Below are 56,252 nucleotides of genomic sequence, written 5' to 3'. Positions count from 1 at the left end.
CGGCACCATCACCCACCATCATTCGGTCGGCGCCGACCACCGGCCCTGGATGCGCGACGAAGTCGGCGAGCTCGGCGTGCAGGTCCTGCGCGCGGTCAAGGCGACGCTCGACCCGGCCGGAATCCTCAACCCGGGCAAGCTGATTCCGTGAACGCTCAGCGCGAGATCGGCAAGGTGACCGCGCTGACCAATCCCGTCTCGGGTCACGGCGCCGCGATCCGCGCCGCGCAGGTCGCGATCGCCCGGCTGCACGAGCGGGGCGTGCAGGTCATCGAGATCATCGGCGACGACGCCGAGGACGCGCGCCACCTGGTTGCCGCCGAGCTCGCCGACTTCGTCGCGCATCCAGGGCCGGTGGTCGGCGCCGACCGAATGATGGTGGGTGATGGTGCCGCCGGCGGCGACGATCGCGTCCGAGGCGGCCTTCTTGGCGGCCCACCACTGCTCGATCGGGTTGCCGCGCTGCCCGGCGACGATCGTGAAGTAGAGCGACGCGCCGGTGGGGTAGACGTGCGAGATGTGGCACATCACCAGCGCGGGTGTGCCGGATTCGGCCAGCGCGCTCGTAAGCGCTTCGGTGACAGCGGTTTTCAGCCTTGGCACGTTCGACCAGTCGGTGGCGGTCTCGAGGGTCTCGCAGAGCGCTCCCGCGGACAGCAGCGAGTCGCGCAGGTACGGCGCGGCGAACCGGCCCCGCTCCCAGGCCTGCGCCGGCTCCTCGCCCAGCGACGTGCCGCCGCGGGCCGCCAGCAGCGCGCTGGTCTCGGCGTGCCGGCTCTCGACGTGCTCCTTGGTGCCCTCGAACACGGTGATGCCCAGGCAGCCGCCGGTGATCTGGCTTTCGCCGATCGCCTCGGTGGTGGCGAGGTTGACCCCCGTCTCGACCTCGTCGGAGAGCCGAATGACGGTGGGGCCGGTGGCATTCTGGGTGACGGCGCGCAGGGCCGCGGTTCCGGTCTCGAAATCGGGAAACGACCACCCCTCGTAGCGCACGGCCTCGGGCACGCGGTGCACGCGCAGGCTCACCTGGGTGATGACGCCGAACGTTCCCTCCGAGCCGAGCAGCAGCTGGCGCAGGTCGGGGCCGGCGGCCGATTCCGGTGCGCGGCCCAGCTCCATCGTGCCGACGGGGGTGACCATCCGCAGGCCGCGAACCATGTCGTTGAACCGGCCGTAGCCGGCCGAGTCCTGACCGGAGGACCGGGTCGCGGCGAAGCCGCCGATCGTGGCGTACTCGAAGCTCTGCGGGAAGTGTCCGAGGGAAAACCCGCGTTCGCCGAGCAGGCGTTCGGCGTCCGGTCCGGTGACCCCGGCCCCGAAGACGGCCTGGCCGGACACCTCGTCGAGCTCGATGAGCCGGTCGAAGCGGCGCAGGTCGAGCGACACCACGGCGCCGAATTCGCCGCGGGTGGGGTCGAGACCGCCGACCACGCTGGTGCCGCCGCCGAACGGGATCACGGCGATGCGGTGCTCGGAGCAGTACCGCAGGATGGCGCCGACGGTGTCGTCATCCCCGGGCAGCAACACGGCGTCGGGCGCGTCCTGCACGCCGGTGTCCTTGCGGCGCAGCAGGTCGAGTGTGGATTTGCCGCCGGCGCGCAGCAGCCGGTCGCGGTCGCCGGTGCGGCAGTGCGCGGCGCCGACGATGCCGGCCAGCGCGTCTTTGTCGGCTTGTGACAACGCTGACGGGCGCAGCTTCACCTCGTCGGCGTCGAGGTCGGGTCGGTCCGAATCCTGCAGTCCCACCGCCTGTTTCAGCAGTGAGCGGATGCCCTCGGAGAGCGGCTTCGCGGCGGCGGGATCCCCCCACGCGTTCCATTTCATCGGGGGGAGGAGTTGCTCGGCGTGCGTCATGCGTTACAGTATTACACATGCTGTCAATCAGTAACGCACAGCCGGACACCCGCGACCGGATTCTGACGGCCGCGGCCAGCTGCGTGGTGGACTTCGGGGTGGACCGGGTGACCCTGGCCGAGATCGCCCGGCGGGCCGGTGTCAGCCGGCCCACGGTGTACCGGCGCTGGCCGGACACCAAGTCGATCGTCGCGGCGCTGCTGACCCAGCGCATCGTCGGCGTGATGCGCGACGCGCCGCTGCAGGGCGACGACCGGGAATCCCTTGTGCGACAGATCGTTACGGTTGCCGACCTGCTCCGCCACGACGAGCTGGTGATGTCGGTGATGCACTCGGAGCTGGCGCCGATCTACATCACCGAGCGCCTCGGGGCCAGCCAGCAGATGCTGATCGACGCCCTGGCCGAGCGGCTGCGCGCGGCCCAGCGGCACGGCAGCGTCCGCGCCGGGGACCCGCTGCAGATGGCCACGATGGTGTTGCTCATCGCCCAGTCGACCATCCAATCCGAACGGATCGTCCGCCCGATCCTCGACGCCGACGCGCTGGCCGCCGAACTCGCCTACTCGCTGAACGGATACCTGTCGTGACCGCGTTGAACGCGGCGCGCCGCACGGCCGACCTGACGGCACTGGCCGACGGCGAGCCGCTGGACGTCGTCGTGATCGGCGGCGGCATCACCGGGGTGGGGATCGCGCTGGACGCCGCGTCGCGGGGCCTGCGGGTGGCGCTGGTGGAAAAGCACGACCTGGCGTTCGGCACCAGCCGCTGGAGCTCCAAGCTGGTGCACGGCGGCCTGCGCTACCTGGCGACCGGCAACGTCGGCATTGCCCGGCGCAGCGCCATCGAGCGCGGAATCCTGATGACGCGCAACGCCCCCCATCTCGTCCACGCGATGCCGCAGCTGGTGCCGTTGCTGCCGTCGCTCAGTCACGCCAAGCGGGTTCTGGTGCGCGCCGGGTTCCTGGCCGGCGACACGCTGCGGGCGCTGGCGGGGACGCCGTCGTCGGTGCTGCCGCGGTCGCGGCGCATCTCGGCGCAGCGCGCCGTAGAGATGGCGCCCACGGTTCGGCGCGACGGCCTGGACGGCGGCTTGCTGGCCTACGACGGGCAGCTGATCGACGACGCACGGCTGGTCACCGCGGTCGCGCGGACGGCGGCGCAGCGCGGCGCGCGGATCCTGACCTACGTCGCGGCCTCGGAGGCGTCGGGCACCTCGGTGCGGCTGACCGATCAGCGCACGGGGCAGTCGTTCGACGTGTCGGCCCGCGCGGTCATCAACGCGGCCGGGGTGTGGGCGGGCGAGATCGACGGCTCGTTGCGGCTACGGCCCAGCCGCGGGACGCACCTCGTCTTCGACGCGGGTGCCTTCGGGAATCCGACTGCGGCGCTTACCATTCCGATTCCCGGCGAGCTCAATCGCTTCGTGTTCGCCATGCCCGAGCAACTGGGCCGGGTGTATCTGGGCCTGACCGATGAAGCCGCGCCCGGCCCGATTCCCGACGTGCCGGAGCCGTCCGACGCGGAGATCGCGTTCCTGCTGGACACCGTGAACACCGCGCTGGGCAGCGAGCTCGGCACCGCCGACGTGATCGGCGCCTACGCGGGCCTGCGGCCGCTGATCGACACCGGCGAGGGCCGCACCGCCGACGTGTCGCGCGAGCACGCCGTCGTCGAGGCCCCGTCGGGCGCGATCAGCGTGATTGGCGGCAAGCTGACCGAATACCGCTACATGGCGGAGGACGTCCTGGACTTCGCCATCGGCCGGCGGGGGTTGCGGGCGGGCGACTGCCGGACCCGCAACCTGCCGCTGATCGGGGCGCCGGGCAATCCCGGGCCGTCCGCCGGTTCGGGCGTCCTGCCGGCGTCGCTGGTGGCGCGCTACGGCGCCGAGGCGTCCCACGTCATCGCTCAGGCGACCTGCGACCGGCCGACCGAGCCCGTCGCCGAGGGCATCGACGTGACCCGCGCGGAGTTCGAGTACGCCGTCACCCACGAGTGCGCCCTGGACGTCGACGACATTCTCGACCGGCGGACCCGGATCGGCCTGGTTGCGCGCGATCGCGAGCGGGTGGTCGGAGTGGCCAAGGAATTCGTGGCGAGCTTCGGCTGAAGATATCATTGAACGGAACTAGTCCGTATCGTGAGGAGCATATGAAGCGCGATAGCGGCCAGGCGAGCGTGTCGAGCCGGACCCGCAGTCCGGGACGCCTCGATCGCTCGCTGGACGCGGCCATCCTCGACGCGACCCTGGCGGGCGTCGCCGAAGTCGGCTATGACCGGTTGAGCATGGACGACATCGCATCGCGCGCGGGCGTCGGGAAGGCGGCGATCTACCGTCGCTGGCCGTCGAAGGAGGTGGTCGTCGCCGACGCGATCGCGCATTGGAGGCGGCGCCTGGGACCCGTCGAACCGCCCAATACCGGCAGCCTTCGCGGTGACATCGACGCGCTGGTTGCCGCCACTCCCGACTTGAATGACGCTGACACCCACATGATTCGGGTGGTTGTCGGGGTGGCGACGGCGGCCATGCACAACCCCGTCCTGGCGGCCGCCCTGGACGACCTGGTGCTGTCCACCCCGCGGCAGGTGGTCCGCGCGGTGCTCGACCATGCGGTGGCTCGCGGGGAAATCCCGGCCGGCCGCGACCTCAGCCTGATCCCCGACGTCGCGCTGGGCCTCAACGTGCTGCGGGTGATCACCGGACGTCCGATCGACCGGGTCTATGTCCGGCGCATGCTCGAAGACGTGATCTTGCCGATGGCCGGGGGACCGGCGCCGTAGTTGTTGCGCATTTCGCCGTGCCGTGCCACATTGGAACCTAAGCGGAACTAAGCCGTTCCGCGTAGACGGGAGGCGGCGATGAACGTGAAGCATGTCCCGGTTCTGATCGTTGGCGCCGGAGCCGCCGGGCTGGCCACCTCCGCGTTGCTCGCCAAACACGGTGTCCGCTCGCTGGTGGTCGAAAAGCGCGGCGAGGTGTTCATCTACCCGAAGGCGCGCAACCTGAGCTTCCGCAGCCTGGAGATCCTGCGCGGCCTTGGATTGGCCGACGAGGTCCACGCGATCGCCCACGGCGTTTCCGACATGCTGAGCAAGCCGACGCTCAACAGCGCCGAACAGCATCAGGCGCTCGACGTCAACGCGATCTTCGCGCCGTTTGAGGATCTCAGCCCGGAGCCCGGCGGCCAGTACTGCCCGCAGAGCGCCTTCGAACCGATCCTGCTCACCCACATCCGCCGGCACGGCAGCGAGGCGCGCTACAACACCGAGTTGGGCTCGTTTGAACAAGACGCCACCGGCGTCACCGCGGTCATCCGCGATCGCGAGTCGGGCGCGACCGAGGCGGTACGCGCCGACTATCTCGTCGCCGCCGACGGCGTGCACAGTCCGATCCGTGACGCGCTGGGCGTGACGACCTCCGGCTACGGGGCGCTGCCGATCTATGTCGTGTTCGTCTACTTCCGGGCGCCGTGGCGAAAATTCGTCGGCGACCTCGGTCCGGGGGACGGGATCCAAGTCAAAAACCCGGACGTGGAGGGCATCTTTCTGCCGGTGCGCGACGACTTCGGAATGTTCATCAACACCTACTTTCCCGCCCGCGGCGAATCCGCCGAACAGTTCACCGCGCAGCGGTGCCGCGAGATGCTGACGAAAGCGATCGGCGAGCCGATCGACGTGGAGATCATCGACGTCGCGCCGTGGCAGCCGTACGAGCGGGTCGCCGACCAATTCCGCTGTGGCCGAGTGTTTCTCGTCGGTGACTCGGCGCACACCATGCCGCCGTTCAAGGCCGGCGGAGCCAACACGGCCATCCAGAGCGCGCACAACCTGGCCTGGAAGCTGGCCAGCGTCTTGAACGGGACCGCCGACCCGGCGTTGTTGGGCACCTACCATGCCGAGCGGCACCCGGTCGGGCGCTTCAACGCGCGCCAGTCGCTCACCGGGCCGTCGCTGGCCTTCCTGCGGTTGGACGACGACCGGCCGCTATTGCCGCCGGACGAAGAGGCGCCGATGTTCGCGCTGCTGATCGGATACCGATACCGTTCTGCCGCAGTGGTTTCCGACGATCCCGTTCCGCCGGATGCCGACGCCGTGTCGCTGGTGGACGAATTGCGTGGGCAGCCGGGCACCCGCGTCCCGCATGCCTGGGTCGTCGACGGCGGGAAGCGGGTCTCCACCCTCGATCTGCTCGGGCCCGGCTTCACGCTGCTCACCGGAGACGACGACGCCGCATGGTCGGACGCCGCGGCCTGCGCGTCGAAGGCCGCCGGCGTCCCAATCACCGTGCGGCGCATCGGCGCCGCGCTCGACACCGACGGCTCGTGGGCCGCCGCCGCAGGGCTCGCGCCCGACGCGGCGTTGTTGGTGCGACCCGACGACTTCGTCGCTTGGCGCGCCGACGAGGTCCCGCGCTCACCCGATGACGAGCTCGCTCGGGTGCTGTGCCGCATCCTCGGCCGCGCGCCATGACCGACCCGCCGCGTTCCGAAACGGTGGCGTGCCTGGGGTCGAGCACGACCGCGTCGAGGGGAACCTACAAGTGGATCGGCGAGCTGGAAAAGCGGCCCCGCAACAACCGGTTTCGGTTCGTCAACCTCGGCGTCGGCGGGGATCTGTCGGTCAACGCCGTCCGGCGCCTGGACCGGGTGATCGCGCGCCGGCCGGACCGGGTCATCGTGCTGATCGGCACCAACGACATCATGGCGAGCGTCTTTGTTAACTTCCGGCGATTCGCTCGCATGTGGAAGGGGCTTCGGGAAGAACCGACACCGGAGCGGTTCGGCGACAACCTGGCCGTCATCGTGCGCCGGCTGCGAAAGGAGACCAACGCCAGGGTCGCGCTGAGTTCCCTTGCCCCGGTGGGGGAAGCGCCCGGCTCACACCATCCAGTGCAGGCGCGGCTCAACGACCTGTTCGCCACGTACAACGGCATCATCCGCGAAGCGGCCGCCCGGGAGTCCACGGACTACATCCCGTTCTACGAAGCATTCCAGGAGCGCCTCACCGCGGCGGCGACGACAAAACCGTTCACCCGGTTTTCCTTCGCGTCGCTGTACCGCGACTACCTGTGGCGGGAAATGGTGCTACGCCAAAGCTTCGACGAGATCGCCCGGCGTAACGGCTGGCAGTTCCACATCGACGGCATTCATCTCAACACCAACGGCGGCCGCATACTCACCGAGGCAGTTCAGCGGTTCCTGGACTCCTGAGGTACCCACCGCGAGCAGACGCAAAAGCCCCCGCACGCTCGGCGTGTCGGGGGCTTTTGCGTCTGCTCGCGCGAGAAATTACAGCGGGATGTTCTTGTGGCGTCCGCGGCGAGCCGGCGCCTGGGCCAGAGCCTCGGTGAGCTTGCTGCGGGTGTGCGCCGGGTCGATTTTCTCGTCGACCACCCCGATCTCGATGGCGCTGTCGACGCCGCCGGCGATCCGCTCGTGCTCGGCGGCCAATTCGTCGTGCAGCGCCTCGCGTTCGTGGTCGGCCGCGGCGGCCAGCTTCTTCTTGTGCAGGATGCCGACGGCCGCCTTGGCGCCCATCACGGCGACCTCGGCGTCCGGCCAGGCGAACACCTTGGTCGCGTTCAACGAGCGGGAGTTCATCGCGATGTAGGCCCCGCCGTAGGTCTTTCGGGTGACCAGGGTGACCCGGGGCACGGTGGCCTCGCCGAACGCGTGCAGCAGCTTGGCGCCGCGGCGCACCACGCCACCCCACTCCTGGTCGACACCCGGCAGGTAACCGGGCACGTCGACGACCACGATCAGCGGGATCCCGAACGCGTCGCACAGCCGCACGAAACGTGCTGCCTTCTCGGCGCTTTCGGAGTTCAGGCAGCCGCCGAGCCGCAGCGGGTTGTTGGCCAGCACGCCGACGGTGCGGCCGGACAACCGGCCGAGCCCGACCACCATGGACGGCGCCCAGTTGGCCTGGAACTCGTCGAACGGTGTGTCGGAGTCCAGGATCGCGGTCACGATCGGATGCACGTCGTAGGCCCGCCGCGCCGACTCGGGCAGCAGCGCGTGGATGTCGGTGTCGCCGGCCTCGGCCTTGCTGCGGTCGAAATGTCCCTGCTGGCAGAACAATCCGACCAGCCGGCGGCCACGCTCGTAGGCGTCGAGCTCGTCGTCGGCGACGATGTGGCACACCCCGGACTTCTTGTGGTGCGTTTCCGGGCCGCCGAGCGACGCCATGTCGACGTCTTCACCGGTGACGCTGCGCACCACGTCGGGTCCGGTGACGAACACCCGGCTTTCGGGCGCCATCACCACGACGTCCGTCAGCGCCGGTCCGTAGGCGGCGCCGCCGGCGGCGAAGCCGACGACGACCGAAACCTGCGGAATGTAGCCCGACGCGCGGATCATGGCCTCGAACACCAGCCCGACCGCGTGCAGCGCCCGGACCCCCTCGGCCAACCGGGCGCCGCCGGAGTGCCAGATGCCCACGATCGGGCTCTGTTCCTCGATGGCGGTGTCGTAGGCGTTGACGATGTGTGTGCATCCCTCGATGCCCATCGCGCCGCCCATCACGGTGCCGTCGGTGCAGAACGCGATGGTGCGCAGGCCGTTTACGGTCCCCGCCGCGGCCAGCACGCCCGAGCGGTCACGCTCGTGCAGGAGTTCCACGCTGCCGTCGTCGAAGAAATTGCTCAGGCGCAGCAACGGATCCCGAGGGTCGAGCGACTCACCAACCGACGAGGGGGCCATGATTGTCATCGCAGGTCTCCTGATTCCGAGTGTGCCCGGGCTATAGGGCGGGTTTAGTACCGCCCGAAAGCGATCGCCACGTTGTGACCGCCGAATCCGAACGAGTTGTTGATCGCGTACTTGTAGTTGCCCGGCCGCGGCTTGCCCGCCACCACGTCCAGATCGATCTCCGGATCGAGGTTGACGAGGTTCAGTGTCGGCGGGATCACCTGCTCCCGCAACGCGAGCACGGTCAGGATCGACTCCACCGCGCCGACCGCACCCACCGAATGGCCGAGAGCGGACTTGGGCGCGTATACCGCCGGCTTGTGGCCGCGCAGCGCGTTGTTGATGGCGCGGCCCTCGGCCAGGTCGCCGACCTGGGTGCCGGTGGCGTGGGCGTTGATGTGGTCGATGTCGCCGGGCGTGAGGCCCGCGAGCTGGATCGCCCGCGTCATCGCGTGTCCGGCGCGCTCGCCGTTGGGATCCGGCGCCACCATGTGGAAGCCGTCGGAGGTGATGCTTGCCCCCATGATCCGGGCCAGGATGTTGGCGCCACGAGCCTTAGCGCTCTCCTCGGTCTCGATCAACATCAGCGCCCCGGCCTCGCCGAACACGAAGCCGTCACGGTCCTTGTCGAACGGGCGGCACGCACCGGGGGGGTCGTCGTTGTTGGTCGACATCACGATGCGCATCTGGGCGAACCCGGCGATGGGCACCGCCTCGATCCGGGTCTCCACGCCACCGCAGATCGCGGCGTCGGCCTCACCGAGCACGATCTGCTGCCACGCCCGCGCGATGCCCTCCGAACCCGACGCGCACGCCGAGATCGGCGTCATCACACCGGCTTTGGCGTGCCGTTCCAGCCCCACCGCCGCGGCGGCGCCGTTGGGCATGTACTTCTGCACCGCCAGCGGCGAGACCGCCTTCATGCCGCGAGCGCGCATCTCGTCGTAGCTGAAGACGAGCTCTTCGGCCGAGCCCAGCCCGGTGCCGATGGACACCGCCAACCGGTCGGTGTCGAGCTCCGGGTTGCCGGCGTTCTCCCACAGCCGCCGGCTCAAGACGGTGGACATCTTCTGCAGGTAGCCCATCCGGCGCAGCTCGACGCGCGTGAGCTGACTGTCGAATTCCTCCAACAGGTGCCCGCCGATGCGGACCGGCAGGTCGAACTCCTCGACGAACGGGTCGTCGAGGGTGCGGATGCCGCTTTGGCCGTCCAACAACAGCTTCCACGTGTTCTCCGCGTCTGTCGCAAGTGCGGTTGTCATGGCAATGCCGGTAACCACTACGTTGGGGAGCGCTTTCCCCGTAACCAGCTCCGTCATGGCTCTAGCGATCGTTCCTTCCGTGTTGTCCGGCTCCTCTGCGGGCCGTCTTTGGCCGCGGGGTCGCCGGACGTCCTGCCTCAGTAGCGCCCGAAGGCGAGCGCCACGTTGTGACCGCCGAAGCCGAACGAGTTGTTAATCGCGTAACGGAATTCGCCGTAGCGAGGTTCGCCCGCGACCACATCCAGGTCGATCTCGGGATCGGGTGTTTCGTAGTTCAACGTGGGCGGTATGACGCCGTCCCGAAGGGTCAATACCGTCAAAACGGATTCCAGCGCGCCTACCGCGCCGATCGAGTGGCCCAGCGCCGACTTTGGCGCATACACCGCGGCGTGCTCGCAACCGGCGACACGGAGCGCATTGGCCTCCGCGGCGTCGCCGATCGGTGTCGCCGTCCCGTGCGCGTTCACGTGGTCAATGTCCTTGGCGGACAAGCCCGCCAGCTCCAACGACCGCGTCATCGCACGACCGGCACGAACACCGTCCGCGGCGGGCGCCACCATGTGGAAGGCGTCCGAAGTGATACCGGCACCCAGCAGCCGGGCCAGCGGCTTGGCGCCGCGGGCCTTGGCATGCTCCTCGGTCTCGATGAGCATGAGCGCACCGGCCTCGCCGAACACGAAGCCGTCACGGTCCTTGTCGAACGGACGCGAGGCCCGCTCGGGCTCGTCGTTGCGGGTCGACATGGCCCGCATCATCGAGAACGCCGCGATGGGCAGCGCCTCGATGGGACCCTCCACGCCGCCCGCCACGGCGACGTCAGCGTCACCCATGACTATTTGACGCCACGCGTGCGCGATTGCTTCCGAGCCCGACGAACACGCCGAGACCGGGGTCATCACGCCGGCGCGAGCACCGAGCTGCAGGCCGACGGTGGCCGCGGCGCCGTTGGGCATGATCATCTGAACGGCGAGCGGCGACACCTTGCGGGGCCCGCCCTCGTTCATCAGGTCATAGCTCTCGACGATCCGCTCGGCACCGCCCAGGCCCGTGCCGACCACGACGGAGAACCGGTCGGGGTCGACATCGGGGCTGCCGGCGCTTTCCCAGAGCTGACCGGACAGCAGCTTGCTCATCCGCTGGACGTAGGACATGCGGCGCATGTCGAGCCTGCCCATGTGGTTATCGACGGGCTCCTTGAGGTGTCCACCGATCTTGACGGGCAGGTCCCACTTCGTGACGAACTCGTCTTCGAGTACGTGGATGCCGCTCTCGCCGGCCAACAAACCCTTCCACGTGCTCTCGATGTCCGGCGCGATAGATGTCGTCGCCGTGACGGCGGTTACCACAACGCTGGGGTAACCGCCATTAGCAGTGGAAGGCTTGGTCACTTGCTGTCCGCTTCCAGCCTCGCCTTGACGTTGGCAACGGCGTCGGGGTTCTCGGACTCGATCTTGGCGCGCAGCGCGGCGGCGGCCTCGGGGTCCTCTTCCTCGAGCTTCTGGATGTAGGCGACGACGTCACCGACGGTGCGCAGGCCGGCCAGGTCCTCGTCGGGGATCTTCACGCCGTACTTGTCCTCGGTCTGCACCGCGATCTCAACCATCGACAGCGAGTCGATGTCCAGGTCGTCGACGAACGACTTCTCCGGGGTGACCTCGGAGGGCTCGATACCGGTCACCTCTTCGATGATCTCGGCGATACCGGCGATAATTTCTTCCTGAGTGACGGCCACGGCCTGTTCCCTTCGTAATGTGTTGTGTGCAAATCGGATTGACGTTTGCAGTTTTTATTTCCTGGCGAAAAGCCGGCGGTCTAGAGGCTTGCCAACTCGTCCAGATCTGCGGGTGACTTCACGGCACGGGCCGTAACCCCCCGAAGTTCGCGCTTGGCGATGCCGGTGAGCGTCCCCGCCGGGGGAAACTCCACGATCGCCGCGATTTCGTGCGCACGCATCGTCTCGCTGCACAGATCCCAGCGCACCGGCTGGGTCAGTTGGGCGACGAGCGTGTCCATCGCTGCCGCCGCCGAGGCGACGGGCTTTCCGTCCCGATTGGACAGCAGCGTGGCGGTGGGCTCCGCGGTCGCGACGGCGGCCGCCGCGGCGGCGTAACCGTCCAGGGCCGGAGCCATGTACTTGGTGTGGAAGGCCCCGGCGACGCCGAGCGCGCGGACGCGGGCCTTGGCCGGTGGGTCCTCGGCGAGCTTCTCCAGCGCGCCCAGCGGGCCCGCGGCGACGATCTGCCCGGGCGCGTTGCGGTTGGCGGGGAACAGGTCGAGCTCCTCGAGGCGGCTCAGCACCTCGGCCTCGTCACCGCCGAGCACCGCGGACATACCGGTGGGCTCGATGGCGCAAGCCTTGGCCATCTCGGCGCCGCGGGTGGCGGCCAGCGCGACGGCGTCATCGGCAGCCAGCACGCCGGCGATGGCGTAGGCCGCGATTTCCCCGACGGAGTGGCCGGCGACGATGAATTCCTCACCGACCAGCAGCTCACGCCTGGTCAACTCCTGGTGCGCGAGCAGCGTGGCCGCGACGATCAGGGGCTGGGCGACCGCGGTGTCGGTGATCTCCTCGGTCGATGCGGTGGTCCCGAGCCGAACCAGGTCCAGGCCGCTGGCCTTGGACCACAGGGCCAGCTGGTCTGCGGCGCCTGGCAGCTCCAACCACGGCGACAGCATCCCCTCCGTCTGCGAACCCTGTCCGGGCGCAAGCAATGCAATCACGTGTTTAAGAGAACACTGTGGAAACGGTTTTGGCGGGTGTAACAGATTATGAACCTCGTCTTAGGTTTTTGTGAGCACCCTACAAAATCGCCCCGTAAGCTACGGTTTTGATACCGGCCTGCGATCTGTTGCCTGAATCACTATCGCTCGCCCGTCCCCGCCACACCACTCCTGACCGGCAGCGGGACCGGCGCCAAGGCGTTGTTGTCGATGCTGGACGGCTGTGCGGGGTAGTTCAACTGGCCCACCGTCGACGCCACACGCAGCACGTATGCGTCGCGTGGCTGGGTGGGATCACGCCCGGTGAAGTCGGTGATGCGCTTGAGCCGGTACCGCACGGTGTTTGGATGAACGAACAACTTTCTGGCACAAGCCTCAATCGCGCCGCCACAATCCAAGTACGCGTCGAGCGTCTCGATCAGCGTGGGCCCGGCCGCGGCGAGCGGCCCCATCACGTCGGTGTGCAGCGCCACGATCGCCGACGCGTCGCCCATCAGGGCGCGTTCGGGCAGCAGTTCGCGGGCCAGCACGGGCCGCGGTGCCCCCCGCCAGCCGGCGACGGCGTTCATCCCGGAGATCGCCTCGCTGGCGCTGTGGTAGGCCGCGGTCAGCATGGGCGCCGTCGGGCCGATCACCACCGGGCCGTCCGACAGCGCGTTCAGCAGGTCGCCCAGGAATTTGTCGGTTAGCGATAGTTGGCCGGACACGATCGCCACCAGCCAGGTGCCGTGCACGTCGGTGAGCGCCGCCCGGCCGTGATGCGCGGCGATGTCACGGACGCTCTGGCTGGCCCGCTGGGTGCTGCCGTCGCCGTTCGAGCCGCCACGATCCGGGGCCGGGATCCCGACGACGACCGTCGCCGGGGCGGTGGTGTCCCAGTTCAGCGCCGCGGCGCGGGACAGCAGCTCCGGGCCGGTGTCGCCGCGGACGACCGCGTCGACGACGCTGGCCTCCATCCGGCTGTCCCAGGTGCCGCGCGCCTCGGCCGCGTTCGCGTAGGACGAGGCCGCGGTGAACGCCAGGTCGCGGCTGTACTTCAGGATGCCGACCGTCAACGCCGTCAGCTGCTCCTCGGAGCGGGCCACCAGGGGCACGACCTCCTCGAAGAACTCCATCGTGACGCGGGCCAGGTCCACGCTGTCGCGCAGCGCGATGCGGCGGGCGAGGTCCTGCGGCACCAATTCGAAGGCCTGCGCGGTGTAGCTGACGTCGCTGTGCGGGTCCTGCATCCACTCGACGAAGTTGTTGATGGCCGTCTGCACCACCAGGGCCACGCTGGCCCGCTGCGAGGCCTCCAGGTCGGCGAAGAACGGCAACCGATCGCCCATGACCGACACCGCCTCGGTGGCCAGCCGGCCGGAGTACTGCTTCAGGCGGCGCAGCAAAGGCTCCGGGACCGTGTCCAGCAGTTCGAGCGGTGACCGCGGGTGCTTGGCGAACGGGCCGGCGAAGGGGTTGTCATTCACCCCTAAAACCTACGCCATTTTTTGGAACTATTCGCCAAAGGGGAGGGTGCGTCGGGGCCCCGGCTGGCCGGGCACTGGCGGCCCAGCGCCCGGCTGGCGGGGCGCTGGCGGGGCTTGAATGTCAGGCCACCCCCGGGTCCGACGTCTGCTCTGGCGCGGCCATGACGTCGTCGATGCGGTACTGGCGGGCGGCCGCGACCGGCACGGACGGGTCGATCTCGCCGTCGCGGGCCAGCGCCTCGAGCACCGCGACGACCTGCGACTCGGCGTCGGTGTTGAAGAAGCGCCGCGCGGCGGGCCGGGTGTCGGAGAAGCCGAACCCGTCGGTGCCCAGCGTGACGAAGGTGCCCGGCACCCACGGGCGGATCTGCTCGGGTACGGCGCGCATCCAGTCCGACACCGCGATGACGGGGCCGCTGGCGTCCGCGAGGGCCCGGGTCACGTAGGGGGTGCCGGCCGGCTGATCCGGGTGGCGCAGCCGGGCCCGCTCCACGTTGACGCCGTCGCGGTTCAACTCGCCCCAGCTGGTCACCGACCAGACGTCGGCGGCGACGTCCCATTCGGCGGCCAGCATCTCGGCCGCCTGCAGCGCCGACGGCATGGCGACCCCGGAGGCCAGGATCTGCGCCCTGTTGGCCCGCTTTTCGGTGGCGGCGCGGTAGCGGTAGATGCCGCGCAACACGCCCTCGGGATCGAAGTTTTCCGGCTCGGGCGGCTGCACGTACGGCTCGTTGTAGACGGTGATGTAGAAGAACACGTTCTCCGGGTTGTCGCCGAACATGCGGGCCAGCCCGCTCTCCACGATGTAGGCGATCTCGAAGGCGAACGCCGGGTCGTAGGACACCACCGCCGGATTCGTGGCCGCCAGCAGCAACGAGTGGCCGTCGGCGTGCTGCAGGCCCTCACCGGTCAGCGTGGTGCGCCCCGCGGTAGCCCCGAGCAGGAAGCCGCGCGCCATCTGGTCGGCCGCGGCCCACAGCCCGTCGCCGGTGCGTTGGAACCCGAACATGGAATAGAAGATGTAGATCGGGATCATCGGCTCGTTGTGCGTCGCATACGACGTGCCGGCCGCGACGAACGAGCCCACCGAGCCCGCTTCGTTGATGCCCTCGTGCAGGATCTGGCCGACTTCGCTTTCCTTGTAGGCCAGCATCAGCTCCGCGTCGACGGCCGTGTACAGCTGGCCGAGGCGGTTGTAGATCTTCAGCGACGGGAACCACGAGTCCATCCCGAACGTGCGCGCCTCGTCGGGAATGATCGGCACGATGCGCGGCCCAACTTCCTTGTGCCGCAACACTTCCTTGAACGTTCGCACCGTCGCCATGGTGGTGGCGACCTCCTGGTGGCCCGACCCCTTCTTCAGCGCGGCATAGGTGTCGCGGCCCGGCAGCGAAAGCGCCTTGGCCTTGGTCCGGCGTTCCGGCAGGAAGCCGCCCAGCGCGCGGCGCCGGTCGAGCAGGTAGCGGATCTCCGGGGCGTCGGGGCCCGGGTGGTAGTAGGGCGGCAGGTAGGGATCCTCTTCGAGCTGAGCGTCGCTGATGGGGATCCGGATGGCGTCGCGGAAGTCCTTGAGGTCTTGCAGCGCAAGCTTTTTCATCTGGTGGGTGGCGTTGCGGCCCTGGAAGTGCGCGCCCAGCGAGTAGCCCTTGATGGTCTTGGCCAGGATCACCGTCGGCTGCCCCTGGTGGTCGACGGCGGCGCGGTAGGCGGCGTACACCTTGCGGTAGTCGTGCCCGCCGCGCTTGAGGTTCCAGATCTCCGAATCGGTCATCTGCTCCACCAGCGCCTTGGTGCGTGGGTCGCGACCGAAGAAGTGGTCGCGCACGTAGGCCCCGTCGTTGGCCTTGTAGGTCTGGTAGTCGCCGTCGGGCGTGGTGTTCATCAGGTTGACCAGGGCGCCGTCCTTGTCGGCGTGCAGCAGGGCGTCCCACTCGCGGCCCCACACCACCTTGATGACGTTCCAGCCCGCGCCGCGGAAGAACGACTCCAGCTCCTGGATGATCTTGCCGTTGCCGCGCACCGGGCCGTCGAGGCGCTGCAGGTTGCAGTTGATCACGAAGGTCAGGTTGTCCAGGCCCTCGAGCGCCCCGACGTGCGCCAGGCCGCGGCTCTCCGGCTCGTCCATCTCGCCGTCGCCCAAAAAGCACCACACGTGCTGGTCGGAGGTGTCCTTGATGCCGCGGTCGTGCAGGTAGTGGTTGAACCGCGCCTGATAGATGGCGTTGAGCGGGCCCAGGCCCATCGACACGGTGGGGAACTCCCAGAAGTCGGGCATCAGCCGCGGGTGCGGGTAGGAGGGCAGCCCGCCGCCGGCGTGGCTGTGCTCCTGGCGGAAGCCGTCGAGCTGGTCCTCGCTGAGCCGGCCCTCCAGGAAGGCGCGGGCGTAGATGCCGGGGGAGGCGTGGCCCTGGATGAAGACCTGGTCCCCGCCGCCGGGATGCGACTTGCCGCGGAAGAAGTGATTGAAGCCGACCTCGTACAGCGCCGCCGAGGAGGCGTAGGTCGAAATATGGCCGCCCACGCCGATTCCCGGGCGCTGGGCGCGGTGCACCATGATCGCGGCGTTCCACCGGATCCACGCCCGGTAGCGGCGTTCGACGTCCTCGTCGCCGGGGAACCACGGCTCCAACTCGGTCGGGATGGTGTTGACGTAGTCGGTCGACGTCAGCGACGGAATCGCCACGCGCTTCTCGCGGGAACGTTCCAGCAGCCGCAGCATCAGGTAGCGTGCCCGCGCCGGCCCCGAGCGCTCCAGCAGTTCGTCGAAGGACTCGAGCCATTCCGACGTCTCGTCGGGGTCGATGTCGGGCAGGTAGGACGCCACGCCCTCGCGGATCACCCGAACGCGGTCGGGTTCGCTTGCGCTACTTGGGGTTTTCGCCAGATCGTGGCGCGCGAACTCGGTGGTCAACTTCCGCTCCTGTAGTCGGCGGGGCAACGTCGTGCGTTGTACCTCCCTATCGTGCCGCACCAACGTTTCAGCCGGGTAGCCGCGGTGAGGATCCGGACCCGGTAACGTCTCCACTCGTGCTCATCGGATGGCGTGCCGTCCCTCGCATGCACCTGGGGGAGATCCCCAAGCGAGGCGCGCTGGCGCTTGGCTGTGTCGCGGCGGTGACCATCGGGATCGTGGGGTGTACCAGCGTCACCAAGGGGACCGCCACGCCCGACACCAATGTGGCCCCGGCCTACCGGCAGTCGGTGTCCGCGTCCGTTTCGGCCTCGTCGGCCACGTCGCGCGTGAAGGAGTCGCAGCGCCAGCAGTCGCTGACGACCAGGGCGGTGCGCACCTCGTGCGACACGCTGGCCACGTCGGCCAAGGACGCGATCGACCGGGTGAACGACTACGTCGCGGCCTTCAACGCGGGCCGCAACACCGGCCCGAACGAGGGCCCGGCGATCGGCGCGCTCAACGACAGCGCCACCACGGTCTCCAACAGCTTCAGCGATGCCCTGTCGCAGCAGCTGAAGGACGCGTTCAACGCCTATGTCGACGCGGCCCGCGGGGTGGCCAACGCCATCGGCACGCATGCGTCCATCGCGGAGTTCAACCGGCGGGTCGACCAGCTCAACGACACCAAGACGAAGGCGCTGAAACTCTGCCTGGCGTCCTACTGAGGCGCCTGGTGAGGGACGGGTATGGACCGCGTCGCGGCTATGCGACGATAATTCCCATCACACGGCGCGCGAATGGCTTAAGGAGGCTCCACGGTGGTCGCGGCGGATGACGCCCCGAGCTACGCTCGCAAACTCGGCATCCAACGGGACCAGGTTGTTCAGGAGTGGGGCTGGGACGAGGACACCGACGACGACATCCGGGCCGCGGTCGAGGAGGCCTGCGGCAGCGAGTTGCTCGACGAGGACAGCGACGAGGTAATTGACGTCGTGCTGCTGTGGTGGCGCGACGGGGACGGTGACCTGGTGGACACCCTGATGGACGCGATCAGCCCGCTGGCCGAGGACGGGGTGATCTGGGTGCTGACGCCCAAGACCGGCAAGCCCGGCCACGTGCTGCCCGCCGAGATCGCCGAGGCCGCCCCCACCGCCGGCCTGATGCCGACCTCGTCGGTCAACCTGGGCGACTGGAGCGCCAGCCAGCTGGTGCAGCCCAAGTCGCGGACCGGGAAGCGTTGATGCTGCCCGTCGGCACCACCGCCCCCGACTTCACCTTGCGCGACCAAAACCAGCAGCCCGTCACCCTGAGCTCCTACCGGGGCGACAAAAACGTTCTGCTGATCTTTTTCCCGCTGGCATTCACCGGGATCTGCCAGGGTGAGCTCGATCTGCTGCGCGATCACCTGCCCGAGTTCGAGAACGACGACAGCGTGGCGTTGGCGATCTCGGTGGGTCCGCCGCCCACCCACAAGATCTGGGCGCTCGAGAGCGGGTTTACGTTCCCCGTGCTGTCGGATTTCTGGCCGCACGGCGAGGTCAGCCAGGCCTACGACGTGTTCAACGCCGACGCCGGTTACCCCAATCGCGGGACCTTCGTGGTCGACCGGTCCGGGATAATCCGATTCGCCGAGATGAAACAGCCCGGGGAATCACGCGACCAGCGGCTGTGGACTCAAGCGTTGGCGGCGTTGCGCGCCTGAATGTTTGGGTTCACGGCCTTCAGGCGTGTAACCTGCGGCGGACCCGGGTTACCCCTCGGGGTCCGGGGCGCGTAGCTCAGTGGTAGAGCTCTGGTTTTACACACCAGCGGTCGGCGGTTCGATACCGTCCGCGCCCACGGCTGTTTAATCACGTTTGAACGGCGAATTCCCGCGTGGCGGTCCCTGAGCACAATCGCGAATCATGTTGAGTGCAAACCTATTTGGTCAACGATTGACGCGCGGGCGCTGACGGCTGACGCGATCAGCGGTTGCGTACGTTCTCACTTAGCCGGCGCAGCTAACGCAGGCGGACCAAGCGGAGGCCGCACGGCGATTTCGCAATGATCGGGCGACCAGGCCTACGCAAACCTTGTGCGTTATGCAAATCACACAATGTGCGTTAGGCTCGGTCGGTGGCGCAACTTACATTCCAGCGCGCTCGCACCGAGGAAGAGAAGCGCCAACGTGCGGAGGCCCTCGTGGAAGCCGCACGCTCGCTGGCAATGGAAACGGGCGTCGCGTCGGTCACCCTGACCGCGCTCGCCGGCCGCGCCGGAATTCACTACTCGGCGGTCCGCCGCTACTTCACCTCGTACAAGGAAGTCCTGCTGCATCTGTCCGCCGAGGGCTGGGTGCGGTGGTCCACTACCGTGTCGGAGAAGCTGGCCGAGCCCGGAGCGAAGTCGCCCTCGCGCATCGCCGAGACGTTGGCCCAAGCCCTGGCCGAGGACCCGTTGTTCTGCGACCTGCTTGCCAACCTGCACCTGCACCTGGAACACGAGGTGAACGCCGAGCGGGTCATCGAGGTCAGGCGGATCAGCACCGCGGCCACACTCTCGCTGGCCGATTCGATCGCGTCCGCGCTGCCCGAACTCGGACGATCGGGCTCGCTCGACATCCTGCTGGCCGCCTACTCGCTGGCGGCGACGCTCTGGCAAGTCGCGAACCCGCCGGAGCAGCTGACCGACGTCTATGCCGAGGAGCCGGAAGTGGTTCCGCCGGAGTGGAATCTGGACTTCGCAACCGCCCTCACCCGCCTGCTGACGGCCACCTGCATCGGCCTGATCTCGGAATCCTCATGAACTCGGAAAGGAGCCGGAGCCCTGTGGCTTGGCGAACTGCAACCGGTGAAAACCGTCCCGAACTCTTAGAGCGCTCGGGGCCTGAGCCGACCGCGCAACCCGCCGCCCGCTCCGCCGGCCGAGAGGGCGATGACGTCGCACCCCGCCGTGCCAAGAAAAGGGGGCTGCTGGGGCGTTTCTGGTTGGTGCTCACCATCGCGGCCGTCGTCGCGGTGTCGGGCTTCGTCGTATTCCGATTGCACGGTGTCTTTGGCGTTCACAAGGGTTCGTTCGGTGGTGGCACCTCGGGCGAGGTCCTCGACGAGTTCAACGCCAAGACGATCACGCTCCAGGTCTGGGGCTCACCGGGCAGCACCGCAACCATCAACTACCTCGACGAAAACTCCCATCCGCAGCAGGCCCTCAACGTGCCCTTGCCCTGGAGCAAAGTATTGAGTTCAACCAAGCCTGGCATCCCGGCAAACCTGGTGGCGCAAGGAGACGGCAGTTGGATCGCCTGCCAGTTCGTGGTGAACAAGCACGACGGGAGCGGTGACGTCATCAAGGCTCCGAATCGCTCGGATTCCAACGAAACCGTGAACCCGTTCGTCTACTGCCTGGACAAGTCCGCATGAGCGAGCCAGCTCAGGCGCCGCCGCGCGTCGATCAGCCGCTGATCCCGCCGTTCCTGCCGCGGATGATCCACCGGCTGGCCCTGCCGATCGTCCTGGTGTGGTTGGGCATCGTGTTCCTCACCAACACGGTGGCCCCGCAGCTGGAGGTCGTCGCCAAGACCCACTCGGTGTCGATGAGTCCGACTGACGCGGCGTCCTTTCAGTCGATGATGAAGGTCGGGTCGACGTTCAAGGAGTTCAACTCCGACAACTCGGCCATGATCTTGCTGGAGGGCGACAAGCCACTCGGGGCCGATGCACACCGCTACTACGACGAGATCGTCAGGCGCGTCGAGCAGGACAAGCAGCACGTTCAGCACGTGCAGGATTTCTGGAGTGATCCGCTGACGGCAGCGGGTTCCCAGAGTCACGACCAGAAGGCCGCGTACGTCCAGGTGTACCTCGCCGGCAACATGGGCAGCGGGCAGGCGAACGAGTCTGCCCTGGCCGTCCGCAAGATCGTGGACTCGGTGCCCGCGCCGCCGGGAATCAAGGCATACGTCACCGGCGCCGGTCCGCTGTTCGCCGACCAGTCCCACGCGGGTGAGAAGGGCGTCGCGCTCGTCACTCTTGTCACTTTCGTGGTGATCGTGGTGATGCTGCTGTTCGTCTACCGCTCGGTCACCACCATGCTGATCATGCTGGCGATGGTGTTCATCGAGTTGTTGGCGGCTCGGGGCGTCGTTGCCTTGCTGGCCAACAACGAGATCATCGGACTCTCCACGTTCGCCAACAATTTGTTGGTGTTGATGGCGATCGCCGCCGGAACGGACTACGCGATTTTCGTGGTCGGCCGCTACCACGAGGCCCGGGGTCTGGGCGAGACTCGCGAAGAAGCCTTCTACACCATGTTCCATAGCACCGCGCATGTCGTGCTCGGGTCGGGCCTGACCATCGCCGGCGCGATGTACTGCCTGAGCTTCTGCCGATTGCCGTATTTCCAGTCGTTGGGCGCACCGTGCGCCATCGGCATGTTGGTAGCGGTGCTCGCGGCGTTGACGCTGGGCCCCGCAGTGCTGACCGTGGCGTCGTTCTTCAAGCTCATGGATCCGAAGCGTCAGCTGGCGACCCGGGGCTGGCGTCGCATCGGCACCGCGGTCGTCCGCTGGCCCGCGCCGGTTCTCGCGGTGACCATCGGGATCGCATTGGTTGGTCTGCTCGCCCTGCCCGGTTACAAGACGGACTACGACAACCGTCACTTCCTGCCGGCGGACACTCCGGCCAATGTCGGTTATGCCGCCGCGGACCGGCACTTCGACCAGGCTCGGCTCAATCCCGAGCTGTTGATGATCCAGACCGATCACGACCTGCGTAACCCGGCCGATTTCCTGGTCCTGGACAAGGTGGCCAAGGCGGTCTTCCACATCCCCGGTATCGGCCGGGTGCAGACCATCACCCGACCATTGGGCACGCCGCTCGACCACAGCACCCTCGGTTTTCAGATGGGCGCACAAGCCGCAGGCCGGATCCAGACCCAGCACTATCAGGACGAGCAGGCGGCAAGCCTGCTCAAGCAGGCGGACGAGCTGCGTAAGACGATGGCAACGCTGCATGAGCAGATGCAGGTGACCCAGGACCTCAGCAACACAACGCACGAGACCACCAGGCTCACCAAGGAAACCGTGCATATCACCGAGGCGTTGCGCGACGACATCGCCAACTTCGACGACTTCTTCCGGCCGATTCGCAGTTACTTCTACTGGGAGAGGCACTGTTACGACATTCCGGCCTGCTGGGCGATCCGTTCAATTTTCAACGCCCTCGACGGCATCGACCAGGTGGCGCAGAACATCGTGAACCTCAGCGCGAACCTGGACAAGTTGGATCGGATCCAGCCGAAGCTGGTCGCGCTGATACCGCCGCAGATCGAAAGTCAGCAGCGCAACCTCGACACCATCATGTCGAACTACGCGACCCAGATGGGTCTCAACGAACAGGCCAGAGCGCAGTCCGACAATGCCACCGCCCAAGGCGATGCGTTCGACAAGGCCAAGAACGACGACACCTTCTACCTTCCACCGGAGGCGTTCAAGAGCCCGGATTTCGCGCGGGGTCTGAAGAACTTCATCTCGCCGGATGGGCACGCGGTGCGGTTGATCATCTCCCATGAAGGTGACCCGGCGAGTCCTGAAGGCATCAGCCACATCGAACCGATCAAGCAGGCCGTGCACGAGGCGATCAAGGGCACGCCCTGGGAGGGCTCCAAGGTGTACCTCGGCGGTACCGCGGCGACGTACAAGGACATGCACGACGGCTCTGACATCGACCTGCTGATCGCCGCAATTGCCGCAGCCACACTGATTTTCATCATCATGCTGGTGATCACGCGAAGCGTCGTGGCGGCCGTTGTCATCGTCGGTACGGTGTTGCTGTCACTGGGCGCCTCGTTCGGACTCTCCGTGCTGCTATGGCAGTACATCCTGGGCCTGAAGTTGCACTGGATGGTGCTGGCGATGGCGATCATCCTGCTGCTGGCGGTCGGCTCGGACTACAACCTGCTGTTGATATCGCGGTTCAAGGAGGAGATCCACGCCGGGCTCAAAACGGGGACGATCCGCGCGATGGCCGGTTCGGGTTCGGTGGTGACCTCCGCCGGTCTGGTGTTTGCCGCGACCATGGCCACGTTCGCGTTCAGCCCGCTGCTGGTGATGGCCCAGGTAGGTACGACGATCGCGCTGGGTCTGTTGTTCGACACCTTGATCGTGCGGTCGTTCATGACGCCGTCGCTGGCCACCTTGTTGGGGCGCTGGTTCTGGTGGCCACAGCACGTGCGTCCGCGGCCGGCCAGCACCATGCTGCGACCGTACGGACCGCGTCCCGCCGTGCGCGAGCTGATTCTCAGCGGCGTCGACGAGCGCCCGCCGGGCGGAGTGGTACAACCGCGCTAGGAATCGACGGGGACTTCGAGACCCATTGCGGGCCAACGAATTTCAGGGCCGAATCTGGTCGTAGTCGATAAACACATGGCGCGGGCCCCGGAACACTTGGCTGATCCGGTACGGCGGCGGGTCTTCCACCAACCGGGGGTTGTCCACGCGGCTCAGGAACGCCTCGAAGGCGGTGTTGACCTCCAGGCGGGCCAGCGGTCCACCGAAGCAGACGTGAATGCCCCGTCCCCAACCCACGTGCTCGTTGTCCCGACGCTGTGGGTCGAAGGTATTCGGGTCAGGGAAGCGTCTCGGGTCACGGTTGGCCGCGCCGTACATCAGGAAGATGGGGGAGCCCTTCGGGATCGACGTGCCGGCGATCTCGATGTCCGTCAGCGCCGAGCGGCTCGGAAAAAACTGCACCGAGGACTGGAGCCGGAGCACTTCCTCGATGGCGCCGGGAATCAAATCCGGCCTGCTGCGCAGTAATTCGATCGACCCCGGATTGCGCAGCACCGTCAACACGCAGTGCGAGATCAGGTTGACCGTGGAGTCATGACCGGCGACGAACAACAGGATCGTGTTGTTCACGATCTCGCTGGGTGACAGGGGGCCATCGGGTCCGTCGTCGTGCACCAGCTGCGAAATCATGCCCGGGCAAGGGGATTTCGCGGCGCGTTCGACCAGCCCGATGATGTATTGCCTGAGTTCTTGGCTGGCCTGCACCCCTCGGGCGCGGCGGGCCTGCCCTTCCTCGGTTTCGATCTCGGGGCCCAGGTCGAAGACGCCGGCCAGCGCGTCGGCGATCCAGCCGTGAAATCGGGGCTCGTCTTCGAGCGGCACACCCAGGATGCGGCAGATCACGTCCACCGGCAGCGGATAGGCAAACTCGTCGACGACATCGATGCGCGTCTTACCCATCGCCTTGTCGAGCAGGTCGTTGACGATCTGCCGGCACAGCGGCTCCTGGCTGGGAATCACATCCGGCGAATGGGGCGGCCCGAAGTAGCGCATGCACGAGCGGCGGGCGCGGTCGTGGTCGGGCGGATCCTGCTGGATGAAGCTCAGGTCCTGTCCGTAACGCTCGATCATCTCGGCCACGGAGGGGTCGGTGATTTCCCGGGGACGGCCGCCGAGCGGGCTCCTGCGCATATCGGAGCTCACCCGTGGGTCGTGAGCCAGCGCGATGAGCTCCGCATACCCGGTGACGGCGTAGACGCCGTTGGTCACCCGCGCTACCGGCGTCTTGCGTAGCTCGTCGAAGAACGGGTAAGGGTTGGCGCGGTTCTCCAGCTTCATGGCCTCGTCCCAGGCCTCTTCGGGGGTCATAGTGCTTCCCTTACCTGAATCACGATGTCTTTCTTGGCCTTTGGGGTGTCAGGTCGGCCCGCCGCGACGGGGCCGAAACTCGGCCCGGCGCTCGGATGGGTCGTGACCGGTCAACACCACGTCCGGGGCCTCGGTGGGCAAGCCGCGGGCGGGGAAGTCGGCCGGCATCACGCGCATGTCCTCGGGGAAATCGGAACCGGCCGGATTCGGGGGAAACGGCGCCGAGCGTGCGATCTGCGCCTCGTAGTACGGGATCCACTTGCCGTGGTTGAAGGTGACCGCGCCGACGATGCGTCCGCGCCGCCCGTAGGCCGCGGCGAACCGGCGCTGCTTGACCGAGCCCTGGGTGAACATGATTTCGTCACCGAACGACGGCACCCCGACGGACTTGATGTTGACTCCGAACTGAGCCGACCAAAACTGCGGAATCATCAGATGCGCCCAGCGATCCGTTTCAGCACACACCATGTTGTGGGCGGCGACCTGGGCGCCCAGCACCGCGTTGTCCCAGTGCTCCATGGCCAGAAACTGATAGTCGTAGAGCACGTGGGGCGCACGGGCGATGTCGCCGGCCACGAAGATGCGGCTGGTGACCACGCCGTTGACATCGAACGCGCGGCAGCCCGCGTCACAGCCCACACCCCAAAAGCCGGCGGCCAGCCCGGCCCCGTCGAGCCACTCGATGTTGCGGATCGAGCCGAGCGAGGTGACCACCACGTCGACGTCGAGGACAGTGCCGTCGGACAGGCGCACGCGACGCACGTGCCCACCCGCGTCGCCCTCCATCTCCAGCACCGAGACGCCGGTGCGCAGGTCCACCCCGGCCTCGCGCTGCATCTCGGCGGCGATTCCGCCGATTACGCCGCCCAGCGGACCGGATAGCGGCGCCGGGCCGCGTTCGGCGACGGTGACGTCCAGGCCCAGGTCGCGGCACACCGAGGCCACTTCCGAACCGATGAACCCTGACCCGATGATCAGGACCCGGCGAGGTCCGGCCGCCAACGCTGCCTGCAGCGCAGCCGCATCGGCGCTGGTGCGCACCGTGTGGACGCCCTCGAGGGCGGCTTCGTCCGGGTTGGGCCATTTACGTGACCGCACACCAGTGGCGATGAGCGCCGCGTCTGCCTCGACCTCGCTGCCGTCGGCGAGGCGCACCACTCCGTTAGTCCGATCGAGCCCGGTCGCGGCCACACCGAGCCGCCATTCGGCGTCGACGTGGCGCATCCGGGGCAGCTTGGTCGCGTCGGCGCTTACCCATCCGGCGAGAACCTGCTTGGACAGCGGTGGCCGGTCATACGGCTCGTGCGGCTCGTCGCCGACGATGGTCAGATGCCCGCGAAAGCCCTCCTTGCGCAACGCCTCGGCGGCGCGAAGCCCGGCCAGTGAGGCACCGACGATGACGATGCGACCGGTCTCGCTGACGGCACTTCCCTTGGCCATGTCCGCCTACTGCTCGTCGTCCAGCTGGTCGACGATGATCGCTTGCACCGGGCATGAGGCCGCCGCCCGCAATACCCGCTGGCGCTGAGCGTCGTCGGGGTTGGGGTTGTAGGTCAAGGCTTCTTCCCCCTTGAGCCTGAGCACGTCCGGCGCCAGTGGGACACACTGCGCGTAGCCGAGGCAGCGATTCAGGTCGACGACAATTCGCATAGCCACCGCCTCGATGTGTGAAGAGCAAGGCTTCTCGACGTCCGGCTTATCATGCCGACACGGATGGACGCTAGGCCCGTAACGCTACGGCGCGCCGTTAGGGCTTACCTGTGAATCGGCGTTCAGATGTCGATTGAAACCGCTCGGCCTCCTAGGATTTGAACGCAGCGCCGGAAGGCGAAGGAGGCCACGATGCCGGGTGGAAAGCCGAACATTCTCGTCATCTGGGGCGACGACATCGGGATCACCAACCTCAGCGGCTACGGCCAGGGCCTTATGGGCTATCGAACTCCCAACATCGACCGGATCGCCGCCGAGGGCATGCTGTTCACCGATTCGTACGGCGAGCAGAGCTGCACCGCGGGGCGGGCGTCGTTCATCACCGGCCAAAGCGTCTACCGCACCGGGCTTTCCAAGGTCGGCATGCCCGGTGTGGACGTCGGGCTGTCGGCCGACGACCCGACGATCGCCGAGCTACTGAAACCGCTCGGGTACGCGACGGGCCAGTTCGGCAAGAACCACCTCGGCGACCTCAACAAACACCTGCCGACGGCGCACGGCTTCGACGAATTCTTCGGCAACCTCTATCACCTGAACGCCGAGGAGGAACCCGAGCACCCCGACTACCCGACCGAGCAGGAGGCGCCGCTGCTGCGCAAGGCGCTGCTGCCGCGCGGGGTGATCCACTCCTGGGCCACCGACCAGGACAGCGATGAGGCCGACGAGCGTTACGGGCCGGTGGGCAAGCAGCGCATCGAGGACACCGGGCCGCTGACCAAGAAGCGGATGGAAACCGTCGACGACGAGTTCACCGCGGCGTGCATCGACTTCATCAAGCGCCAGCATGCGGCGGACACCCCGTTTTTCGTGTGGATGAACACCACCCATATGCATTTCCGGACGCACACCAAACCCGACTCGCTCGGGCAGGCGGGGCGCTGGCAGTCGCCGTATCACGACACGATGATCGACCACGACCGCAACGTGGGTGAGCTGCTGGACGCGCTCGACGAGCTCGGCATCGCCGACGACACCATCGTCGTCTACAGCACCGACAACGGGCCGCACTCCAACAGCTGGCCCGACGGGGCCACCACGCCGTTTCGCAGCGAGAAGAACACCAACTGGGAGGGCGCATTCCGGGTGCCCGAAATGATTCGCTGGCCCGGGAAGATCCCGGCGGGCGTGGTGTCCAACGAGATCGTCCAGCACCACGACTGGTTGCCGACCTTCCTGGCGGCCGCGGGCGACGCGGACATCGTCGACAAGCTCAAGAAGGGCCATCAGGTCGGGGACAAACGGTTCAAGGTCCATATCGACGGCTACAACCTGCTGCCGTATCTGACCGGCGAGGTCGCCGAAAGCCCGCGCAAGGGCATGATCTACTTCTCCGACGACTGCGACGTGCTGGGCATCCGGTACGACAACTGGAAGCTGGTGTTCATGGAGCAGCGCTGCGCGGGCACACTGCAGATCTGGTTCGAGCCGTTCACGGCGTTGCGGGCGCCGAAGATGTTCAACCTGCGCACCGACCCGTTCGAGCAGGCCGACATCACGTCCAACACCTACTGGGATTGGCTCATCGACCGCATCTATCTGGCGTTTTTTGGTGTGGCGCTGGTGAACCGGTTCCTGGAGACCTTCAAGGAGTTCCCGCCGCGGGCCAAGCCGGCATCGTTCACCATCGACCACGCGGTGGAACAGCTCAAGGAGTTCCTCGCCTCTCGCGGTCAGTGACGACGCTCCACACCTGGAACGACGGGCCGGCGAAATTTGCGATCGTCGACTTCGTTCACCGCGTAACAAGCGAAGGCTCAAGCGATTTCGTCGAGCGGGATGCCCGCGTGGCGGTGTTCGACAACGACGGCACGCTGTGGTGCGAGAAGCCGATGTACATCCAACTCGACTTCCTGGTGCGCCGATTCGCCGAGCAGGCAACGGCGGACCCGAGCCTTCGCGAGCGTGAGCCCTACAAGGGCGCCTACCACGGCGACCTGGCCTGGCTGGCCGGCGCGGTGGCCAAGCACAACCAGGGCGACGACTCAGAGCTCAAACCGCTTGTGGCGGCGATACTTTCCGCCCATGCGGCGATCACCGTGGAGGAACACCGCGCCCGGGTCGAGGCGTTCTTTCGCGACGCCACGCACCCGACGCTGGGGCGGCCGTACACGTCGTGTGCCTACCGGCCCATGGTGGAGCTGCTGCGCTACCTGGAGGCCCACGGATTCACCGCCTTCATCGTCTCGGGCGGCGCGCGCGACTTCATGCGGCCCGTCACCGGCATGCTCTACAACATTCCGCCCGAGCGGGTGGTGGGCAGCTCGGTCGGCCTGACCTATCGCGACGGCCACCTGTTCACCACGGAGCAACCGGAGTTCCTCGACGAAGGGCCGGTGAAGCCGGTGCGGTTGTGGAGCCGGATCGGGCGACGGCCGATCCTGGCGGCCGGCAACTCCAACGGCGACATCGAGATGCTGGAATTCACCGGCGCGCCGGCGACACCGTCGCTGCGGCTGCTGATCCGGCACGACGACGCCGATCGCGAGTTCGCGTATACCGGGGGAGCGGAGCGGGCGCTCGAGCTGGCCGAGCGAAACGCCTGGACGGTCGTCAGCATGCGCGACGATTGGAAGGCCGTGTTTGACTGACGATCTGATCTGGATTCCCGAGCAGACCGCGATTCTCGGTTCCGACAAACACTACCCGGAGGAAGCCCCCGCGCGGCCGGTCGGTGTGGCGGGCTTCTGGATGCAGGCCCGCCCGGTCACGAACATGGAATTCGCGGAATTCGTCGCCGCCACAGGCTATGTCACCGTCGCCGAGCGGGCGCTCGATCTCGCGGACTACCCCGGCGCCCCGAAAGAGAACCTGCAGCCCGGATCGATGGTGTTCACCCGGACCAGCGGCCCGGTCGACCTGCGCCATCTGAGCCAATGGTGGACCTGGACGCCCGGGGCGTCGTGGCGGCACCCCGTGGGGCCACACTCGTCGATCGCGAAGCGAGCCGACCATCCCGTCGTTCACGTCGCGTACGACGACGCCCGGGCTTACGCGGCCTGGGCGGGGCGCTCCCTGCCGAGCGAGGCGGAATGGGAAACCGCGGCCCGCGGCGGCCTGGACCACGCGACGTACACATGGGGTGACGAGCCGGAGGCGTCGGGCCAGTGCCTGGCCAACTACTGGCACGGCGACTTCCCGTGGCGCCCCGACGCCGGCTACGGGCGCACCACACCGGTGGGCAGCTTCCCACCCAACGGTTACGGCCTGTACGACATGGCCGGCAACGTGTGGGAATGGACCACCGACTGGTATGCCGACACGCGCGCCGGCGAGCCCTCCGAGGGGGACAGCTATGACCCGGCCCAGCCGCAGTTCCGGGTGCCGCGCAAGGTGATCAAGGGCGGCTCGTTCCTGTGCGCCGACAGCTACTGCCAGCGCTACCGGCCCGCGGCGCGCCGACCACAACCGATCGACACCGGCATGAGCCACATCGGCTTCCGGTGCGTCGTGCGGCCCGGCGCCGTTGTCGGGTGATTCGGCGGTATGGCAACCTCAGGGCGTGAACGAGCAACCCTTGAGGCCATTTCGCATCGACGTGCCCGACGGTGATCTTGACGATCTGCGTTCGCGGCTGGCGCGCACCCGGTGGCCGGAGGCCGAATGCGTCGACGACTGGAGCCAGGGCATTCCGCTGGCGTACACCCGCGAATTGGCCGACTATTGGGCCACCAAGTACGACTGGCGGTCCCGAGAGGCGGCGCTCAACCGCTTCGATCAGTTCGTCACCGAAATCGACGGGCTGGACATTCATTTGATCCACCAGCGCTCGCCGCACGACGACGCCTTCCCGTTGGTGATCACCCACGGCTGGCCGGGCTCGATCGTGGAGTTCCACAAGGTGATCGAGCCGCTGACCAATCCGGCGTCGGGGCGCGCCGAGGACGCGTTTCACGTCGTGTGCCCGTCGCTTCCGGGATACGGCTTCTCGGGCAAGCCCACCCGGACGGGCTGGGGCGTCGAACGGATCGCCGATGCGTGGGAGACGCTGATGCTGCGCCTCGGCTACGACCGCTATGGCGCCCAGGGTGGCGACTGGGGTGCCGCGGTCACCACGCAGATGGGCCGAAACGGCGGCCATTGCGCGGCAATTCACCTGAACATGCCGATCGGGCGGCCCACCAAGGAGGCGCTCGCCGACCCGACCCCGGAGGAGCAACACGCGCTGGCGTCGATGGCCGAGCACCGCAAGTGGGGCACCGGCTATTCCAAGCAGCAGTCCACCCGGCCGCAAACGCTGGGCTACGGACTGGTCGATTCGCCGGTGGGGCAGCTGGCGTGGATCGTCGAGAAGTTCTGGGCGTGGGCCGATTGCGACGGGCATCCCGAGAACGTGTTCGGCCGCGACGAGCTGCTGGACAACGTGATGATGTACTGGGTGACCGGCACCGGCGCGTCGTCGGCCCGGCTGTACTGGGAAAGCTTCCGGGTCTTTGGTCAGATGGACCGGGTCGAATTGCCCACCGGCGTCAGCGCTTTTCCGGGCGAGCTGCTGAAGGCGCCGCGAAGCTGGTGCGAGCCGGTGTACAACATCACGCACTGGACCGACATGCCGCGCGGCGGGCACTTCGCCGCGTTCGAGCAACCGGAGCTGTTCGTCGAGGACGTCCGCGCGTTCTTCGCGACGGTGCGCTGAGCGACCGCGGGATCACACCCCCGGCGGTGCGAAGAGCTCCAACGCGATGCCGTCGGGGTCGCGAAAGCTCAGTCCCGAGCCATAGGGCGCGTCCACGATGCCGCCATGCTCGACGCCGAGCTCGTCCAGCCGCGTGACCCACTTCTCCAGGTCGGCGCGGCTGGCGCACCCGAAGCCGACATGGTCGAGCCCGACCCGCAGCTCGCTGAACGCCTCGTCGGGGGTGCGGCGGTCGTGCTGGTGGATGCCGAATATGGTGCCGCCCTCGAGCATCCACACCAGGTGCCGAAAGCCGGCGTCGGTGTGCTCGTCGAGGATCGGCTCGGCGTCGAAAAGCCTGCGGTACCAGGGGCCGCTGATCTCGAGGTCACGCACCGTGACCGCGACGTGGTTGAGCGGGGGGAAGGGCATGGCCCGACTCTACCGTCAGACGATCCGCCAGCCCCTCCGAGCCCGAAAACGCATGTCCCACAGGTAAACTTGATAGCCGAAGATCCACACGCGGTGCGGGATGAGCCGATCTGCCAGGCGCAGGGCGGTCAGCAGATATTCGAACCGGCGCTGCTGGGCCCGCGACCAGTCCAGCTCCATCATCGCCCGAAATTCCGGGGCCAAGAATCCCGTCGTCGCGAATAGGTTGAGCGGCCCGCCAACCGCTCGAAGCGGCAGCGGAAGGAACGCCATCGAGGCCACGCCGTGCAGGTGTTCGCGCACGGGAGGGTCGATGCGCAGCTCGTCGAGGGAGCGCTTCCAGTACTCGTCGAACGCGGCGAGGTCCGGCGGCCACATGCGCTCGGGCACCTGCAACGTGGTCCCCAGCCGTTTGGCGTCGCGATAGACGGCTTCGGCACTGGGGTCGTCCAGCGGGCCGTGCAGGTACTCGTTCTGGTCGACGAAATAGCGGTACAGGCAGGCGGCCACCCACAGCTGCAGCTTGGGGTCAAAAGCGTTGTAGGACACCGGGCTCGATGATGTCGAGCGAACCTGCCGGTGCGCGACGTCCACCGCGTCGCGGATCAAAGCCCGGTCCGATTCGGTCCCGATGGCGGCGACGGCTAGGTAGGTGCCGGTGGTGCGGGCCCGCTTGAACGGATGTTTGTAGACGTTGCCGCTGTCCACCGGGCTTTCCAGCACGCCGTAACCGACGCCGGGCAGGGACAACTGCATGATCACGTTCGCGGCGGGCAGCAACATCGCCGCCGGGTTCAGCAAATCCGCGATCCGCGTTGCGGGCCGCTTCATCGCGGATTACCCCTCATGGAGTCGAGTACACCACGGCGAACCGTTTTTTCCGCCGAAAAGTGGGCAGACGAGGGCGATGAGTACCCAACCTGGCAACCCGATCCGGCCGCTGCCGCGCGCGCCCAACCTGTCACCGACAGCCGACCCCGACGCATTGCTGTGGTGGGTGGTGGGGCTGCTGATCGTCGTGGTGATCGTGGCGGCCATTTTGGCGATCTAGCGTGGCCGACCCCGGTCGCGGCGGGTGTGAGACGCTGCCGGGGTGCGTGCGACTCGGTCCCGAGCCGCCGGCGTGCTGGCCGGCTACCTGGCCGACCTCGCCCTGAGCGACCCCAGCCGGGGCCATCCGGTCGCGCTGTTCGGCCAGGCGGCCGCGGCGCTCGAGCGCGCCACCTACCGCGACGCCAAAGGGGCGGGTGCGCTGCACGCGGGCCTGCTGGTCGGTGCGGTGACACTGCTGGGCCGGGGCGTCTCACGTCGAGGCGGGTTGTTCGCCACGATCGCCGCGACGTGGATCTGCCTTGGCGGGACGTCGTTGGTGCGCACCGGCCTGGAAATGTCGCGACTGTTGGAGAGCGGCGACGTCGATGCCGCCCGACGGCTGCTGCCGTCATTGTGCGGGCGCGACCCGTCCCGGCTGGACGCCGCCGGCCTGACGCGGGCGGCGCTGGAGTCGGTCGCGGAGAACACCTCGGACGCCGAGGTGGCGCCCCTGTTGTGGGCGACGGCCGGCGGGGCGCCCGGGGTGCTGGCGTACCGCGGCATCAACACGCTGGACTCGATGATCGGCCACCGCTCATCGCGCTATGCCCGATTCGGTTGGGCCGCAGCCCGATTGGACGACGCGGCCAACTACCTGCCTGCGCGCATGACTGCGGCACTGGTGGTGGTGTGCGCGCCGCTGGTCTCCGGATCGCCGTCGGGGGCGCTGCGGGCCTGGCGCCGTGACGCGGCGCGGCATCCCAGCCCGAACGCCGGGGTGGTCGAGGCGGCCTTCGCCGGCGCGCTGGGCGTTCGGCTCGGCGGCCCGACGCAGTATCGCCACGAGTTGCAGATCCGCCCGACCCTCGGCGACGGGCGGCCCCCCGACGTGGCCGACCTGCGCCGCGCGGTGGCGCTGTCGCGGGCGGTGCAGGCTTTGGCTTCGCTACTGCCGGGGATCCTCGCGGTGTCGAGTGTGCATCGGCGGCCTTGAGAGTGCAGGTATGGTGGGAGAATCGCGATTTGCGCGCCCTGTGTGCACACTGAAAACCCCCAGCGCACAATGAAAGTGGCCTGCCGCCGGCGGCCGGGCTCTTGGCCTACCGCCGGCGGCCGTAGCGGTCGGCGAGCTTGTCCTCCAGGGTCACCGGGGTGGCGGTCGGGTGCTGCTTTTCCCGCCGGCGGACCCGCAGCTCGGAGTAGACGAAGTAGCCCAACCCTATGGGTGCGAGGATGCCGAACGAAATCCACTGGATGCCATAGGACAGGAACGGCCCGGCATCGAGGTGCGGCACGCCGATCACGCCCAGACCGCCCGGCTGGTCCTCGACCAACTGCAGATAGGACCCCGCCAGCGGCACCTTCGTCAACGCCGAGACCTGTTCGGTGTTAATCGAATACACCTGCTGCACACCGTCTGTGACGAAAGGATCCTTGCCCGCCACGGTGGGTTCGGAGTCACGCAGTCGAGCCGTGATGGTCACAGTCCCCGCCGGCGGCCGCGCGATCGGTGGGACATGCGATCCCTGCTCGGGGCGCACGTAGCCCCGGTCGACCAACACGGTCGGGCCATCGTCGACGACGAACGGTGCCAGCACCTCGAACGCCGGGTCACCCTGGACCACCCGCAGCCGGGCCAGCACCTGCACGTCGGGCAGATAGTGCCCGGTCGCCGTCACCCGCCGCCACTGCGCGCCCGGTGCTGACGAATCCTGCTGGGGCAGCAGGGTTTTCAGCGGCACCGGCGGGGTGTTGAGGGAGGACTCGATCTGGTGGTTCTCCCGCGATGTCCTGGTGTTCTTTCCCAGCTGCCAGGGCGCGAGCACCATGAAGCAGAGGTAGGTGAAGGCGATCACCACCAGCGCCAGGGCTATCCAGCCCGGGCGGAGCAGGAACGCCAGGCCCCTTTTCACCGGGGCATCGCGCCTCTCCCGTTTTCGGCGAGTCGTTCGTCGACCCACGCGTGCAGTCCGGGCAGGGCGGCCTCGATGACGGCGAAGACGTCCTCGAAGTCGCCGTGGTCGCCGTAGTAGGGGTCCTCGACGTCGGGGGCGTGGGCGCCCGAGCGCGGGTCGAACGATCGCAGCATGCGGATGCGGTCTTCCTCGACGCCCAGCTGGCGCAACATCCGAACATGGTTGCGCCCCAACGCCACCACCAGGTCGGCCGCCAGGTGGTCGTCGTTGAGCTGCGCGGCGCAGTGGGCGGTGGGGTAGCCGTGGGCATGCAGCACCCGGGTGGCCCGGTCGTCGGCGCAGCTGCCGACATGCCAGTTGCCGGTGCCCGCGCTGGTCACCCGGACCGCGTCGCCGAGGCCGCGCCGCTGTAGCTGGTCGGCGAACATCTTCTCGGCCATCGGGGAACGGCAGATGTTGCCGGTGCAGACGAAGGTGACGTGCAGTGGTTCAGACACCGAGGGCCCTCCGCAACTCCTCGACCGTCGCCGCGTGCGTCACGCCGGTGAGGCTGAACCCGTCCGCAAAATCGGACCGCCCGTAGCCCCAGCCGACCACCACCGTGTCGATGCCATGGGCGGCCGCGCCGTGCACGTCGTGGCTGCGGTCGCCGACCATCAGCACTCGCTCGGGCAGCGGCTGGAGTTGTTCGAGCGCGTGGGCCAGCACCTCCTCCTTGCTCTTGCGTGAGCCGTCGGGAGCCGCGCCGGCGATTACCTCGAAATACCCGTCCAGGCCGAAGTGGGCGAGGATGCGCCGGGCCGTCGGTTCCAGCTTGGAGGTGGCCACGGCCAGCCTGACCCCGGCGGCGCGTAGGTCGGCCAGCAGCGGCTCGATGCCGTCGAACAGCGTGTTCATCGCCCAGCCCCGCTCGCCGTATTCGGCCCGGAAGGCCGTGATCGCGTCCTCGGCGGAGTCGCCGAACATCGACCGGAAGGTGTCGTCCATCGGCGGGCCGACGATCTGGGCGGCAAGGTCACCCTGGGGCACGGCCGCCCCGACGTGGTCGAGCGCGTGCAGGAAGCTGGCCACGATTCCTTCCGCCGAGTCGGTCAGCGTGCCGTCGAGGTCGAAGATCACCAGCTCCGCGGCGTCCGGGACAGTCTCTGTCACCACACCATTGTCCTAGATGGCCGCACGCGCTCAGCGCGGCCCACTAGTGTTTCTCGGATGGCGACTCTGAACCCGAGCCCGCCAGCGGCGGCGCGCTATCACGGCGACCAGGCCGTGGCGCCTGGGATGCTCGACTTCGCCGTCAACGTCCGGCACGCGCAGCCGCCGGAGTGGCTGATGCGCCGGCTGGCCGCGCGGCTGCCCGACCTGGCGCGCTACCCGGGCCCGGCGGACACGCACCGGGCGCAGGACGCGGCCGCCGAGCGGCACGGTCGCAGCCGGGACGAGGTGCTGCCGCTGGCCGGCACGGCCGAGGGCTTCGCGTTGCTGCCCAACCTGCGCCCGGCGCGGACGGCGATCGTGGCGCCGTCGTTCACCGAGCCCGCCGTGGCGCTGGGCGCGGCCGGGGTGCCGGTGCGGCACGTCGTGCTGGGGCCGCCGTTCCGCCTGGACGGCGCGTTGGTTCCCGACGATGCGGACCTCGTCGTGGTCGGCAACCCGACGAACCCCACGTCGGTGTTGCACACCCGGGAGCAGCTGCTGGCGCTGCGCCGGCCCGGCCGGATCCTGGTGGTCGACGAGGCGTTCGCCGATTCCGTCCCCGGTGAGCCCGAGTCGCTGGCCGGCGACGCGCTGCCCGACGTGTTGGTGCTGCGCAGCCTGACCAAGACGTGGGCGCTGGCCGGCTTGCGGGTGGGCTACGCGCTGGGCGCGCCGGAGCTGTTGGCGCGGCTGACCGCGCAGCGCGCGCACTGGCCGGTGGGGACCCTGCAGCTGACGGCGATCGCGGCCTGCTGCGAGCCGCGGGCCGTCGCCGAGGCGGCGGCCGGTGCGTTGCGGTTGGCGGAGCTGCGCGCCGAGATGGTGGCCGGCCTGGCATCGGTGGGCGCCGACGTGGTCGACGGCCGCGGCCCGTTCGTGCTGTTCCGCCTGCCCGACGCCGACCGGATACGAAACGACTTGGAGCGCAAGGGGATTGCCATTCGCCGGTGTGACACCTTCGTCGGCCTGGACGGCCGGTACCTGCGGGCGGCGGTGCGACGGGACTGGCCACTGCTGATCCAGGCCATCGCGGAGGCGCTGCGGTGAGCGTGCGGCTGGCCAACGTGATCGAGGTGCTCGACGAGGCGTACCCGCCGGATCTCGCACAATCGTGGGATTCGGTCGGCCTGGTGTGCGGCGACCCCGACGACGCGCTGGACTCGGTGACCGTCGCCGTCGACGCGACGCCGGCCGTCGTCGACGAAGTTCCCGACGGCGGACTGCTGCTGGCGCATCACCCGTTGCTGTTGCGCGGGGTCGACACCGTGGCGGCCAGCACGCCGAAGGGCGCGCTCGTGCACCGCCTGATCCGCACCGGGCGATCGCTGTTCACCGCGCACACCAACGCCGACTCCGCCTCGCCGGGGGTGTCCGACGCGCTTGCCGAGGCCCTCGGGCTGACCGTCGACGCGGTGCTCGAACCGCTCGCGGCGGCGGGTGGTCTGGACAAGTGGGTCGTGTACGTGCCGACGGAGAACGCGGAGGCGGTGCGTGAGGCCGTGTTCGCGGCCGGCGCCGGCCACATCGGCGACTATTCGCACTGCAGTTGGAGCGTGAGCGGCATCGGGCAGTTCCTGCCGCACGAGGGCGCCTCGCCGGCGATCGGCAGCGTCGGCAGCGTCGAACGGGTCCCCGAGGAGCGGTTCGAGGTGGTCGCACCGGCGCGGGCCCGGGCAGCGGTCTTGGCGGCGATGCGCGGCGCCCATCCGTACGAGGAGCCCGCGTTTGACATCTTCGCTCTGGTGCCCCCGCCCGGCGACGCGGGGCTGGGCCGCATCGGCACGCTGGCGCGACCGGAATCGTTGCGCAGCTTCGTGTCCCGTGTCGGCGCCGCGCTGCCGCGGACCTCGTGGGGCGTGCGCGCGTCCGGGGACCCCGACGCGCCCGTGTCGCGGGTCGCCGTGTGCGGCGGCGCCGGGGATTCGCTGCTGGCGGCCGCGGCCCGCGCGGACGTGCAGGCTTATGTGACCGCCGATCTGCGCCACCATCCCGCCGACGAGCATCGCCGGGCATCGGACGTGGCCCTGGTCGACGTGGCGCACTGGGCCAGCGAATTCCCCTGGTGCGAGCAGGCCGCCGGCATACTGCGGTCCCGTTTCGGGGAGGCGCTGCCCGTGCGGGTGTGCACCATCCGCACCGACCCTTGGACGCTGGAGCAGGTGGCTGAGACCGGGGGAGACGGGGAGAGACGGGGAGAACAGCAATGAAAGCTGAGGTCGCACAGCAACTTTCGCTACTCGAGTTGTCGAAACTGGACGCCGAGCTGTCTCGCATCGCGCACCAGGCCAGCCATCTGCCCGAGCAGGAGGCCGTGGAGCGGATCCGCGCCGACCACACCGCGGCCGCCGATCGGCTGGGTGCGCTGCGAATTGCGCTGGAAGACTTGGACGCCCAGGTGTCGCGGTTCGAGTCGGAGATCGAGGCGGTGCGGCAACGCGAGGACCGGGACCGCTCGATGCTCAAATCCGGTGCCACCGACGCCAAGCAACTGTCGGATCTGCAGCACGAGCTCGAGACCCTGCTTCGGCGTCAAACCAGCCTCGAGGACTCGATGCTGGAGGTGATGGAACGCCGCGAGGAGCTGCAGGCCCAGCTGGACAGCGAGCAGCGGGCCGTCGAGGCGCTGCAGTCCGAACTGGCCGGCGCCCAGCAGGCCCTCGACGCCGCGATCGCCGAGATCGACGAGGCCCGCCAGGCTCGTTCGTCGCGACGCGACGCCGTGTCCGCGGAGCTGGATCCCGCGCTGTCCGCCATGTACGAGCGGCAGCGCGCCAGGGGAGGTCCGGGGGCCGGGCCGTTGCTCGGGCATCGCTGCGGCGCCTGCCGGATCGAGATCGGCCGCGGCGAACTGTCCCGCATCTCGGCCGCCCCGGAAGACGAGCTGGTGCGCTGCCCGGAGTGCGGTGCGATCCTGTTGCGGGTCAAGGGGTTCGACCAGTGAAGGTCATCGTCGAAGCCGACGGGGGGTCGCGCGGCAACCCCGGACCGGCCGGGTATGGTGCGGTGGTCCGCACCGCGGACCGCTCGACGGTGCTGGCCGAAACGAAACAGGCCATCGGCGTGGCGACCAACAATGTCGCCGAATACCGCGGCCTGATAGCCGGTTTGGACGACGCGCTGCAAATGGGTGCCACCGAGGTCGCGGCCTTCTTGGACTCCAAGCTGGTGGTCGAGCAGATGTCCGGGCGGTGGAAGGTGAAACATCCCGACCTGATCGAGCTGCATGCGCAGGCCCGAAAGCTGGCGTCGCGGTTCGACCGGGTCTCCTACGCCTGGGTGCCGCGGGCCCAGAACTCGCACGCCGATCGGCTGGCGAACGAGGCGATGGACGCCGCGGCGGATATCGGCGACGACTCGGTGGAATCCGAGGCGCCGGCCGAGCCTACGGAAAGTGTTGCGGCCGAGGCCAGGACGTCGCCCGGCTGGACCGGGGCGCGGGGCACGCCGACCCGGCTGCTGTTGCTGCGGCACGGGCAGACCGAACTGTCGGTGGAGCGCCGCTACTCGGGGCGCGGCAACCCGGCGCTGACGGAGGTGGGACGCCAGCAGGCGGGGGCCGCGGCGCGCTACATGGCGGAGCGCGGCGGGATCGCCGCGGTGATTTCCTCGCCGCTGCAACGGGCCTACGACACCGCGGCGACGGCCGCCAAGGCGCTCGGGCTGGACGTCACGGTCGACGACGACCTGATCGAAACGGATTTCGGGGCGTGGGAGGGGCTGACGTTCGCCGAAGCGGCCGAACGTGATCCGGAACTGCACCGGCGGTGGCTGCGCGACACCGGCACGACTCCGCCGGGCGGCGAAAGCTTTGACGCCGTGCTCGACCGGGTGCTGCGGGTGCGCGAACGGGTCATGGAAGCACACCAGGGCGCGACGGTGCTGGTGGTGTCCCATGTGACGCCGATCAAGATGCTGCTGCGGCTGGCGCTGGACGCGGGGCCAGGGATCCTTTACCGGCTGCATCTTGACCTGGCCTCGCTGAGCATCGCAGAGTTTTATTCGGATGGGGCATCGTCGGTGCGGCTGGTGAACCAGACGGGCTACTTGTAGGCGGGCGATAGGGGTCGATCGATGCAGCCGTCTCAGCCACTCGATGAGCCCGTCCCCGCGGATGTCCGGGCGCGGGTGATGCCGGCGGCGCTCGATGAGCTGGTCCGCTGGGGTGTGGAGCGGTTCAGCATCGAGGCGATGGCCGAGCGCCATCACCTCGATCCCGCGATGGTCTACCGCTACTGGGGCAGCCGGCAGCGACTCATCGTCGATGCGGCCCTCGCCGACGCCGAGGCCTTCAGTGCGGTACCGGACACCGGTTCGTTGCGTTCAGACCTGCTGGCGTTCGCGCGAAGAGCGATTGCGCGGCTCAACTCCGCGGAGGGTCGCGCCTTCACGCGGGCGCTCGTCATGGAACGTCCCGGCCATCACGACGAAGAAACCCGAATATTGGTGTGGCAGGCACGGTTTGCTGCTTTACGCGCGGTCATCGACCGGGCCAGGGAACGCGGCGAACTGCGTGCCGGGGTGAACACCCTGGCGGCCGTGCAAATCGTGCTGGCGCCGCTGAACGTTCGCGTTCTTTACTCCGATTTGCCTATCGACGATCGCTACGGCGAGGCGGTCGCCGACATGGCCTGGCACGCGCTGGTCAAGCGGGAGTGAACTCGACCGGCAGGGCGGCCGGCGTCACGAGGGCGTGACCGTCTCGGTGTCGCGGCCGGACCGCAACACGGTCCCGGGCAGGGCGCCGGTGGCGCCGCCGTCGCGGCACACCTCGACGCCACCGACCAGCACCGAGGTGATGCCGAACGCGTCGGCGACCAGCCGCGGCGCGCCGGCGGGCAGGTCGTAGCGGGTGCGCTCGGGCCCGTGGTCGACCGTGGCCGGGTCGAACAGCACCAGGTCGGCGTGCCAGCCGGGCTCGATGCGGCCGCGTTCGGTCAGCCCGTAGAACCGGGCCGGCACGTCGGTGATCAGCCGGACCGCCTCCTCGAGCGTCACCACCTGATGCTCGCGGACGCCCCGGCCCAAAAGCGACGTCGTGTAGATGGCGCCGCACATCATGTCGAGGTGGGCTCCGGCGTCCGAGCCGCCGATTACCGCACCCGGGTGGTGCCACACTTCGGCGCGCGCCCGCCAGTCGGCCGCGTCGTCGCCGGTCAGCGGCGGGGACAGGCCGGTGCGCAGCTCGTCGGCGATCACGATGTCCAGCAGCGTGTCGAAGGGTTCGCCACCGCGGGTGGCGGCGATCGCGCCGACGCTGCGGCCGGTCGCGTCGGCGTTCGCGGGGGCGAACGTCTCCACGATGACGAGGCGGTCCCACTGCGCCAGCCCGCGCAGCATGCCCGCCTCCTTGGACGCGGCGCCCTCGGCGAGGCGGCGGCGCACCTGCGGATCGGCAAGCGCGACAAGGCGTTCGGGCACCGGCAGGTGCATCGTGTCGCGCCAGCCCGGCAGCCCGTCGAGGACGAAGCCGGACAGGAAAGACAGCCGGATCTTCATGGCCTGCGGCAGGGTCAGCGCGACCACCCGGCCGCCGCGTCGGGCCGAGGCGTCGAAGGCGCGCAACTGCTTTTCGTGCCCGGCCGGGTTGGCCGCCGAGACGCCGAGCAGGTTCCAGTTCAGCGGGCGGTCCGCGGCCACCGACATGTCGGTCAGCAGCGCGATGTCGTCGTCGGTGAAGCCGGACAGGCAGCCGGGGATGATGGCCTCCAGTGTGGTGCCCGGATGGTCGCGGAGTGCGCCCGCGAGTGTCACCAGCTCGTCGCGCGAAGCGCTGCGCGACGGAACCGGTTGCCCGGCACCGTCGTTGTGGGTGGGCGACTGCGAGGTCGACAGCCCGAGCGCCCCTGCGGCCAGCGCGTCGTGCAACACCGCGACCATCTTGTCGATGTGTTCCGGTGTGGCCTCGCCGCCCACGGCGTCGGCGCCCATCGCGGCCAGCCGCAGCGCCGAATGGCCAACCAGGAAACCGGCATTGACCGCGGTGTGGCCCTCCAGGCGGCCCAGCCAGTCGCTGAACGATGCCCAGCCCCAGTCGAGGCCGGCCCGCAGCGCGTCCAGCGGCATCCCCTCCACCCGCGCCAGCATCCGGGTGAGGTAGTCGTGTTGGTCGGGCGCCGCGGGCGCCAGCGTGAACCCGCAGTTGCCGCCGAAGACGGTCGTGACGCCGTGCTGCACCGACGGGCTGGCGGTCGGGTCCCAGAACAGCTGCGCGTCGTAGTGGGTGTGCAGGTCGACGAACCCCGGCGCGAGTGTCTGCCCTTGGGCGTCAACGGTTTTGGTGGCCATCTCGTCGACGTCACCGACGGCGACGATGCGCCCGTTGCTGACGCCGACGTCGCCGTGGCGGGCGGGCGCGCCGGTGCCGTCGACGATCTCGGCGTCGCGGATCAACAAGTCAAGCACGTGCGGGCCTCCTACGTTCTGGCGAGCCACCCGTCGTCGGGCAGCGGGTGGCCGAACAACTGTGCGGCGTTGCGGTGGGTGATCCGGGCCGCGTCCTCCGCCGACAGGCCCGCGACGTTGCGCGCCACCACCTCCTGGGTGTCGGGCCACGTCGAGTCGGCGTGCGGGTAGTCGCTTTCGACCAGGACGCGGTCGGCCCCGATCGCGTCGAGCGCGCCGAACGCGTGCGGGTCGTCGATCGAGCAGAACCAGAAGTTGCGCCGCAGCACCTCGCTGGGCAGCAGGTCGCTCTTCCACGCGCCGCCCTCGTGGCCCGAAGCGGAGTGCGCCAGAACGTAATCTGCGCGGTCGCCGAGCATGGCCGCCCAGCCGAGACCGCCCTCGGCCAGCGTGATGTTGAGCCCCGGGAACCGCACCGGGATCCCCGACCACAGCATGTCCGCGCACGCGACCAGACCATTCACCGGGAACAGGGTGGTGATGGTTTCAAAAGGCGTGTCCGGGGCGGGGATTGGCGCCCACTGCGCGGAGCCGGTGTGCAGGCACACCACGGTGCCGGTCTCCTCGCAGGCGGCGAAGAACGGATCCCACACGCCGCTGTGCAGGCTTCCGACCCCGCATTGGGCCGGCAGCTCCGGGAAGCTCACCGCCTTGAAGCCGCGCGCCGCGTTGCGCCGGACCTCCTCGGGCGCGAGTTGGGGGTCGGCCAGCCACGGCAGCTGCAGCGGGATGATCCGGTCGGGGTAGGCGCCGGCCCACGCCTCGAGCTGCCAGTCGTTCCAGGCCCGCAGCGTGGCCAGGCCCAGCTCCAGGTCGTCACTCTTCCAGAAGACGGTGCCGGCGAACCCGGCGATCAGCGACGGGAAGTTCAGCGACGCCCAGATGCCGGCGAGGTCCATGTCGGCGATGCGGGCGTCGACATCCCAACAGCCGGGCCGCATTTCGTCGAACCGGGCGGCTTCCATGCTCCATTCCTCGCGGGGTCGTCCGATCACCGCGTTGAGGCCGATGTTGGGATACTCGCGGCCCTCGTAGCGCCACACCTGGCGCCCGTCGTCCGTCTCGACGACCCGCGGGGCGCGGTCGGACAGCGCCGCGGGCAGCCGGCCGATGAACAGATCGGGCGGCTCGATGACGTGGTCGTCCACCGAGATCACGACGTGCTGTCGCTGCCGGGGATCAGGGTCTGGCAGCAGCGCCATACCTGATGACTATCGTCGGATTTCCGGCGCTGTCAATGCTATCTATGCAATCAATATAAAGTTGACTGGGCGTGTGCCGACGGCTTTCCGTGGGAGTCCATGGCGGAGATTTCGCGGATCTGCGGCCACCAGCGCACACTCGAAGCCGTCAGCGCACACTCAACGCGCCCACCAGCGGAAGGAAACCCAAGCGATGGCCAAGACCCGTGCCGAAGCGGCGCAGTACGTCAAGGATGCCGGAGGGTTGAAGCTTGTCGTTTTCGGAGCCGACGGGCACGAGGTGGCGGCGATGTTCGTGCAAGGGTCGGTGACATACGACGAGGAGGCAGCGCGCTTTATCGCGGTTGCCGAGGACGGCCACACGGTCGGGGAACTGTTCGTGGACGAGATGGTCGGTTACGACGAGAGCATCGATGCGTTCGTCATCCGAACCGCGCGATAGCGATCAATGTCCCGGATCGAATTGGATCGGCAGTGCCACGGGACCGCTCAGTCCGTCGAGGGGCTTCCATGGGGCCGGACCGGTCCGTCGGGCGTTGGGCATGCGCCGGGTCATGATCGCCAGCGCTTCGGCCAGCTCGAGTCGGGCCAGGTTGGCGCCCAGGCAGTAGTGCATGCCGGCGCCGAACGTCTGCATCGGCGGTGCGCCTTCCCGGGTGATGTCGAGGCGGTCGGGTTCGTCGTACACGGCGGGATCGCGGTTCGCGGCGGCGGTGTTGGCGATGACCAGCGTGCCGGCCGGGATCATGAACCCGGCGATTTCGACGTCCTCCCGGGCGGTGCGCAGGGTCGCCGCCGCGATCGGTGAATGACGCATCGTCTCTTCGACCGCCTTGTTGGCGAGCTCGGGATTCTGGGCCAGCAGCTCCCACTGATCGGGGTGCTCGCACAGCGCCTGCACGGACGCCGCCAGCTGGTTGCGGGTGGTGTCGGTGCCGGCGACCAGCAGGCCGGCCGCCAGCATTCGGAGTTCGTCGGCGCTGAGGCGATCGCCGTCGTCCTCGGCCCGGATGAGCTCGGAGATCAGGTCGTCGGTGAGCCGGTGGCGCCGCTGGGCGACCATGTCGTCGATGTAGGCGTCGAGATCCTGCCATGCGGCCAGGATGGTCCGCTCGTGAGCGGCAACCTCCCAGCTGAACGCCTTGAAGACGTCGTCGGTCCAGTCCGAGAACAGCTGCCAATCCTCGGCCGGGGCGCCCAACAGTGCGCAGATGATCGGGATCGGATACTGCCGAGCGATGCCGGTGACGACCTCGCAGCGTCCCGTAGCGGCGTGGCGGTCCACCAGCTCGGTCATCACATCGACGATGGTCGTGCGCAGCCGTGCGGTGGCGCGCGGCGTGAAGGCTTGGGACACCAGTCGTCGCAGCCGTTGGTGCTCGGGCCCGTCGAGGCTGATCAAGCTGGTCGCGACGCGCTGCCACAACGGGCCGCTGGTGATGCCTTGGGAAGCCAGGAACATGCCTTGCGGCATCCGGAATCGGGGGTCGCGCAGCACGGTTTTGACCAGTTCATACGTCAGCAGCTCCGGCCCGTGCGGGCTGAGGGCGATCGGGGCCTGGCGTCGCGCTGCCCGGAGGATTTCGTGCGCCCCATCCAGGCTCTGGCAGTGCTCGTAGTTGATCCTCGGGAGGCCGGCATCGAACACGCTCGGGTAGCTCGGTGCATCAACCGTGATGGTCATGGTGGTCCCCAGAGGTCGGCGGTGAAGTGCTTTCACCACAAGCCTTGGCGGCGGGGGACCGCATCACACGCGTAGTGGACTACCTCAGTTTCGGTGCGTTCGGCGGTTGTGCAATCAGGGCTTTGAGCGTGAGCCCAGGGTGGGGATTCGGCGTATTCTCCGCCGCCAGTGCACACGGGAAGCCTTGACCGCACACTCGACGCGGCGCGTAGCCTGCCCCTATGCGAAGGACTTTCGTGGTTACGCTCGCGTTCGGGTTGCTGGTCGCGCTGTTCGGTCTGATCTGGGCGCTGCAGGGATTCGGGGTGCTCCTCGGTAGCCCGATGAGCAACACCACGACCTGGTCGATCATCGGGCCCATCACGGTGCTGGTCGGCCTCGCGATCGTGGTGTTCAGCTGGCGGAAGCTTTCGGCAAAGTAGTTCACGCCTGCACGACGGTGAAGTCCACTGTGTGCCAGCCGGTGGCGCCGTCCGGGACGCTGCCGACCTGGTCCGCCGTTTGGGTGGCTCCGGTGTTGTCGGTGGCGCGCACGGTGATGGTGTGCCTCCCAGGGCTTTTCGCTTGCCACGGAAATCGCCACAACCGCCACGTGTCGTTGGAATAACTGGCGCCCTGCTCGGCGGGCTGCCAGACCCCGTCGTCGATGAGGACCTCGACCGCCCGGACGCCGCGATTCTGCGCCCACGCGACACCGCCGAAGACCACGGGACCCGTGGGCACCTGCTGACCATCCTTCGGCACGTCGATGCGCGACTCGGTCTTGATGGGCGCGCGCGGCGCCCAGCCCTGCCGCGTCCAGTACGCCTTCGCCCTGTCGAAGCGGGTCAGCTCCACGTCGACGACCCACTTGGTCGCCGACACGTAGCCGTAGAGCCCGGGTACCACCAGCCGGGCCGGGTAGCCGTGCTCGATTGGCAGCGGCTGACCGTTCAGGCCCACCGCCAGCAGCGCGGCGCGGCCATCGGTGAGCGCCTGAACGGGCGTGCCCGCGGTGAACCCGTCAATCGACGTCGAGAGCACCATGTCGGCGTCCGCGTGCACCCCGGCCGCGGCGAGCAGATCGGCCACCCGGTAGCCGGTCCAGACACCGGTCGAAATCAGGTTTCCGCCAACGGGATTCGATACGCAGGTCAGCGTCGTCACCGTTTCGACGACGTCGAAGCGGGCCAGGTCGTCGAAGCTGTAGGTGGTTTCGCGGTCCACCATGCCGTGGATGCGCAGCCGCCAGTCGCCGTGGCTGAGCTGCGGAACGGTCAGTGCGGTGTCCACGCGGTAGAAGTCGGCGCTGGGCGTGATAAAGCTCGGCAGCGCAACGCCGTTCGGTTGCACGTCGGCGGGAATCGGTGGCGCCGGCGTGCGCGGGCGGGGAAGCGCAAAGCCGGTGCGGTCGGCGGCCACCGAATGCACCAACCGCGTGACGACCGCACCCGCCACGCCGCTGACCACCCCGAACCCGAGCAGCCCCAGCATGACCAGCCTGCGCCTGCCCGCGTCCGGGTCGTCGTCGGTGGCCCCGCCGTCCGACCCCGACCAGATCCGACGGCTCAGCAAACGAAGGGTCGCCACGCCGCAGGCGGCACCGACGAGCGTCGGGATCGTGTCGACGGCCGTCGTGCCCGGCCGTGACAAGACCGCGAGGCATCCGAGGACGCCCGCCACTGCGATCGTGACGCTCCCGACGGGGCGGCGCGCAGTCTCGAAGCTTCCCGCGATGGCGGCGATCGTGGCGATCGCCACGAGCACGACGACGGCCACGAAGGGCTTGTCCAGGGAGCCGAGGGTCTGAATCGCCCACTCTTTGACGGGCCCGGGCGTCACGTCGACGGCCACCGCGCCGATCGCGGCACGCGCGTCGGCCTGCGCGCCGAATGGGATGCCCACCAGCTGGGCGACCCCGAGCGAGACGGACGCGGCGGCGACGCCTGCGATCATCCGCTCGTTCGACGGGGCGACGGCCACTGAGCCACTCTACCCGCGTTCGCCGCCCGATTCGGAGGGCCGCAAACACCTTGCCGTGCAGGAAAACCGGTGACCCCGCCGCACGGCTAGCCTAGAAACAGCCGAGATACCCGCCTGGGCTTGCAGATATGAAAAAAGTGATTTAGCCTCCGACACCCTGGCCATCCGCATATCTTGGGCTTTTGTAGGCCCGGGGGACGCATGGGAGCGTAAGACTTGACCGCGATCCGCCGAACGATCCGTTCGTCGATTCCGGTCGTCTTGGCGAATGCGGGGCGCGGAGCGCTGCGGGCTCCGGATGTGTTCGGGCGCTTGGGGTTTGGTGACGCGTTATGACGCGCGCGACGGCGGCCGAACAGCTCGACAGCGAAAACCCGTGGCCGGGGCTCGAGTCGTTCGAGGAATACGGGAGCGCGTTCTTCCACGGGCGTGGCCACGAATCGACGACGCTGTTGAGCTGCGTTCTGGACGCTCCGATCACCCTGTTGTACGGACGGTCCGGCGTCGGCAAGACGTCGTTGCTGCGAGCGGGGCTGTTCCCGTTACTGCGCGACAACGACATTCTGCCGGTCTATGTGCGCTTTGACGTTGCGCCGGGCGCCGCACCGCTGAGTCGTCAATTGCGGCGATCACTGCTGGATTCGATTCAGGCCGAGGTGCCCGATCCGGTGCTGCCTGCGGAGGACGAATCCCTTTCGGAATATCTGCATCGCGACGACTTCGAGCTCCGCAGCGAGCGGGGCGAGCTACTGACGCCGGTGATCGTTGTCGACCAGTTCGAGGAACTCGTTACGCCCGCGCAGCGGGTTGCCGATCTCGTTCGGGAATTCCGGGATGAGCTCGGTGAGCTGGCCGAACGGAACGGCAGTTACAAGTTACTGATCTGCCTGCGGGAGGAATCCGTCGTCGATCTGGACGATTGGCGCCAGCTCATCCCGTCGCTCGGGCAGTCGCGGATGCGCCTGTTGCCGATGGGGACGAGCGAGGCGGTCGACGCGGTGCACAAGCCGGCCGAAGAGTTGATGTCCCGTTCGCTGGCGCGCCGGGTGGTGGGGATCGTCGCCGGCGAGGACCTGCACCGCGCCCGCGGCGTCCCGTTTGCCGACGTCGATCGTCCCGCCGACGACTTCGACGCCCTGGAGGTCGAACCCGCGCTGCTCAGCCTGTTCTGCCGCGAGCTCAACGAGGAGCGGAAGCGACGCGGCCAGAGCCACTTCGACGACCGGCTGGTCCAGGACGCCAGGCGAGACATCCTGTCGAACTACTACCTGTCGTGCGTGCGCGACCTTCCCCCGCGCGTCGCGCAGTTCATCGAGTCCGAGCTCATCACCGAGAAGGGATTCCGCGACAGCTATGTCCGCGAGGAAGCGGTGCCGTCGCGGCTGACCGAGGACGAACTGACGCGGCTGATCGGGTCGCGGCTGCTACGGCTGGAGGAACGCCACGGCGCGCAACGCATCGAACTGACGCATGATGTGCTCACCGACGCGGTTCGCGAACACCGGGACCGGCGGCGCACGGGAAAGACCAAGGCCGCCTTGGCATCCCGCGCCGACGGCCCGCAAGTCGGGCTCGAAGCCGCCCAGCGGCGCGCGGCTGCCCTACGAAAACGGTTACGGATCCTCGCTGCCGCGCTGGCGCTCACCGCCGTCGTCGCCCTCGTTGCCGTGATGCTCGGTCTGCAGGCCGTCCAAGCGCGACACGAGGCGCAGAGCCAGCTGCACCAGAAGCTGCTCACCCAGCGCCAGATTCTGATCGCCGAGGCGCAGGACATGCTGGCCGGCACCCAGCCCGGCGGGGACGCGCGGGCCTTCCAGCAGATCCTCGCCGCGCGCGCCCTGCTCACCCCCGCCGACGACGGCCCGCTCTACACCGCGGTGGCCCAACGAGCCAGCACCCTGAAAATCATCACCGGCCACACCGGCGCGGTGAACGGTGTGGCGTTCAGCCCCGACGGGCGCCGGCTTGCCAGCGTGGGCCTCGACAAAACGGTGCGCGTCTGGAACGCCGCGACCGGGCAACAGGTCGGCGCGCCGATGACCGGTCATCAGGACAACGTGATCGGGGTGGCGTTCAGCCCCGACGGGCGCCGGGTGGCTTCCGCGAGCATGGACAAGACCGTCCGGATCTGGGACGCCGACACGGGCCATCAGGTCGGCGCCCCCCTCCGCGGTCACACCGGTTCGGTGCTGGGCGTGGCGTTCAGCCCGGACGGGAACTGGCTGGCCACCGCGAGCAGCGATCGCACCGTGCAGCTGTGGGACGTCCGGACTGGCTACTCCCCGGGGCTCCGCCTCGTCGGTCACACGGGCTCTGTGGTCGGTGTGGCGTTCAGCCCGGACGGGCAGCGCCTGGCGACCGCGAGCGACGACCAGACGGTGCGCCTGTGGGACGCCCGGACCGGCCAACCGGTCGGCGCACCTCTCGTCGGCCACATCGGCCCGGTGCTGAGCGTCGCGTTCAGCCCCGACGGTCACCGGCTGGGTTCCGCGAGCATGGATACGACGGTCCGGATCTGGGATGCCGACACCGGTCAACCGGTGGGCGCGCCACTCACCGGTCACACCGGGCCGGTGCAAAGCGTCGCGTTCGACCCCGCCGGACACCGGTTGGCCAGCGCCAGCGCTGACCAGACCATGCGGCTGTGGGACGCCGACAACGGCCAGGACCGGGGCCCGTTGCTCGTCGGCCACAGCGGCATCGTCAACGGCGTGGTGTTCAGCCCCGACGGGCGCCGGCTGGCCACCGCCAGCAGCGACGCCACGGTCCGGCTGTGGGACGCCGGCCTGCCGTTCGGCGCACCGATGGTCGGCCACACCAGCAAAGTGAACAGTGTCGCGTTCAGCCCCGACGGGCACCGGTTGGCCTCGGCCAGCGACGACCAGACGGTGCGGTTCTGGGACCCCGGCACCGGCCAACCGGTGGGCGCGCCCCTGCGCGGCCACACCGGCAACGTGAACAGCGTGGCGTTCAGCCCCGACGGGCGGCGCGTCGCTTCGGCGGGCGATGACCAGACGGTGCGGCTGTGGGACGCCGGGACCGGCCAACCGGTGGGCGCGCCGCTGCGCGGCCACACCGGCCCCGTGCTCAGCGTGGCGTTCAGCCCCGACGGCCGCCAGTTGGCGTCGGCAGGCGACGACCAGACGGTGCGGCTGTGGGACACCGCGACCGGCAAATCGATCGCCCTCACCGGCCACACCCGCAGGGTGGACAGCGTGGTGTTCAGCCCCGACGGCCGCCGGCTGGCCTCGGCCAGTGTCGACCAGACGGTGCGGCTCTGGGATGCCGGCACCGGCCAATCGCTCGCCGTCCTCGCCGACCACGCCGGCCCGGTGTTCAGCGTGGCGTTCAGCCCGGACGGCCGCCGGCTGGCCACCGCGAGCGGCGACCAGACCGTGCGGCTGTGGGACGCGGGAACCGGACAACCGGTCGGCGACCCCCTCAGAGGAACCGGCGACACCGTGAACGCCGTGGCCTTCAGTCCCAACGGACGCCGGCTGGCCACCGCGGAAAGCGAAGGCACGCTGCAACTTTGGGACGCCACCACGGGTCAGCCGTTCGGCGCCTACCTCGAGGGCCACACGGGCCCGGTGCTCAGCGTGGCGTTCAGCCCCGACGGGCAACGGCTGGCCTCCGCGGGCGCCGACACCACGGTGCGGCTATGGCCGGCGGATGCGTCGCCGGAGATGCTGTGCGCCAAGCTGACCTCGAACATGAGCCGTCAGCAGTGGCGCGACTGGGTGTCGCCCGACATGGGCTACGTCAAGCTGTGCCCGGGACTGCCGATCGCGGGCAGTGGCTAACTCGGCACCGGATGGCGGACGAACGTCCGCGGCTGGGTGAACGCCCGGATCCCGTCGACGCCGAGTTCCCGGCCGAGCCCCGACTGCCCGCAGCCGCCGAACGGCAGGCGTGGGTCCTGCGCGGCCAGGCCATGGCAGTTGACGCTGACCGTGCCCGCGACGAGGCGGCTCGTGATCCGGTCGGCGAGCGCGTCGTCACCGGTCCACACCGACGCGGTGAGGCCGAATTCCGTTGCGTTGGCGGCGGTTACGGCGTCGTCGATGTCGTCGTAACCGAAGATCGGCAGCACCGGGCCGAACTGCTCCTCGGTGGCCAGCCGCGAATCGGCGGCGAGATCGGTGACGACGGTCGGCAGCACGAAGTAGCCACCCGAGTCGGCGTCGGCCTCGCGGATCCGCCCCGCGGTGCGCACCGACGCGCCCTGGGCCTCGGCGTCACCGACCAGGGCGGCGACCCTGTCGCGCCCGGCGGCGGTGTGCAGCGGACCGAGCGTGGTCTCGTCGGCGAGGCCGTCACCGATCACCTCGCGCTCGCCGCGGGCGAGCACCGCCTCGGCCAGCTCACCGACCTTGGCGGCGGGCACGTACAGCCGCTTGATCGCCATGCAGACCTGGCCGCCGGTGGTGTAGGTCGCCGTCACCAGGCGCTCCACCAGCTCGTCGGTGACCTCGATGTCCGGGGCGATGATCGCGGCGTCGTTGCCGCCGAGCTCGAGCAGCACCGGGGTGAGCCGCGCGGCGGCGGCCGCCATGACGGCGCGCCCGGTGGCGACGCCGCCGGTCAGCGAGATGAGGTCGATGCCCGGGTGGGTGACCAGCGCCTGCGCCAGCTCGCTGCCCGGTCCGGACAACACGTTCACGACGCCCGGCGGCAGCGCCGCGGCCACCGCCCCGGCCAGCTGCAGCGCCGCCAGCGGGCAGCTCGGCGGAACCTTGACGACGGCGGTGTTGCCCGCCGTCAGCGCCGACGCGAGCTTCGTCATCGTCAGCGCTAGCGGCCAGTTGAAAGGCAGCACCAGCGCGGCCACGCCGAACGGCTCTCGGTGCAGCCGAGCGTAAACGGAGCCCGGGTCGACCTGCTCGGGTGCCAGTGCCGCCTCGGCCATCGAGCCGATCAGCGCGGCGAGGCCCGGCCCGGTGCTGATCTCGAAGTTCGCCTCCGTGAGCACCTTGCCGTGCTCGCGGGTGTACAGCCGCGCGCCGTCGCGGGCGGCCAGCTGTTCGGCGGCCGTGGCCGCGGCGACCGAGATGGCGGCGACCCGCTCCGCGACCCCGAGCGCCCGCCATTCCGGCGCCGCCCGCTTCGCCGCCGACACCGCGGCGTCCAGTTGGGCACGGTCGGCGGCGGGCGCGTGGCCGACGATCTCGGCCGGCCGGGCCGGGTTGTGCAACGGGTAGGTTCCCGCGCCGCCTTCCTGCGGCTGGCCGCCGATGGTCAGGACCGAATCGGTCGCCGACGCTTGGTGGACCGTAGTTGTCATCGCCCGTCTCCCTTGACCCGGTGCGGTTGTCCAGCCATGGTAAGTCGCTATGACGCCGATCACATTTTTGGTCCGATGAAAGCGGTCGTGCTGCGCGAGGTCGGACGGCCCACGGCGGTGGAGCAGCTCGCGCTGCGGCCGCTGGCCGGCCACGAGGTCCGGGTGCGGCTGCACGCCAGCGGGGTGTGCCACAGCGATCTGTCGTTGCGCGACGGGGCGATACCGACGCTGCTGCCGTCGACGCTCGGGCACGAGGGCGCCGGGATCGTCGCCGAGGTGGGCGCCGACGTCACCGCCGTCAGCCCGGGGGACCACGTGGTGCTGACGTGGAACGTGCCCTGCCGCTCCTGCCCGCATTGCCTGCGCGGGGAGGCGCAGCTGTGTGTGCACGGCTACGACCACGCCTACGGCGGCCCGTACGCGGAGGGCGCCGGCGCGCCGGTGTGGCCGGGAATGGGCGTCGGGTCGCTGGCCGAGGAGACGCTGCTGCCGGCCGCGGCGGTGGTGCGGGTCGACGAGTCGCTGCCGCTCGACCTCGCGGCGCTGCTGGGCTGCGGCGTCACCACCGGGGTCGGCGCGGTGATGCGCACCGCGGCCGTGCGCCCGGGGGAGAGCGTGCTCGTAATTGGTTGTGGCGGTGTGGGTTTGGCCGCGATCCAGGGTGCGCGGCTGGCCGGTGCGGCGCCGATCATCGCCGCCGACCGGGCCGCCGGCCAGCTTCCGGCCGCGGTGGCCAACGGGGCAACCGACACCATCGACGCCAGCGACGCCGACGTCGTCGCCGCGGTGCGTGACCTCACCGGGGGCCTCGGGGTCGACCACGGGATCGAGGTGGTGGGCAAGCCCGCGACCATGCGTCTGGCCTACGAGGCCACCCGCCGCGGCGGCAAGGTGACCTTGGTGGGCGCCGCCGGCATCGCGGAGGAGGTGACGTTTCCCGCGCTGTCGTTGATGGCCGACGGCAAGGTGATCCAGGGCAGCGTCTACGGCGCCAGCGATCCGGCGCGCGACATCCCGGTGCTGGCCGCGCTGGCGCAGCGCGGCAAGCTCGATCTCGAAGCGTTGGTGACGCGGCGGATCGGCATCGACGACGTGGAGGCGGCGTTCACCGACATGTCCGCCGGGCGCGGCGCCCGCAGCGTGGTGTGCTTCGCGTAATCGTCAGGGCAACAACGTGATTGCCTGCTCCGGGCAGTTCTGCTCCCCGGTCTTGGCCTGCGCCTCGAGCTCGCCCGAGACCTCCTCGACGAGCACCACGCAGTGGCCCACGTCGTCGGCGTCGAAGACGTCGGGCGCCAACGTGTAGCAGCGGCCGTGTCCCGTGCAGCGGTCGGCGTCGACCGTGATGCGGGTCATGACGCCGGGAACACCAGCGGCAGCGACTCCACCGACCGCAGCGCGGCGGTATAGGTCAGCTGCGTGCCTGGCTTGACCTCGTAATTCGGGATGCGGCGGTGGAATTCGCGCAGCGCCACCCGCAGCTCCATGCGGGCGAGGTGGGACCCCAGGCAGCGGTGCGGGCCACCGCCAAAGGCGCGGTGCCGGTTCGGATTACGCGTGAAGTCCACGACCTCCGGATCGGGGAATTCGGCAGGGTCGGTGTTGGCCGCGCCGAGCAGCGGGCTGACCCGTTCGCCCTTGCTGATCGGGCATCCGCCCACCTCGGTGTCCTGGATGGCGACGCGCGCCACGCCCGGCACGGGCGTCTCCCAGCGCAACAGCTCCTCGATGGCGCTCGGCAGGATCTCGGGCCGCTCGACGAGCTGGCGACGGTGCTCGGGGTGGCGGGCCAGAAACACGAAAAAGCAGTCCAGGGAATCGGTTACGGTGTCGAGCCCGGCGATCAGGAACAGGATGCAGATGTCGAGCAGCTCCTCGCGCGTCAGCGGTTTGCCTTCCACGTTCGCCGCGATCATGGCGGACAGCACGTCGTCGCGCGGGCTGGCGATGTGGTCGTCGATGGCACGGTCGAAGTACTCGTAGATCTGTTGCGCCGTGGGAGCACCGGACTCGTGGCGGCGGTCGTAGCCGGAGTCGCCCGGCGGGCGGATGATGCCGTCCTTCCACTCCAGGAACTGGTCGAGGTCCTCCAGCGGCAGGCCGAGCAATTGCAGGAAGACGGTGCAGGGGAGGGGGACGGCGAACTCCTCGTGGAAGTCGCATTCGCCGCGACCGGCGAAGCGGTCGATCATCTCGTTGACCAGCTCGCTGACGCGGGGTTCGCGCCGGGCCATCTCCCGCGGGGTGAACAGCGGGTCGAGGACGCGGCGGTACTTCGCGTGATCGGGCGGGTCGATCTGTAGCGGGATCATCGGTCGGACGTTGCCGAGGTCGACGGCGTCCATGTTCGACGAGAACAACTCGGTGCGTTTGAGGGCCATCTCGATGTCGGCCAGACGACTGAGAACCCACGCCGTTGGCGAGCGGAACACCGGGGTGGTTTCGCGCAATGCCTTGTACATCGGCTGCGGGTCGGCGAGTCCCGCGAATGCCTGATCGACATACCCTTCGGTTTCTGTCATGAGGTTCAATGTGACACCAACTTCGCTATTTAGGCAATGATTAGGTAATTGCTGATATGCCCGAATGCCGCTGGTCAGCAGATTCTCCAGCGAGTACCGTGGACCGTCGCGGACGAGTTGGCCGGGCGGCCGCGGCTCGCATGTCGAGTCGAGGAAAGTCCGGACTTCACAGAGCAGGGTGATTGCTAACGGCAATCCGAGGTGACTCGCGGGAAAGTGCCACAGAAAACAAACCGCCACCCTCGCGGTGGTAAGGGTGAAACGGTGCGGTAAGAGCGCACCAGCATTCCGGGTGACCGGAGTGGCTAGGCAAACCCCACCCGAAGCAAGGCCAAGAAGGCCGCATCGAAAGGTGCGGCCGCGCAGGCGTTCGAGGGTTGCTCGCCCGAGCCTGCGGGTAGGCCGCTCGAGGCACCCGGCAACGGTGTGTCCAGATGGATGGTCGCCGCCCCGCCGCCGTTGCTTATGCCGCGGCGGCGGGGAACAGAATCCGGCTTACAGGCCAACTCGTCCGCCCACCGCTTCCGGCGGTCAGCGCACCGCCTTGGCGAGTTTGCGCAGCGCGTCGTCGAGTTGCTGGCGGCACCGTTCGGCGAGGTCGGCCTCCTGCTGGTACAGCAGCCCGTAGGTGAACGTGTCCTCGCCGGCGGTGTGCGCGGCCTCGGCCTGGTGGCCCAGGTGCTCGCGGCTGACGACACTGTCCTGGTGATCGCCCAGCAGCGTCTGGATGACCTTCGCCTGCTCGGACACCTGCGTGGCGCCGGTGGCCGCGGCGGTGTAGCGAAGTCGCTTGGCGCGCTTGCGAATTCGATGCAGAGCCAGGTCTCGTTCGTGCTCGTCGCCGGGTTCCACCTGGGCGGCGGCCTTCGCCGCCTTGCGGACCTTGCGGTAAGCCGCATCGAGGGTCACCGGCGCAGCCTCCTCGCCCGGAACCGCCGCGGGAGCTTCGGCCACCCAGGCCTCGAGGGCGTCGAGCAGCCGGAAGTATCGCTGCGAGCGCATCGCGATCAGCGACCGCCGCAACCCGGTCTGGTAGCGGCGGCGGGCCCCGTCGACGAGGCGTTCGCGGATGCGTCCGCGCACCAGCTCGGGCGGCAGCTTGTCCAACGCCTGCTGGTAGCGCTCGGCCAACACCTCGGCGTCGCGGGCCGCGCCCAGCACGTTGCCCAGCTCGCGGAGCTCGTCGAGGATCCACGCGTTCTCCGACAACCCGAACGAGTCACCGGAGTCGGCCAGCAGGCTGCGGATCTTGCGGATGGTCACCCGCATCTGGTGCACCGCGTCGTAGGCGTCGGCGCGCACCGCCCGATCCCACACCAGCAGCTCGCCGACCTGCTCGGCCACCGCCCGGTGCACCGGGTCGGCCGGCTCGGCCGCGCCGTCGGGACGCGCCGGCGTGCCGAGCACGCGGGCCAGCTTGGAGGCGTGACCGGCGGGCGCGGCACCGGCGTCCAGCAACCGGTTGCTCAACCGGCTCAGCAGCTCGGCGTCGGCCGCGCCGTTGCCCTCGGCGAGCTCGAGTTCCCACTCGCGCCACTCCTGTTCGGCGGGCTGCGCGTCGGGGTCGCCGGCCGCCCATGCGGTGACGTGGTCGTTGCTGAACTCGGCCAGCGCCGCCCCGTCCGCGCCGTAGAGGACCTGGGTCTCGCGTTCGGTGCTGATCCGGGCGACGGGTACGAGCGGGCGCTCCCGGACGATGGCCAGCACCACGTCCCGCAACTCGCCCGGCACGGTGTCGGGCTCTGAGGCGTCCAGCGGTGCGCGAACCTCGGTGCGCGCCTC

Annotated in this window: 49 protein-coding genes, 1 tRNA gene, 1 other RNA gene and 2 pseudogenes; 29 read left to right on the top strand and 24 right to left on the bottom strand. The window is 68.9% G+C overall.

What is annotated here, in order from left to right; all coding sequences use genetic code 11:
* A partial coding sequence (locus tag A5706_RS32015) for an FAD-linked oxidase C-terminal domain-containing protein (protein ID WP_156766949.1) occupies positions 1–151 on the top strand: 151 nt, incomplete at its 5' end.
* Between the two features lie 89 nt (positions 152–240).
* Here A5706_RS32015 and A5706_RS04315 read toward each other — a convergent pair.
* Positions 241–1,824 (bottom strand): annotated as a pseudogene (locus tag A5706_RS04315) (FAD-binding oxidoreductase); the annotation flags it as partial.
* 47 nt (positions 1,825–1,871) lie between these two features.
* On the opposite strand from A5706_RS04315, the gene A5706_RS04310 reads away from it, so the two are divergent.
* The 5 genes from A5706_RS04310 to A5706_RS04290 all read left to right on the top strand — a co-directional run bounded on the left by A5706_RS04310 (position 1,872) and on the right by A5706_RS04290 (position 7,064).
* Positions 1,872–2,441: a TetR/AcrR family transcriptional regulator gene (locus tag A5706_RS04310; protein ID WP_068127380.1), complete on the top strand. Its 570-nt coding sequence runs from the start codon at positions 1,872–1,874 to the stop codon at positions 2,439–2,441.
* Complete coding sequence (locus tag A5706_RS04305) at positions 2,429–3,964, top strand: glycerol-3-phosphate dehydrogenase/oxidase (RefSeq protein WP_068127378.1); 1,536 nt, start codon at positions 2,429–2,431, stop codon at positions 3,962–3,964. Before A5706_RS04310 ends, A5706_RS04305 begins: the two co-directional genes overlap by 13 nt.
* 41 nt (positions 3,965–4,005) lie before the next feature.
* Entirely contained in the window at positions 4,006–4,635 is a 630-nt protein-coding gene (locus A5706_RS04300; protein WP_068127376.1) for a TetR/AcrR family transcriptional regulator, read from the top strand.
* A gap of 78 nt (positions 4,636–4,713) precedes the next feature.
* Positions 4,714–6,324, top strand: a complete 1,611-nt coding sequence (locus A5706_RS04295) for an FAD-dependent monooxygenase (RefSeq protein WP_068127374.1) — start codon at positions 4,714–4,716, stop codon at positions 6,322–6,324.
* Positions 6,321–7,064 carry a GDSL-type esterase/lipase family protein gene (locus tag A5706_RS04290; RefSeq protein WP_068127372.1) on the top strand — a complete coding sequence of 248 codons (744 nt, stop codon included), beginning with the start codon at positions 6,321–6,323 and terminating at the stop codon, positions 7,062–7,064. Before A5706_RS04295 ends, A5706_RS04290 begins: the two co-directional genes overlap by 4 nt.
* A 78-nt stretch (positions 7,065–7,142) precedes the next feature.
* Here the strand turns inward: A5706_RS04290 and A5706_RS04285 are convergent, their stop codons facing one another.
* From A5706_RS04285 to aceE, 7 genes are all read right to left on the bottom strand, one after another.
* A complete protein-coding gene (locus tag A5706_RS04285) occupies positions 7,143–8,564 on the bottom strand; it encodes an acyl-CoA carboxylase subunit beta (protein ID WP_068108940.1) in 1,422 nt (473 codons plus the stop codon).
* Between the two features lie 44 nt (positions 8,565–8,608).
* Positions 8,609–9,862 (bottom strand): 3-oxoacyl-ACP synthase KasB, encoded by a 1,254-nt coding sequence (gene kasB, locus A5706_RS04280; protein WP_068127371.1) that lies wholly within the window; start codon positions 9,860–9,862, stop codon positions 8,609–8,611.
* Positions 9,863–9,942: 80 nt separating this feature from the next.
* Positions 9,943–11,193 carry a 3-oxoacyl-ACP synthase KasA gene (gene kasA, locus A5706_RS04275; RefSeq protein ID WP_068127369.1) on the bottom strand — a complete coding sequence of 417 codons (1,251 nt, stop codon included), beginning with the start codon at positions 11,191–11,193 and terminating at the stop codon, positions 9,943–9,945.
* A complete protein-coding gene (gene acpM / locus A5706_RS04270) occupies positions 11,190–11,537 on the bottom strand; it encodes a meromycolate extension acyl carrier protein AcpM (protein WP_068127367.1) in 348 nt (115 codons plus the stop codon). The genes kasA and acpM overlap by 4 nt, the downstream gene beginning before the upstream one ends.
* Positions 11,538–11,617: 80 nt before the next feature.
* Positions 11,618–12,526, bottom strand: coding sequence for an ACP S-malonyltransferase (locus tag A5706_RS04265; RefSeq protein WP_068127363.1), 909 nt, complete (start codon positions 12,524–12,526; stop codon positions 11,618–11,620).
* A gap of 140 nt (positions 12,527–12,666) precedes the next feature.
* Positions 12,667–13,992, bottom strand: a complete 1,326-nt coding sequence (locus A5706_RS04260; RefSeq protein ID WP_068127361.1) for a CdaR family transcriptional regulator — start codon at positions 13,990–13,992, stop codon at positions 12,667–12,669.
* Between the two features lie 121 nt (positions 13,993–14,113).
* On the bottom strand, positions 14,114–16,903 hold the full coding sequence (gene aceE / locus A5706_RS04255) for a pyruvate dehydrogenase (acetyl-transferring), homodimeric type (RefSeq protein ID WP_068127359.1): 2,790 nt from the start codon (positions 16,901–16,903) through the stop codon (positions 14,114–14,116).
* A 116-nt stretch (positions 16,904–17,019) separates the two neighbouring features.
* On the opposite strand from aceE, the gene A5706_RS04250 reads away from it, so the two are divergent.
* The 7 genes and pseudogenes from A5706_RS04250 (at position 17,020) to A5706_RS04220 (ending at position 23,210) form a co-directional block, all read left to right on the top strand.
* Complete coding sequence (locus A5706_RS04250) at positions 17,020–17,610, top strand: hypothetical protein (protein WP_068108919.1); 591 nt, start codon at positions 17,020–17,022, stop codon at positions 17,608–17,610.
* Positions 17,611–17,703: 93 nt separating this feature from the next.
* Entirely contained in the window at positions 17,704–18,126 is a 423-nt protein-coding gene (locus A5706_RS04245) for a DUF3052 domain-containing protein (protein ID WP_068108916.1), read from the top strand.
* The gene (locus A5706_RS04240) at positions 18,126–18,587 is read left to right on the top strand and encodes a peroxiredoxin (protein ID WP_068108913.1); all 462 of its coding nucleotides are present in this window, start codon (positions 18,126–18,128) and stop codon (positions 18,585–18,587) included. The genes A5706_RS04245 and A5706_RS04240 overlap by 1 nt, the downstream gene beginning before the upstream one ends.
* Before the next feature lie 65 nt (positions 18,588–18,652).
* Positions 18,653–18,724, top strand: a tRNA-Val gene (locus A5706_RS04235).
* Between the two features lie 276 nt (positions 18,725–19,000).
* Positions 19,001–19,669, top strand: a complete 669-nt coding sequence (locus A5706_RS04230; RefSeq protein WP_068127357.1) for a TetR family transcriptional regulator — start codon at positions 19,001–19,003, stop codon at positions 19,667–19,669.
* 110 nt (positions 19,670–19,779) lie between these two features.
* A pseudogene (locus A5706_RS04225) lies at positions 19,780–20,283 on the top strand (MmpS family transport accessory protein); the annotation flags it as partial.
* Positions 20,280–23,210, top strand: a complete 2,931-nt coding sequence (locus tag A5706_RS04220) for an RND family transporter (protein ID WP_068127353.1) — start codon at positions 20,280–20,282, stop codon at positions 23,208–23,210. The pseudogene A5706_RS04225 and the gene A5706_RS04220, both read left to right, overlap by 4 nt.
* Before the next feature lie 42 nt (positions 23,211–23,252).
* On the opposite strand, the gene A5706_RS04215 is transcribed toward A5706_RS04220, so the two are convergent.
* The 3 genes from A5706_RS04215 to A5706_RS04205 are packed head-to-tail and all read right to left on the bottom strand — an operon-like array spanning position 23,253 to position 26,168.
* A complete protein-coding gene (locus tag A5706_RS04215; RefSeq protein ID WP_068127351.1) occupies positions 23,253–24,518 on the bottom strand; it encodes a cytochrome P450 in 1,266 nt (421 codons plus the stop codon).
* Between the two features lie 48 nt (positions 24,519–24,566).
* Complete coding sequence (locus A5706_RS04210; RefSeq protein WP_068127349.1) at positions 24,567–25,958, bottom strand: NAD(P)/FAD-dependent oxidoreductase; 1,392 nt, start codon at positions 25,956–25,958, stop codon at positions 24,567–24,569.
* A gap of 6 nt (positions 25,959–25,964) precedes the next feature.
* Positions 25,965–26,168: a ferredoxin gene (locus A5706_RS04205; RefSeq protein ID WP_068127348.1), complete on the bottom strand. Its 204-nt coding sequence runs from the start codon at positions 26,166–26,168 to the stop codon at positions 25,965–25,967.
* A gap of 192 nt (positions 26,169–26,360) precedes the next feature.
* Between A5706_RS04205 and A5706_RS04200 the strand changes: the two genes are divergently transcribed.
* The 4 genes from A5706_RS04200 to A5706_RS04185 are packed head-to-tail and all read left to right on the top strand — an operon-like array spanning position 26,361 to position 30,861.
* On the top strand, positions 26,361–27,905 hold the full coding sequence (locus A5706_RS04200; RefSeq protein WP_068127346.1) for an arylsulfatase: 1,545 nt from the start codon (positions 26,361–26,363) through the stop codon (positions 27,903–27,905).
* Complete coding sequence (locus tag A5706_RS04195; RefSeq protein ID WP_068127344.1) at positions 27,902–28,816, top strand: HAD family phosphatase; 915 nt, start codon at positions 27,902–27,904, stop codon at positions 28,814–28,816. Before A5706_RS04200 ends, A5706_RS04195 begins: the two co-directional genes overlap by 4 nt.
* Positions 28,809–29,702: a formylglycine-generating enzyme family protein gene (locus A5706_RS04190; protein WP_068127342.1), complete on the top strand. Its 894-nt coding sequence runs from the start codon at positions 28,809–28,811 to the stop codon at positions 29,700–29,702. The genes A5706_RS04195 and A5706_RS04190 overlap by 8 nt, the downstream gene beginning before the upstream one ends.
* A 40-nt stretch (positions 29,703–29,742) precedes the next feature.
* Positions 29,743–30,861 carry an epoxide hydrolase family protein gene (locus A5706_RS04185; RefSeq protein ID WP_068127387.1) on the top strand — a complete coding sequence of 373 codons (1,119 nt, stop codon included), beginning with the start codon at positions 29,743–29,745 and terminating at the stop codon, positions 30,859–30,861.
* A gap of 12 nt (positions 30,862–30,873) precedes the next feature.
* Here A5706_RS04185 and A5706_RS04180 read toward each other — a convergent pair whose 3' ends face one another.
* Positions 30,874–31,272, bottom strand: a complete 399-nt coding sequence (locus A5706_RS04180) for a VOC family protein (RefSeq protein ID WP_068127339.1) — start codon at positions 31,270–31,272, stop codon at positions 30,874–30,876.
* A 15-nt stretch (positions 31,273–31,287) separates the two neighbouring features.
* Positions 31,288–32,103: an oxygenase MpaB family protein gene (locus tag A5706_RS04175; RefSeq protein WP_068127338.1), complete on the bottom strand. Its 816-nt coding sequence runs from the start codon at positions 32,101–32,103 to the stop codon at positions 31,288–31,290.
* Between the two features lie 76 nt (positions 32,104–32,179).
* On the opposite strand from A5706_RS04175, the gene A5706_RS32865 reads away from it, so the two are divergent.
* Together A5706_RS32865 and A5706_RS04170 are read left to right on the top strand one after the other, a co-directional pair.
* Positions 32,180–32,323, top strand: coding sequence for a hypothetical protein (locus A5706_RS32865; protein WP_156766946.1), 144 nt, complete (start codon positions 32,180–32,182; stop codon positions 32,321–32,323).
* A gap of 42 nt (positions 32,324–32,365) precedes the next feature.
* Positions 32,366–33,298 (top strand): cobalamin biosynthesis protein, encoded by a 933-nt coding sequence (locus tag A5706_RS04170; protein ID WP_068127335.1) that lies wholly within the window; start codon positions 32,366–32,368, stop codon positions 33,296–33,298.
* A gap of 106 nt (positions 33,299–33,404) precedes the next feature.
* Here A5706_RS04170 and A5706_RS04165 read toward each other — a convergent pair whose 3' ends face one another.
* The 3 genes from A5706_RS04165 to A5706_RS04155 are packed head-to-tail and all read right to left on the bottom strand — an operon-like array spanning position 33,405 to position 35,339.
* Positions 33,405–34,217, bottom strand: coding sequence for an SURF1 family protein (locus A5706_RS04165; protein WP_068127333.1), 813 nt, complete (start codon positions 34,215–34,217; stop codon positions 33,405–33,407).
* Positions 34,214–34,717 (bottom strand): low molecular weight protein-tyrosine-phosphatase, encoded by a 504-nt coding sequence (locus tag A5706_RS04160; protein WP_068127331.1) that lies wholly within the window; start codon positions 34,715–34,717, stop codon positions 34,214–34,216. The genes A5706_RS04165 and A5706_RS04160 overlap by 4 nt, the downstream gene beginning before the upstream one ends.
* A complete protein-coding gene (locus A5706_RS04155) occupies positions 34,710–35,339 on the bottom strand; it encodes an HAD-IA family hydrolase (RefSeq protein ID WP_068127385.1) in 630 nt (209 codons plus the stop codon). Before A5706_RS04155 ends, A5706_RS04160 begins: the two co-directional genes overlap by 8 nt.
* A gap of 39 nt (positions 35,340–35,378) precedes the next feature.
* Here A5706_RS04155 and cobC point away from each other — a divergent pair, with 39 nt between their 5' ends.
* From cobC to A5706_RS04130, 5 genes are all read left to right on the top strand, one after another.
* Positions 35,379–36,461, top strand: coding sequence for an Rv2231c family pyridoxal phosphate-dependent protein CobC (gene cobC / locus A5706_RS04150; protein WP_255406292.1), 1,083 nt, complete (start codon positions 35,379–35,381; stop codon positions 36,459–36,461).
* Complete coding sequence (locus A5706_RS04145; RefSeq protein WP_068127327.1) at positions 36,458–37,621, top strand: Nif3-like dinuclear metal center hexameric protein; 1,164 nt, start codon at positions 36,458–36,460, stop codon at positions 37,619–37,621. Before cobC ends, A5706_RS04145 begins: the two co-directional genes overlap by 4 nt.
* Entirely contained in the window at positions 37,618–38,355 is a 738-nt protein-coding gene (locus A5706_RS04140) for a zinc ribbon domain-containing protein (RefSeq protein ID WP_068127326.1), read from the top strand. The genes A5706_RS04145 and A5706_RS04140 overlap by 4 nt, the downstream gene beginning before the upstream one ends.
* Positions 38,352–39,464, top strand: a complete 1,113-nt coding sequence (locus tag A5706_RS04135) for a bifunctional RNase H/acid phosphatase (RefSeq protein ID WP_068127324.1) — start codon at positions 38,352–38,354, stop codon at positions 39,462–39,464. Before A5706_RS04140 ends, A5706_RS04135 begins: the two co-directional genes overlap by 4 nt.
* A 78-nt stretch (positions 39,465–39,542) precedes the next feature.
* A complete protein-coding gene (locus A5706_RS04130; protein WP_231985022.1) occupies positions 39,543–40,070 on the top strand; it encodes a TetR-like C-terminal domain-containing protein in 528 nt (175 codons plus the stop codon).
* Positions 40,071–40,094: 24 nt separating this feature from the next.
* Here the strand turns inward: A5706_RS04130 and A5706_RS04125 are convergent, their stop codons facing one another.
* Complete coding sequence (locus A5706_RS04125; RefSeq protein ID WP_068127321.1) at positions 40,095–41,816, bottom strand: amidohydrolase family protein; 1,722 nt, start codon at positions 41,814–41,816, stop codon at positions 40,095–40,097.
* A gap of 11 nt (positions 41,817–41,827) precedes the next feature.
* A complete protein-coding gene (locus A5706_RS04120; RefSeq protein WP_068127318.1) occupies positions 41,828–43,018 on the bottom strand; it encodes an amidohydrolase family protein in 1,191 nt (396 codons plus the stop codon).
* A gap of 193 nt (positions 43,019–43,211) precedes the next feature.
* Between A5706_RS04120 and A5706_RS04115 the strand changes: the two genes are divergently transcribed.
* A complete protein-coding gene (locus tag A5706_RS04115) occupies positions 43,212–43,460 on the top strand; it encodes a hypothetical protein (protein ID WP_068127316.1) in 249 nt (82 codons plus the stop codon).
* A 3-nt stretch (positions 43,461–43,463) separates the two neighbouring features.
* On the opposite strand, the gene A5706_RS04110 is transcribed toward A5706_RS04115, so the two are convergent.
* Complete coding sequence (locus tag A5706_RS04110; protein WP_068127315.1) at positions 43,464–44,702, bottom strand: cytochrome P450; 1,239 nt, start codon at positions 44,700–44,702, stop codon at positions 43,464–43,466.
* Between the two features lie 221 nt (positions 44,703–44,923).
* Here A5706_RS04110 and A5706_RS04105 point away from each other — a divergent pair, with 221 nt between their 5' ends.
* Positions 44,924–45,124, top strand: a complete 201-nt coding sequence (locus A5706_RS04105) for a hypothetical protein (RefSeq protein WP_068127313.1) — start codon at positions 44,924–44,926, stop codon at positions 45,122–45,124.
* Position 45,125: 1 nt separating this feature from the next.
* On the opposite strand, the gene A5706_RS04100 is transcribed toward A5706_RS04105, so the two are convergent.
* Positions 45,126–46,637 carry a molybdopterin-dependent oxidoreductase gene (locus A5706_RS04100; protein ID WP_068127384.1) on the bottom strand — a complete coding sequence of 504 codons (1,512 nt, stop codon included), beginning with the start codon at positions 46,635–46,637 and terminating at the stop codon, positions 45,126–45,128.
* Between the two features lie 359 nt (positions 46,638–46,996).
* On the opposite strand from A5706_RS04100, the gene A5706_RS04095 reads away from it, so the two are divergent.
* Positions 46,997–50,467 (top strand): AAA family ATPase, encoded by a 3,471-nt coding sequence (locus A5706_RS04095; RefSeq protein ID WP_068127311.1) that lies wholly within the window; start codon positions 46,997–46,999, stop codon positions 50,465–50,467.
* On the opposite strand, the gene A5706_RS04090 is transcribed toward A5706_RS04095, so the two are convergent.
* Positions 50,464–51,948, bottom strand: coding sequence for an aldehyde dehydrogenase family protein (locus A5706_RS04090; protein ID WP_068127310.1), 1,485 nt, complete (start codon positions 51,946–51,948; stop codon positions 50,464–50,466). The two genes, A5706_RS04095 and A5706_RS04090, sit on opposite strands and share 4 nt — an antisense overlap.
* A gap of 75 nt (positions 51,949–52,023) precedes the next feature.
* On the opposite strand from A5706_RS04090, the gene A5706_RS04085 reads away from it, so the two are divergent.
* The gene (locus tag A5706_RS04085) at positions 52,024–53,106 is read left to right on the top strand and encodes a zinc-binding dehydrogenase (protein WP_068127382.1); all 1,083 of its coding nucleotides are present in this window, start codon (positions 52,024–52,026) and stop codon (positions 53,104–53,106) included.
* A gap of 3 nt (positions 53,107–53,109) precedes the next feature.
* Here A5706_RS04085 and A5706_RS04080 read toward each other — a convergent pair whose 3' ends face one another.
* Both A5706_RS04080 and A5706_RS04075 read right to left on the bottom strand, forming a co-directional pair.
* The gene (locus A5706_RS04080; protein ID WP_068127308.1) at positions 53,110–53,304 is read right to left on the bottom strand and encodes a ferredoxin; all 195 of its coding nucleotides are present in this window, start codon (positions 53,302–53,304) and stop codon (positions 53,110–53,112) included.
* Complete coding sequence (locus tag A5706_RS04075) at positions 53,301–54,470, bottom strand: cytochrome P450 (RefSeq protein ID WP_068127307.1); 1,170 nt, start codon at positions 54,468–54,470, stop codon at positions 53,301–53,303. The genes A5706_RS04080 and A5706_RS04075 overlap by 4 nt, the downstream gene beginning before the upstream one ends.
* A gap of 113 nt (positions 54,471–54,583) precedes the next feature.
* On the opposite strand from A5706_RS04075, the gene rnpB reads away from it, so the two are divergent.
* Positions 54,584–54,984: RNase P RNA component class A (rnpB, locus tag A5706_RS04070), an RNA gene on the top strand.
* 17 nt (positions 54,985–55,001) lie between these two features.
* On the opposite strand, the gene A5706_RS04065 is transcribed toward rnpB, so the two are convergent.
* Positions 55,002–56,252: CYTH and CHAD domain-containing protein (locus A5706_RS04065; RefSeq protein ID WP_068127304.1), on the bottom strand; the 1,251-nt coding region annotated here is incomplete at its 5' end.

The organism is Mycobacterium sp. E796, from assembly GCF_001672815.1.
In the GTDB taxonomy this organism is placed as follows: Bacteria; Actinomycetota; Actinomycetes; order Mycobacteriales; family Mycobacteriaceae; genus Mycobacterium.
This window is presented reverse-complemented; position numbering and strand designations above follow the sequence as displayed.

What these genes read in the sequence shown, in the direction of transcription:
- A5706_RS04310 (WP_068127380.1), top strand. Translation starts at nt 1,872, where the DNA reads ATGCTGTCAATCAGTAACGCACAGCCGGACACCCGCGACCGGATTCTG.
- A5706_RS04300 (WP_068127376.1), top strand. Translation starts at nt 4,006, where the DNA reads ATGAAGCGCGATAGCGGCCAGGCGAGCGTGTCGAGCCGGACCCGCAGT.
- A5706_RS04295 (WP_068127374.1), top strand. Translation starts at nt 4,714, where the DNA reads ATGAACGTGAAGCATGTCCCGGTTCTGATCGTTGGCGCCGGAGCCGCC.
- A5706_RS04290 (WP_068127372.1), top strand. Translation starts at nt 6,321, where the DNA reads ATGACCGACCCGCCGCGTTCCGAAACGGTGGCGTGCCTGGGGTCGAGC.
- A5706_RS04285 (WP_068108940.1), bottom strand. Translation starts at nt 8,564, where the DNA reads ATGACAATCATGGCCCCCTCGTCGGTTGGTGAGTCGCTCGACCCTCGG.
- kasB (WP_068127371.1), bottom strand. Translation starts at nt 9,862, where the DNA reads ATGACGGAGCTGGTTACGGGGAAAGCGCTCCCCAACGTAGTGGTTACC.
- A5706_RS04240 (WP_068108913.1), top strand. Translation starts at nt 18,126, where the DNA reads ATGCTGCCCGTCGGCACCACCGCCCCCGACTTCACCTTGCGCGACCAA.
- A5706_RS04220 (WP_068127353.1), top strand. Translation starts at nt 20,280, where the DNA reads ATGAGCGAGCCAGCTCAGGCGCCGCCGCGCGTCGATCAGCCGCTGATC.
- A5706_RS04215 (WP_068127351.1), bottom strand. Translation starts at nt 24,518, where the DNA reads ATGACCCCCGAAGAGGCCTGGGACGAGGCCATGAAGCTGGAGAACCGC.
- A5706_RS04210 (WP_068127349.1), bottom strand. Translation starts at nt 25,958, where the DNA reads ATGGCCAAGGGAAGTGCCGTCAGCGAGACCGGTCGCATCGTCATCGTC.
- A5706_RS04205 (WP_068127348.1), bottom strand. Translation starts at nt 26,168, where the DNA reads ATGCGAATTGTCGTCGACCTGAATCGCTGCCTCGGCTACGCGCAGTGT.
- A5706_RS04200 (WP_068127346.1), top strand. Translation starts at nt 26,361, where the DNA reads ATGCCGGGTGGAAAGCCGAACATTCTCGTCATCTGGGGCGACGACATC.
- A5706_RS04180 (WP_068127339.1), bottom strand. Translation starts at nt 31,272, where the DNA reads ATGCCCTTCCCCCCGCTCAACCACGTCGCGGTCACGGTGCGTGACCTC.
- A5706_RS04175 (WP_068127338.1), bottom strand. Translation starts at nt 32,103, where the DNA reads ATGAAGCGGCCCGCAACGCGGATCGCGGATTTGCTGAACCCGGCGGCG.
- A5706_RS32865 (WP_156766946.1), top strand. Translation starts at nt 32,180, where the DNA reads ATGAGTACCCAACCTGGCAACCCGATCCGGCCGCTGCCGCGCGCGCCC.
- A5706_RS04140 (WP_068127326.1), top strand. Translation starts at nt 37,618, where the DNA reads ATGAAAGCTGAGGTCGCACAGCAACTTTCGCTACTCGAGTTGTCGAAA.
- A5706_RS04130 (WP_231985022.1), top strand. Translation starts at nt 39,543, where the DNA reads ATGCCGGCGGCGCTCGATGAGCTGGTCCGCTGGGGTGTGGAGCGGTTC.
- A5706_RS04120 (WP_068127318.1), bottom strand. Translation starts at nt 43,018, where the DNA reads ATGGCGCTGCTGCCAGACCCTGATCCCCGGCAGCGACAGCACGTCGTG.
- A5706_RS04115 (WP_068127316.1), top strand. Translation starts at nt 43,212, where the DNA reads ATGGCCAAGACCCGTGCCGAAGCGGCGCAGTACGTCAAGGATGCCGGA.
- A5706_RS04110 (WP_068127315.1), bottom strand. Translation starts at nt 44,702, where the DNA reads ATGACCATCACGGTTGATGCACCGAGCTACCCGAGCGTGTTCGATGCC.
- A5706_RS04105 (WP_068127313.1), top strand. Translation starts at nt 44,924, where the DNA reads ATGCGAAGGACTTTCGTGGTTACGCTCGCGTTCGGGTTGCTGGTCGCG.
- A5706_RS04100 (WP_068127384.1), bottom strand. Translation starts at nt 46,637, where the DNA reads ATGATCGCAGGCGTCGCCGCCGCGTCCGTCTCGCTCGGGGTCGCCCAG.
- A5706_RS04095 (WP_068127311.1), top strand. Translation starts at nt 46,997, where the DNA reads ATGACGCGCGCGACGGCGGCCGAACAGCTCGACAGCGAAAACCCGTGG.
- A5706_RS04090 (WP_068127310.1), bottom strand. Translation starts at nt 51,948, where the DNA reads ATGACAACTACGGTCCACCAAGCGTCGGCGACCGATTCGGTCCTGACC.
- A5706_RS04085 (WP_068127382.1), top strand. Translation starts at nt 52,024, where the DNA reads ATGAAAGCGGTCGTGCTGCGCGAGGTCGGACGGCCCACGGCGGTGGAG.
- A5706_RS04080 (WP_068127308.1), bottom strand. Translation starts at nt 53,304, where the DNA reads ATGACCCGCATCACGGTCGACGCCGACCGCTGCACGGGACACGGCCGC.
- A5706_RS04075 (WP_068127307.1), bottom strand. Translation starts at nt 54,470, where the DNA reads ATGACAGAAACCGAAGGGTATGTCGATCAGGCATTCGCGGGACTCGCC.